Source organism: Croceitalea sp. MTPC5 (genome assembly GCF_036985505.1).
Taxonomy (GTDB): Bacteria; Bacteroidota; Bacteroidia; order Flavobacteriales; family Flavobacteriaceae; genus Croceitalea.
The window spans coordinates 1,037,306-1,094,976 of sequence record NZ_BTGQ01000001.1 but is presented as its reverse complement, the minus strand read 5'-3'; the positions used below and the strand labels follow the sequence as shown (position 1 = coordinate 1,094,976).

Sequence of the window (57,671 nt, the reverse complement as noted above, 5' to 3'; positions counted from 1 at the left end):
AAGGCCATCAGCAGGTGTTAAAATACCGGCCCTATTCGGTAGGCTCATCTCAAGTGAAACCTCATCTGAAGAAAGATTGTTCAGCATTTCGACCAAAAAACGGGAATTGAAGCCTATTTGCATATCATCGCCTTGATAGGCACATGATAAACGTTCTTCGGCCTTATTGCTGTAATCGACATCTTCAGCGGAGATATTTAGCTCGGCACCAGCAATTTTTAAGCGAATTTGATGCGTCGTTTTATTGGAGAAAATAGAAACGCGGCGTACGGAGCTTAAAAATTGGTTTCTTGGAATAGAAAGCTTGTTGGGATTCTCTTTAGGGATTACCGCTTCGTAATTTGGATATTTTCCATCAATCAAACGACAAATCAACTCGGTTTCATCAAAAGAGAACTTGGCATTACTCTCATTATACTCAATGGTCACGTCCGATTCAGAACCAGCTAAAATACCCTTCAACAAGTTAAGTGGTTTTTTCGGCATGATGAATTCCACTACTTCAGATGCAGAGACATCATTGCGACGGTATTTTACCAATTTGTGGGCATCGGTTGCCACAAAAGTCAAGTTTTCAGGGGAAAACTGAAAAAAGACACCGCTCATTACAGGTCTCAAATCATCATTACCCGCTGCAAAAATGGTCTTATTGATGGCGGTCGCGAGAATATCACCCAAAATATTGGTAGCACTGGGGTTTGACAGCTCTACGGCTTTAGGAAATTCTGCGCCATCAGCATAAGCCAAAGCATATTTACCATGGTTTGAACTGATTTCTACGGTATTGTTGTCCTCGACCACAAATGTCAAAGGTTGTTCAGGAAAAGTCTTAAGGGTATCCAGTAACAAACGTGCCGGAACCGCAATGGCTCCTTCAGAGTCGGAATCCACTTCAAGTACGGAACTCATGGTTGTCTCCAAATCTGAGGCGGATACCGTAAGCTTGGTCTGTTTTAAGTCAAAAAGAAAATTATCTAGTATGGGTAGGGTATTGCTACTATTGATAACACCACCTAAAACCTGTAGCTGCTTTAATAAATACGTACTTGATACTATAAACTTCATGAATTCATTTTTTGAGGTCGTTTGCACAAACCATAATGTCATCCGTACAAACCGATAAGGGCAAAGATATTTTAAAACTGTTTTGTGTTAAAACAATTTTATCAACACTTTAAACCGAAAATTCCTTCTTACGAAGGTAATGAAATGTAAATGCCAAAAGTAATACCAGAATAGTTGGTAGTCCAATATTTATCAACTGCCATTTGTTCTTCGAAGTGCTAATTTTCTTAGCATCCAACAGGGGAATGGCGACTTTTTTGTTTCTAATGTTTATAAGTCCTGTCTCGTCAAGAAGGTAATTCATGCTATTGACCATTAATTCCTTGTTTCCGTAAGTATTGCTAGTCCATTTATCATAGCCCAAACTTAATGGTCTTCCATTTCGTAGTTGATTTTTGACAACATCCCCATCGGCGATAACGAGCATTTTGTTGGCACTTCCGGTTTCAGAGACCCCTTTGAGTTTTAGTGGTTTTATTCTATTGGTAAAGGCCGAATTGAAATCCCCTTCTATTAAAACACCCAAGGCCAGGTTTCCTTTTTCAGCATAAACGCTACGATCAGGTTGCCGGCGTAGCATACTTAAACTTATCTGTTTTGGGATACCGTCAGTTTTTGATAATGGTGAGGATTGTAGAATGACGGTTTTTTTATTGCCATTCGGTAAGGTATCAAGTACACTGGCGAATTGCAAACGTAAAGCTTCGATATTGTTGTTTATCGGATGGTTGTTCTTTGAAAAGACCATCGGATGGTAAACCCAGGGTAAGGGGTTGTATTGTGAATCATTGGCCTCGCCGGAAGCCAAAACTATGGGGGTATTATAAAGGTCGTTGACCAATACCGGGTTAATCCGTACCCCATACTTAAAGAAAAAGTCATCGAGGTTTAAATCACGTGGTATGGCAATCGCGCTTCCCTCTTCATTGAAAAGGCTGTCCAATTCCATGGCCACTTGATCTATCAACCAAATGGACTTACCACCATGAACGATGAACTGATCAAGAACATATTTTTCCTCATCGGAAAAAGGTTCCGTAGGCTTTGCGATCAATGCGACATCAAAGCCTTTAAGTTGGTCTAGTACCTTTTGGGGGGCCGTTGCTACCGAATCTAGCGTTATTGCCCCGATATTATAATAATCCTTTAGGGTGGTTAAGTAATCTGCGAGATAAATATCATCCATTTCCCCGTTTCCCTTGATTACCGCGATTCGCCTTTTTTCAGTAATAGCCAATTTGGTAAAGGCATCTGCAAATGCATATTCGAGTTGTTGTACGGAATTGTTGATGCGCTCTTCAGCAGTACTACCCAATTTGTTCTTTAACAGGGGTACTTTTACGGTTTTGTTGTTATAGTTGACTATCGCCCACGGAAATACCAGTTCTTGTGATACTTTCCCCTCTTCTTCAACAGTCACATTTGCCGGGGTCAAGCCGATTTGTTGTAGCTCTATAATCGTCTCTTCCCTAGACTGGCCTTCTTCAAGGGGGTTAACGAAATCAAATTTTATATTCTCACTTTTAGCGGCAAACTGCTCTAATAACAATCGGGTCTCGACTTTTAACCTAGCAAATTCTGATGGCAACTGTCCATCTAAAAGAACGTCAATGATTACTGGGTAAGTAAACTTTTCAACTGTTGCAACGGCTTCGTCTGATAGTGTGTAGCGTTTATCTTCAGTAATGTCAAGCCGTGTGTAAACAAAACTGGCCAAGGCGTTGACCAATAGCACCGCTAAAACTCCTTTTACCAAGGCCATTATGCTACTTCGGTTCATTTAGTCAGTTTTTTTAAGCTGTGATTTGTCAAATGAATGAATAAAAGTGTTAAAGACAAAAAGTAAGTGATGTCCCTAGTATCTATGATTCCTCTGGCGATGCTCTCAAAATGGGCTTTGGCCCCAAATGATTTCATCAAATTTTGCGTGTTGCCGTCTTCTATTAAAGTGGCCACTGCCTCAAAACCATAAAAAACCGTAAAACAGAGCACTAAGGCCAAAATGAATGCCAGTATTTGATTCTCAGATAATGATGAGGAGAAAACCCCAATGCTGGTGTAGGTTGCCATTAAAAAAAGCAAACCAAAATAAGAACCCAAGATAACTCCTAAATCGTAGTTGGCCACTGTAATACCAAGATCAGAGATGGTAAAAACATAAATTATTGTTGGTAATACCGCTAAAACACAAAGAACAAAAGCGCCCCAAAATTTGCCCAAGACCATCTGTAAGGTACCTATTGGTTTGATCAATAATAATTCAAGGGTACCTAGCTTTCGTTCTTCTGAAAAACTCTTCATAGTAACCGCAGGTATCAAAAAAAGAAATACCCAAGGGCTCAACAGAAAAAAATTCGTCAAGTCAGCGAAACCAGAATCAAACACATTATAACTTCCTCTAAAAACCCAAAGAAAAAGTCCGCAGAGCACCAAAAAAAGTACTATAATCAAATAACCAATAGGATTTGTGAAAAAAGATCTTATTTCTTTTTTGAAAATTGCAAGCATAGGTTTTAGTTCAAAGTAGCTTTTTTAGTAAGACTCCAAGCTTCAGGCTTCGCATCAAACAATACTTTTGTTTTTGACCAAACCGATTTGAAAAAATCCGAATTTCTATAATTGTCCAAGGTGTTCGCATCCTTCCAATGGCTATAGGTAAAAAAAACCTGTGGATTCCCTTGTTGCTGATAGAGCTCTAGAAATAGGCAACCCTCATAATTTCGAATTCGTTGTTTGGTTTCCTCAAAAATTTGTTCAAAACTAGAAATATTTTCGGGTTTAAAAGTGAGTTTTACAATACGGACCAACATTTATAAAAAATTTATGGTTATCACATCACGATAGCTCAGACCTACCAAGGTCGATGCACCACCAACTGAATTTAGGTCACTTTTATAGATTGCCAATTCAATGTACCCTGACGAATTGAACAAGGCCAATAAATCGCCCGGCCCCCTGCGTTGGGTTTTGTCTAAATCATAGTTGATGATATCATTGTACGAATGATGTATGGTCTTTACTTTTTCGGTACGGGCAATAATCTCAAAATCGCGGCCATTTCGATAAGCTTCAAACAATACCTTTTCAATATTGGTCACAACGTTGCCATAGTTGTCAATATAGATGATGTTACCCATTATAGTCTTACCTTGATTGGCAATACGAGGTTCAAAATCACGTATTTCCTTCAATTTACCGAAGGGTTTGCTAACGACCTCAAGGGTGCCTCCCCTTGCAAGATGGGCGGCGACCTTAACGAAAATTTCAAGCACCGGAAAAGAAGTTGGCTCACCAAGGGGTAAATTAATTTCGGTGAGTTTTTGAGGTTGTATCCCTTTTGCGATCAATGAGACCACACCATTATCGGCACTTATGAAATAATGCCCGTCTACCATTACTACGATATGTTCGTTTTCAGGAGACCATTCTGCGTCAATACCGATGATATGAATCGTTCCTTTAGGAAAGGATTGATAAACATTTTTAAGCAAATAGGCACATTCTTGAATATTGAAAGGTGAAACCCCATGCGATATATCAACAATAATGGCAGTTTGTACTTCTTTTAGAATGGCTCCTTTGATGGCAGCAACGAAATGGTCTTTATGCCCAAAATCAGTTGTTAACGTAATGATTGCCATGCAGTGCTGTTGATATGTTTTTACGCTCTAAAACGCTTTTTTTGGTTAAGTTTGTGTGGTAAAATTACACAAAAAGAAGTAACCCTTTTTCGAAATAATACCACAAACCTAATAGTAAAATATCTTTGAACGAACTTATAATAGAACTTACCGATATCAGCCCTAGGGATTTCTTTGGGCAACAGAATGAAAACATTCAATTGATAAAAAAATATTTCCCAAAACTTAAGATTGTTGCAAGGGGTAGCAAGATAAAGGTTTATGGGGATGAAGAGCTTCTTGAAGAATTTGATAAGCGTTTTGATATGTTGACCACTCATTTCGCCAAGTACAACAAGCTTGATGAAAATGCTATCGAACGGGTCTTGACAAGTAACGGACAAGAAGAGGTTTCCTCTAAATCAAGTAATGAGGTATTGGTGCATGGTGTTAGTGGTCGTTTGATAAAGGCCCAGACCGCAAATCAGCGTAGGTTGGTAGATGCATGCAAGAAAAATGATATGGTCTTTGCCATTGGCCCCGCCGGTACGGGCAAAACCTACACTGGCGTAGCTTTGGCCGTGAAGGCCTTAAAAGAGAAGCAAGTGCGTAGGATTATTTTGACCAGGCCCGCAGTTGAGGCAGGGGAGAATCTTGGCTTTCTTCCCGGTGACCTAAAAGAGAAGTTGGATCCTTATATGCAACCTTTGTATGATGCACTTCGCGATATGATTGCCCCTGAAAAGTTGGAAAAATACATAGAGGATGGTACGATCCAAATAGCCCCAATGGCCTTTATGCGGGGCCGTACCTTAGATAATGCCTTTGTAATCTTAGATGAGGCGCAAAATACCACACATGCGCAAATGAAGATGTTTTTGACCCGTATGGGAAAGAGTGCCAAGTTCTTGTTGACGGGTGACCCCGGTCAAATTGATTTGCCCCGCCGTGTGATATCAGGCCTTAAGGAAGCCTTGCTGATTCTTAAGAATGTGGAGGGAATCAGTATTATTTATTTAGATGACAAAGACGTCATTCGACATAAACTTGTCAAGAAAGTAATCGACGCCTACAAAAACATCGAGCATCAAAACTAGCTAAAATGTCAAATACCCTGATGGATACCAATTTCCATTTTGTAGGCCAAAAGTCGGTCTATAAAGGAAAAGTAAGAGAAGTATATACCCTAGAGAATGACGTATTGGTCATGATCGCTACCGACCGTCTTTCGGCTTTTGATGTCGTTATGCCCAATGGCATACCCTACAAAGGGCAAATTTTGAATCAGATAGCAACCAAGATGATGAAAGCAACTGAAGATATTGTGCCTAATTGGTTGATGGCCACACCTGATCCCAATGTTGCGATTGGATTGGCCTGCACCCCTTTTAAAGTTGAAATGGTCATTCGTGGTTATTTGTCTGGACATGCCGCCAGGGAATACAACTCTGGCAAAAGAATGCTCTGCGGGGAACCGATGCCGGAAGGAATGAAGGAGAACGATAAATTTCCCGAACCGATAATTACCCCGGCAACCAAAGCAGAAAAAGGTGATCATGATGAAGATATCTCCAAAGCAGCTATTTTAGAACGGGGTATCGTTTCAAAGGAAGATTACGAGGTTTTAGAGCAATACACTAGGGCCTTATATCAAAGAGGCACTGAATTGGCTGCAAAGCAAGGATTGATTTTAGTCGATACCAAATATGAATTTGGGAAGACCAAGGATGGAAAGATTGTTCTAATTGATGAAATACATACCCCTGATTCGTCGCGATACTTTTATTCGGATGGATATCAAGAAAGGCAGGCAAGTGGAGAGGCGCAAAAACAATTATCAAAAGAGTTTGTGCGCCAATGGTTGATTTCCAATGGATTTCAAGGGCTTGAAGGACAAAGCGTACCTGAAATGAGCGGTGCCTATATTGAATCGGTATCTGAACGTTATATTGAGCTTTACGAAAGTATTATGGGAGAGTTTTTTGTAAAAGCTGATGTCTCGAACATTCACGAACGGATAGGTCAAAATGTTTCCGCTTTTTTGAATACACTGTAAAATATTTTTCTCACTATTGAGGGGTTTTCAAACATTCTCTCCAAGAATTCATATATTTCATGAAACAACCTTAGGTTCATGGATTCATTACAACGCAAAAAATACTGGCAGGAAAACTTAAAATACCTTTCGATTTTACTATTGATATGGTTTCTAGTATCCTATGGCTTCGGAATTCTTTTTGTCGACGAGTTAAACGCTATTCGAATCGGCGGGTTTAAATTGGGCTTTTGGTTTGCACAACAAGGCGCTATCTATGTCTTTGTGATTCTCATTTTTGTGTATGTGTTCTTGATGAACAAGCTCGATAAAAAATACAAGGTAAACGAATAAGGTATGCAAATTCAAACTTGGACGTTTAGTATTGTCGGGCTCACTTTCGCACTCTATATCGGTATTGCAATTTGGTCAAGGGCAGGTTCCACAAAAGATTTTTATGTTGCCGGCGGGGGTGTTTCCCCATTGGCCAATGGTTTGGCAACGGCGGCCGATTGGATGTCCGCTGCATCATTTCTTGGGATGGCCGGTATCATTGCGTTTTCAGGCTATGATGGGTCGGTCTATCTTATGGGGTGGACGGGCGGTTATGTACTCTTGGCCTTACTTTTAGCCCCCTATCTAAGAAAATTCGGGAAATTTACCGTTCCAGACTTTATAGGTGATCGATACTATTCGAATGTTGCAAGAACCGTTGCGGTAATTGCCGCACTATTTGTTTCTTTCACGTATGTCGCTGGTCAGATGCGCGGAGTTGGTGTGGTATTCTCACGGTTTCTAGAGGTCGATATCAATACCGGTGTCGTGATTGGTATGGTTATCGTTTTGTTCTATGCCGTTTTAGGCGGGATGAAGGGTATAACCTATACCCAGGTTGCCCAGTATTGTGTATTGATATTTGCCTTTATGGTTCCGGCTATTTTTATTTCCCTTTTGGCTACCGGAAATCCTGTTCCCCAATTGGGAATGGGTTCTACCGGTAATGACGGAATCTATTTACTGGATAAGCTTGATGGTTTGATGACCGAACTGGGTTTTAGGGCCTATACGGATGGCAGTAAATCTAAAATAGATGTCTTTTTCATTACAGCTGCATTGATGATGGGTACTGCGGGCCTTCCTCACGTCATCATTCGTTTTTTCACGGTTCCCAAGGTTAAGGACGCCCGAAAATCAGCAGGTTATGCTCTTTTGTTTATTGCCATATTGTATACAACAGCGCCTGCTATTGCGGTGTTTGCAAGAACTAATTTGATGGAAACGGTTCAAGACACTCCCTATAAGAAAATTCCAGCCTGGTTTACAAAATGGGAGGATACCGGTCTTATTGCCTGGACGGATAAAAATGGGGATGGAAAAATCCAATACCTGCCGGGATCTTCCATAACGGGAAAGAAACCCCTTTTTTTAGAGGAGCGTGGGTTACATGGCGAACGAACCATTTATAATGATAGCGATACCGCTAATGAATTGTATGTAGATAGGGATATTACCGTCTTGGCAAACCCTGAAATTGCCAATTTGCCCAATTGGGTGATTGCCCTTGTGGCTGCAGGTGGATTGGCAGCCGCATTGTCGACCGCTGCCGGATTGCTGTTGGTCATCTCTACTTCGGTTTCACATGATTTGATCAAGAAACAACTTGCACCAAATATTTCGGACCGCAAAGAACTTTTGATAGCCCGTATTTCAGCAGTGTTTGCGGTAATCGTAGCAGGTTATTTCGGAATCAATCCTCCTGGTTTTGTTGCCTCGGTAGTGGCTTTGGCTTTTGGGCTGGCAGCTTCTTCTTTCTTTCCAGCCATAGTAATGGGTATTTTTAGTAAACGAATGAATAGGGAAGGTGCTATTTCGGGAATGATTGGAGGATTGGCAATTACATCCTATTATATCGCCCGTTTTAAATTAGGGTGGATAGGTAACCCTGAGACCAGTACTTCAAGCGAGTGGTGGTTTTGTATTTCTCCTGAAGGTTTTGGTACCTTAGGTATGCTTGTCAACTTCGTCATTGCCATTTTAGTTTCAAGGTTTACGGCCCCGCCACCTGAGGAAGTTCAAGAAATCGTGGAAAACATCAGAATACCAAGTGGGGTAGGGGAAGCGATTGAACATTGATGTTTCTGGTAGTCTTTGTTAAAACCTTTCTTTTTGTATTCGAAGTTGAAAAAAAGATATAAGTCTTAAAGTGTCTTTTTTAGTATTTTTAGTTTCTTATAACTTCTTGCATGAGCAACTACCACATCAAACATTTAGAGGAATATTTTCAAGTCTATCGCAAATCGGTACGGAACCCGGAATCATTTTGGGAAGAAATTGCCGAAGAACATTTTGTCTGGCGTAAAAAATGGAACAAGGTATTGGATTGGGACTTCTCAAAACCAGAGGTAAAGTGGTTTGATGGGGCACAGCTGAACATTACCGAGAATTGTATTGATCGGCATTTGCATATTCGCGGCGATAAAACGGCTATTTTGTTTGAACCTAATGACCCTAGTGAAGAGGCACAGCATATTACATACAAAGAACTACATGGGCGAGTATGTAAAATGGCTAATGTTCTAAATGCGAAAGGAATTAAAAAAGGGGATAGGGTAGTGATTTATTTGCCCATGATACCTGAACTTGCGGTTTCACTTTTAGCATGTGCCCGCATTGGAGCGGTACATTCCGTTGTTTTTGCAGGCTTTTCATCAACCGCATTAGCCACAAGAATCAATGATTGTGGCGCGAAAATGGTCATTACTTCAGATGGGTCTTACCGTGGTGCAAAAACTATAGATCTTAAGGGTATTGTTGATGATGCCTTAGAAGATTGCCCAGATGTCGAAAGTGTTTTAGTTGCCCAACGTATCAATTCCGATATCAACATGAAAGAAGGGCGAGATGAATGGTTGAAACCCCTTTTGGAGAAGGCCTATTTGGATTTTCCACCAGAGGTAATGGATGCTGAGGACCCGCTTTTTATTCTGTACACTTCGGGTTCAACAGGTAAACCTAAGGGGATGCTGCATACCACAGGAGGATATCTCGTTTACACGGCTTATACTTTTAAAAACGTTTTTCAATATCGCGAAGATGATGTTTACTGGTGTACTGCGGATATCGGTTGGATTACCGGTCATTCTTATATTGTATACGGTCCGTTGGCCAACGGTGCGACCACGGTGATGTTCGAAGGAGTGCCCTCATATCCTGATTATGGTCGTTTTTGGGATGTTGTGCAAAAACACAAAATAACCCAATTTTATACTGCGCCAACCGCAATTAGGGCCTTGGCCAAAGAGAATTTAGATTATGTCACCAAATACGACCTCTCAAGCTTAAAAATATTGGGAACGGTCGGTGAGCCCATCAATGAGGAAGCCTGGCACTGGTACAACGACCACGTGGGTGAGAAGAAGTGCCCGATAGTGGATACGTGGTGGCAAACGGAAACCGGTGGTATCTTAATTTCCCCGATTCCGTTTTCAACGCCCACGAAGCCAACATATGCCACCTTGCCCATGCCTGGCATACAACCCGCCCTGATGGATGAAAATGGTCAAGAAATCACAGGTAATCAGGTAGATGGTCGACTGTGCATCAAATATCCATGGCCGTCAATGGCAAGAACAATTTGGGGCAATCACAAGCGCTATAAGGACACTTATTTTTCTGCATTTGAGAATATGTATTTCACAGGTGACGGGGCCCTACGCGATGAGGTCGGATACTACAGGATCACAGGTCGTGTAGATGATGTCATTATCGTATCAGGACATAATTTGGGTACTGCTCCAATTGAGGATGCCATTAATGAACATCCTGCCGTGGCAGAATCAGCAGTGGTAGGGTTTCCCCATGATATTAAAGGGAATGCCCTTTATGGCTATATCATTCTTAAAGAGACCGGTGAATCTCGAGATCGCGGGAATTTGAAAAAAGAAATCAATCAAATGATTACAGAGCATATCGGCCCAATCGCGAAATTGAATAAAATTCAATTCGTACCAGGACTTCCGAAAACCCGAAGTGGGAAAATAATGCGACGAATCTTGCGAAAAATCGCTTCAAAAGATACGGGCAATTTGGGGGATATTTCCACTTTATTAAACCCAGAAGTGGTTGAAGTGATTATGACCGAGGCCCTCTAAACTAGTATTTGGGCATAAACTGTTTTTCTATTTCTGATTTTTGTTTGTATTCGAGAATTTTGAAAACTATCGCATGATTTCCTAGGTTTTCAAGGTCATTGATATAGTTTTTGGTATCGTTTTCAAAAAACTCCGTGTCACCTTGGTTGATCCTAATAAGTGATATCCTTCCATTTCCCCATCTACTTTTTAAGATTGCATCATTTTCTGAGATCCAAGAATAGTCTTTATTGTGTTTTACAAAGGGCATGCGTTCTCCTTTGTCCAGTTTTAAGTTCCATAACTTAATCGTTTCATCTTCAAACAAAAGTAGGTTTCCAAGGTTTTCTTTGAACTCTAAGGAATGTAGTTCTTTGATATATTCACTTTCCCATTTCGTAAAATCGTACGGGGGATTAAGCTCCAAACAGTCCATAATCTGCAATTTGAGGCGGCGAAATTACTTACTTTATATGGCATAAAAGACGTTATTTTTACGTTTAACGTAATAGTTGCGAACAGGTATATTCCAGCTGGTTAAAAACTGACAAAATGCTAAGAATGAACGTAGTATTTTAAATTACCGGTAAAATGTTCTTTGCATAGTACGCCCTAGTTTATAAGAAAGTAGTGTTCGTGTGGTCCATTTCGACTTTATGCTCTTGTAGCGAAAGTGGAACTGCACCCTTGACTATAGATTTATACCTTTAAAGCTAATTTTTTCACAATTGGATTTTCGGGTTTTATCGACATTTAACCATGTTGTCGATTTTAAGGTTTTCAATATCGAATTCAGTTGTTAAGATCTTTGAATGGGCGAGAATTTTACTCAAGGTACACCCTTGGAATGCGGTTATTGGCCATATGCATACTAACAAGGTAATATGACTGCTAAATGTATTTCACGCTTTGCGACATAGATGAAAGGCTAATTGCGGGAAACAGTTTTTGGTGTTGATTTTTTTCATTTCCTTTTTTGGGGAATATTCCATTCAATCTTTTTTTCTTCCGCATAGCCCTCGATTCCGCCCAACCCAATTTCTTTTCTTCTTTGGTTTATATATTCAGGTTTTTCAATTGAAAAGAAAGTTGGGATTTCACTTGAATCGTAGTCTATTTGGGTTCCGTATAATTGAGATTTGTTGCTGTTAATTAGCATTCTATCGATTAGTCGGGCATAATGACTAGGTTGTGATTCCCCTTTTAGAACTGAGGCTTTTAACAATGGGGCATATTTTTCTTTGAAAGACACACTTCCGTGTTGTAAAACACTCCAAAGGGTTGTGTTTGCCAATCTCCCGACTTGTGAAATTCCAAGCCAGCCGTATTTATCTAAAATAGTTGTCACCTCCTTTTCTAGAATACTGTCTTGGTTTTCAACGACCTCCCAGAAGTACTCGTAAGCATCCGAATCTTTTCCTAGCTTATTTTCCGCTTCACTGTAGATACGTCTAAAAGTCTGGTCTTTCATGAAAATTGTTTCTAATTTGACTTTTAACAAATCGAGTTCTTCTTTAGACTGACCTAATACCGAAAAATTGACACTCAATATAAGTATGATAATAGTAGGTTTCATTGTTCTAATTACTGTCAATAATTTCTTTTAATTACTTCTTCTTGTAAAAATCATTTGACCGATATGATTGCCGTCGCAATCGTTTCCAGTAAAATCTATTTGTAAAGTATATGGTGCTTTAGAGGTAATACTGCCCGTTCCGCTAAATGAACCCGTACAGTTAACAATTTGGTCATTAAAGGAGAAAGATTCAATAGTGTCACCATCTAAATTGACCAGCATCGTACCATCATTTCCGTTGTCTTGGCAACATGACCTAAATGAAGTCGTTGCGAAAAATTCTCCGCTCAACCTTGTTTTCTCATTATTCGCAAAGGTAAATTTTGCTGAAATGCCAAAATCAGTATAGGTAATGTCCAAGTCAGTGGTAGAGTTCCAAGTCCCTATGTAATCTCCTTCAAGTGTTACGGGTGTATCTTCTGTTTTTTGTTCTTCCTCTACAGGGTCATCTCCACTACAAGATGCGAAGTATACAAGTAGAAGTAGCATCAAAGAAGCGTATTTAAGTAATTTCATGGTGTCTGTCTTTTTTAACTTTTGAATTTTAAAAGTAAATACGGTGATTAATAAATGGCCTTAGTTTGAAGTATACACCTATTATTTTGAAGTGAACCCCCTTTTTTTTGAAGTAAATGGATTGGTTGTTCGTAGTATATGTTTTTAAAGTGCATCGAAATTAAATTTTATCTACATTGTGACTTCATATGAAGTTGAATGCCATAATAGTTGATGATGAACCCCTTGCCAGAAAACGAATTGAGCGTTTATTGGAGTCCATCGTCGAAATAAGGGTAATAGGCCTTTATGGAACTGGTAAAGAAGCGATAGCCCAAATCAATAAATTACAACCGCATATTTTATTTTTGGATATTAAACTTAAGGATGTTGACGGGTTTTATGTCTTAAAGCATATTACGGTAAAAATGCCCTTGACCATATTCGTCACCGCGTTTGATACCTATGCCATCGAGGCATTTGACTTTTACGCCTTTGATTATCTACTAAAACCCATTACCGAAGAGCGTTTCTACAAATCTATTTTTCGAATAATCGAGACTTTGAAGAGTAACCCGTATAAATATTTTGATGACAAAGTCGTCAATTTATTGGAACATCTCAAGACAGGGGAAGAACAAGAAATAGGAAGCACCAATTCAAGAATTCCCGTAGCATATGCAAACAAAACAGTGTTTATAGATAAAGGCGACATACAATATATATTAGCGTCCAATTATTACATAGAGATCTATACGTCAAAGCAGCGCTATATACAGAGAAACTCCATGTATGGTATTTTGAAAGAGTTGGATTCGGGGTTGTTTTTTAGAATTCACAGATCTAGCATTATAAACCTTAACTATGTAGCGGAACTTCAAAATTCGGCATATGGCGAAATTGATGTAAAAATGCAAGATGGAAAACAGCTGAGGATAAGTAAAGGGTATCGCAAACAGTTTGCGCTAAAAGTCGGTTTGAGAAAGTGAAAAAATATATTGAGAAAAGACTGTTCGCAATTCTACTATGCTATATGGTCACCTACAATATTGTTTATCTGGGAAGAAGGACGATTTTAAAATTGATAGGAAGGCCAGAGTATTTTGAGCTGAGTTGGTGGACAACATCTTTTGAGCCGCTTCTTTCAAGCTTTCTAATCGTACCCCCTGTTATTCTGTTGATAGTAATTTCAACTAAGACAATGATAGACAAAGACATGAAATGGTCGTATGTGTTTATCATTCATTTTGCCCTCTCTTTTGTTTACTCTTTAGCCATTACCCTTTTTGGTTATGTGTATCAATCCATTTTTCATAACACAAGTTTGTTGGCAATTACCCTAGAGGATTTTTTTGTTCTAACGATGTTTGGGTCTAATTTAAATTATTTGGGTTATGTGGGGTTTGTAACCATAACCTATGGCTATTATTATATTCAAAAAATCAGTAGCACCGAGATACAAAAGGTACAGTTGGCCAAACAGTTGCAAGATGTTAGGTTGCAAGTTCTAAAATCACAATTGAACCCACACTTTTTATTTAACACGTTGAATGCAATCGCTTCTTTGATTCAAGAAGATCCTTTAAAAGCCCAACATACCATAGGTAATTTAGGCGACCTATTGCGCGATGTCTTATTGATTAATGATGAACGCATGATTACAGTATCTAAAGAGTTTGCTATACTGAAAAAGTATATTGATATTATGCAGATTCGTTTTTCTGACCACTTGACTTTTGAGGGTTATATTCAAGAAGAGGTGAAAAAAGCATTGATTCCAAGTATGTTACTACAGCCAATAATAGAGAATTCTTTCAAACATGGCTATGCCTATGGGTATACCGATTTGAAAGTTGATTTGACGATTTGTAAAAAAGAAAAATGGCTTGTAGTTGAAGTTAAAAATAATGGTACGCCAATTACGGAAGCTCAAAAGGATGGCTTGGGCATTAAGAATGTTAAAGAAAGGCTTTGGACTTTGTATGGCGACAAACATGAATTTTTATTTAAAAATCTAGAAAACCATTCTGGGGTCTTAACCCATATAAAGATTCCCTTAGACAGAGAGTAATTCAAGACAATTTGGTTTTGATGGGATTTGGAAACAAAATGTCAATACATGTACGCACTTTGTTATTTCTGCCTGAAAAGTAAAAAAGGACTTCCGTTCTAAAGGAAGTCCTTTTGTAATTCGTAGCGAGAGAGGGACTTGAACCCTCGGCCTCCGGGTTATGAATTCTGAGTCTTTTGAATCCATTTGGGCTTATTTGATTTAATAATCAATTGTTTATAAGATATTTAAGGATATTCAATTTTTATTCAAAGCCATAAAAATTCATATTAAAACGTGATTTGTTGTACATATGTTGTACATAGATTTCGTATCTTTATAAGGCAAAAAATAACACTATGGCGACTGTAAAGATAGTATTACGCAAGAATTATCAGAAGAAGGACGGTACTTCCCCAATTGCCCTACGAATAACAAAAGATAGAAAGTCAAAGTTCCTTTTTACAGGTGAGTACATTCTTGAAAAGGATTGGGACCAAACAAAGGGGTTAGCTAAAAAAAGTCATCCTAATTCTTCACGCCTTAATAACATGCTTTTGAAAAAGATTACTGAAGCGCATGATATGGCTTTGGAAATTGAATCAAGCGAAAAAAAGCAATCTGTAGCTACAATCACTAAAAAGATTGTGGGAGAGGATAAATATGATTTTTTCAAAGTAAGTGAGGTTTTTTTGGCGAATCTCCTAAAAAGAAAAAAGTTCAATCAACAATACAATCAAGAAAAGAGGTTGGGGATTTTTAAAACTTATTTAGGGCGAAAAGAGCTTTCCTTTACCGATTTGGACGTCACCTTATTGAAAAGGTTCGAGGCATATCTTCTTTATGAACGAAAAGTCGCCCCAAGAACGGCGATAAACTACTTAATGCTTATCCGCACCATTTATAATTTTGCCCGAAAGGAATATCATGTTGATGATAGGAACTACCCATTTGGAAAAGGTAAAATACAGATTAAGTTTCCTGAAAGCGAAAAAATCGGATTGAACAAGGAAGAGGTTCAATTACTTGAAACCGCAGACAATTTGACAAAAGCACAGCTTCATGCCGTGTACGTATGGCTAACGAGCTTTTACTTTGCGGGTGTTCGGGTTGCTGATGTCATAAAACTAAAATGGTCCGACTTTAAAGATAATCGCTTATATTATCGTATGGGGAAGAACAGGAAACTTGTCTCATTGGTCGTTCCCGATAAGACCAAAGAAATTCTTAAGTATTTTGAGGCTCAAAAGAGGGGGAAGGATGATTTGGTTTTTCCTTTTTTAAAAGGCACCAATTTGAAAGATGACAAAAGAGTAGCAACTAGGGTTAAAACCGTAACCCGAAATTTAAACCGGCGATTGCAAATCGTTGGAGAAAAACTGGGTATTGAGAAAAAACTATCTATGCATATAGCCCGTCATAGCTTTGGAAACATTTCTGGCGATAAAATACCTATTCAAATGCTTCAAAAACTGTATCGTCATTCTTCGATTACAACAACGGTTAACTATCAATCGAATTTCATGCACAAAGAAACCGATGATGCCTTAGAAAAGGTAGTAAACTTTTAAGAACATCCAGTAGTTCGGTTATTTTGTCGAAAGATTTGAATACAATTGGATTATTAGGGTACCTTGTACTTTTCTATAATTGTATTCGATGCAAGTAGTTTGCCTACAAGAAGAAGCTTTCTATGCCTTGTTTGACAAGGTAGTGGAATATTTAGAGCAAAAAAGAGCTGATAAGCCAGAAAAATGGATTGACGGCGAGGAAGCAATGTTTCATCTCAAAATAAAATCCACCACCACTTTGCAAAAACTGCGGGACGAGGGTAAAATCAGGTTTTCCCAACCTCAAAAGAAAGTAATTCTGTACGATCGGGATTCTATTAATGAATATATCGAGGCACACGTTCGTGAAACTTTTTAGCCATGGAAGAAAATATAAAAATTGATGAGGAGTATAAAAAGGCATTCAATCTTGGATATGAATTGGCGAAAGAGTTGAATCTAAAAACTCCGATGTTCAAAAGTGTCGTGCCGACCGACGATCACATGAATGCTGTACAAGCAGGAATGATGCAATATAGTAACGAACTAAATAAAAATCTACATAAAGGAAATGTCCAACATCAGGAATCAAATGTAAAACCACAAAATATTGCCAGTGTTCAATCAAACAAGAATAATAAGGATATAGAAAAAGGATTAGACTTTTCCAATTGAGAAATTGAAAAAGATTATCAAATTATATTTTTTATTCTTCGACATTCCTTCTGGTCAATGGGATATTCACACAAAATATTTTCGTTAATACTATTTTACTCTTTCCATTCGTATTAAAATTCTGTATAATTGTAAGACAATCCGCCGATTAAGCCCCATCTTTTTTGGATTAATTATTAATAGCCCCTTACATTAAGGGGTTTTATACATTATGACTATGACCAATCAATATCGCAAAGGATCTGAATGGAGACGATGGGATCTTCACTTTCATACCCCCTCGTCTTATGACTACAAGGACAAGGGTGTTACTAATGATAATCTTGTCGATGGATTGGTCAACAACAACATCGAGGTGATTGCAGTAACGGACCATCACTTTATAGATGTTGAGAGAATTCAATATTTACAGAGATTGGGCAAGGCAAAAGGGCTGACAGTTTTGCCAGGAATAGAATTCTTGTCCGACGCCCGCGGAAACGAACCGATACATTTCATTGCGATATTCAGTGAAATATCAAATTTGGGCTATATCTGGGGCCAAATAAAAAACAATACAGAAATTAAAAAGATAGAAGGTGAAGGCAAAAAACCATGGGAGATATACTGTGATTTGGCCGACACAGTGAATCTTGTCAAAGAATTAGGAGGTATAGTAACCATTCATGCGGGAAGCAAAGGAAATGGTATTGAAAATATTACACATTCTCTCCCCCATGCCTTAGCACAAAAAGAAGATATTGCCCAAATGATAGATGTGTTCGAGTTGGGCAAAGAGACCGATTTAGATGGGTATATGGCCAAAGTGAACCCATATCTATTCAATAAAATTGATAAATGGCTTCCCATTATTATTTGTTCTGACAATCATAATATAAATGATTATTCGAGAAAAGCGGAATTATGGATTAAGGCAGACCCGACATTTGAAGGTCTGAAGCAAATAATCTATGAACCGCAGGACAGGGTGAGAATTTCCAACAGAAAACCCGATGAGAAAAAGCTCTATGAAGTCATAGACAAGGTTAGGTTTCAAGATAGTAGCTTCACTACCGATTATATTGAAATAAACAACAACTTAACAGCTATCATCGGCGGTAAATCGACCGGAAAATCCATTTTGATAAAGAGCATAGCCCGAACCGCTGATAATGAAGAGTTCAAAAAGCGCAATACATCAGTAGGAATTGAGGACAAAAAACCAGTAAAAGGTTTTGAGGTACATTGGGCTGATGATAGTATTAGTTTTTTAGGAAGGCCCGACAACCCAACAAAGCGGATAATTTATATTCCACAATCCTATTTAAATCGAGTTGTTGATGAAGGAGAAAAGACCTCCGATATAGATGAGATTATCCAAGAAGTTCTTTTGCAAAAGCAGGAATTTAAAGAGTGGTACGAATCACTGAATGACAGAAAAAAGCAAATTTCTGATGATATAGAATCCACAATTAAGTCACTTTTTGAAAATATTGATGTAAACATTCAAAAGGCCAAAGAAAAAAAAGAGCTAGGCGATAAAGATGGCATCTCTAAACAAATAGGTAAGCTAGATACCGAAATTCAGGCTCTACAAGAGAAATCTCAGGTGAGTCCTGAGGACATTAAACTTTTCAACAACACTACGCAGCTAATTAAAGAAAAACGTGGCAGTATTGAACTATTTAATAAGGATAAGGAGAAGCTGGATATGTTAAAAAGCATTGATGTTGATATTCAAGAATCACATATCCAGAATATTAATAGTGAGCAGTTGCGGGCAACCATTCAGGGTTTAGTAAAGAAGAAAAAGGGTGAATATAAGACTGATTGGCAAAGAAACATCGCACTTGAAATCGCTGGACTTAATGCAACAATCGATATCCTACAAGACGAGATTTCCGAACTAGAAGATAGTATCGCAGAGCTTCAAGCGGCTCTTGCTGAACAAAAGGCATTGGCAGATTTATTGGAGGAGAAAGAAAAAGAAGAAGCGATTTTAATGACAATCGCCGAATTGGACAAGGAAATCAGAAATTCATATGCATTGATAAAGAATAATATTGAATTGTTGGCTGAGCTGAATTCACAATATTACTCACTCTATTTAGAAGCCAAGAGTAAAGTTGATTTAAATGATTTTGATGATGAGCTTTCATTCGACATACAAACCATCTTTATGAAAGAGCGATTTCAAGGGTCATTTGTAAATAAATATTTGGATGGAAGAAAAACAAGGGGAAATGAATATGATTATCTGACAGGGTATGATTTTGAAAATCTCGAAAAGCACAAACAATTTTTGGCCAAGGAGTGTTGGAAAATTGTCAACCACAAAGTTCCAGCGCGAGAGGGCATGACGAACAAAGAGTTGGTTACCGCACTTTTTCAGAATTGGTTTTCACATGATTATAAGGTAACCTACCAAGGAGACGATATTTCAGATATGTCGCCTGGTAAAAAATCTTTTGTTTTATTGCGTTTACTAATTGATTTGGATGATAGCCAATGTCCGATACTAATTGATCAACCGGAGGATGATTTAGACAACAGGTCAATTTACAATCAAGTTGTACAGTTCCTAAGAAGACGAAAAAAAACGCGGCAAATCATTATTGTAACGCACAATCCAAATCTTGTTTTGGGCGCGGATGCGGAGGAAATAATCGTGGCCAACCAAGACGGAGACGATACGAAGAACAAGTCGTTCAAATTCGAATATGTTTCGGGTTCTATTGAGCATACTAAAGAGGAAAATCCAGAAATCAATGAAATACTGTACACACGAGGGATTCAAGAACATATTTGCGAAGTATTGGAGGGTGGTCGTGAAGCTTTCGACAAACGTAAAAAGAAGTATAACTTTTAAGTGATTTCGATTATAGGATCGCCAACCCAAGCTAAATTTTGAAGGATAACGAGAACACCGAATTTGATTTTTTAAAGGCTATCAATAGGCCTGACACTTATGAACTTCTTTATCCTGAAAAATTAGAAGGTACCGTAATCATTGCCTTATATGAAAGGTTGATCACAGGTAAGTATCAAAATGGATTTTTTGATGAAGAGGAAATCCATGCAATTTTCTCAACATTTAAGAATACAAGCATCAAAGGAGATAAGTATTATCCTAAAGAACGTAATAAACAAAGAATTAGAAGACTTCTTAAGTATTTCTTGAATTACGATGAGGAAAAAAGACTGTACTCCTTTCAAGACTATGGCTTATCATTCTGTAAAATCGCCAAGAAAACCCTAAAGGGAACTTTTGACCCAACAGAAATTGAGATTATTTGCAACAATCTAAAACGGGACCTTGAAGAAGCTTTTGGTAGCGACGAACAGTTATTAAATTGGTTTAGGGTAAATCTTGATGTATATAAGACCCGTTTGGCACAACAAACTGAATTTCTTCATCGACAAATTGATTTTGCCGTAGAAAAATTAAAGAAGGACGTTCTAAATAAAGAAACCGACCCAATAGACTTGCTCCGAACCGTAAGGGATGACTTAACCGACATTCAAAAAAAGAACGGTGAGCTTAGAATTGCTTTTGAGGATACGAATAAGATCAGCAATATGCTCATAAAAATAGAAACCAATAACGGGCAAGTTATTGACTTTATTGAGAATACTTCGCAATTTTTTAGTGGTGTACAAAGCAAACTCCGTAGTACAGATAGAAGACTCGATAGGATACAACCAAAAATAAAGCAATTGTTTGCTACCCTTCGAAGCCCAGAACTAAGTGCAAATATGGATGCATTTATCCATTTCGTATTAAAATATTCCAAAGTAAAACGAAAAGGAAACGACAAGTTGGTAGAGTTTCCCAAAGAAGTAAGGCCTTTTCTACCTCATCTAAGAAGACCTAAACTATTGGTATTCAAAAGGGATACATCGCTTTTTCCAACAGCTTCGAAAAAGCGAAAGCGCTATCCCGTGAATGAAGAATTGCAACGTAAAAACAAAGCTACGTTAAAGGAAACAATCAAAGGACTAAGAAGAATAGACGGATGGATAAATCAATTATTGGCCCAATTGGACAAAGATGGACATTTGGATATATCACAATCTTTTTTCGATGTACTTGAAACAGATAGGGATTTTGATAGAGCAGCACATGTAATGTACGGAGTTATTGAGAAAGTCTATCAACAAAAGAAATACAATGTTACCATATTCAAGACCGAAACGGTGACCATTGAAAATTCTAAGAGCAGATTATGGAAAACAATAATAAAGATAAAATGAATCTAGATTTTTTGGCTGAAGATGATTCGGAAAGACTCTTCGGGGACTTGGATTATCTTTTGAAAGACGGTGCGCACATTCAAAATTATGGAGAGAATTCATTTTTTTATGACTACTTGGCACAGAATTACAACGAACTAAATACCTATTATCTTAGATTGTTCGGAGTGCCTCTGAGAAAAAAGGGAGAGGGAGGTCATCAGTTTTACTATCTGGATTATCATTCAAGGGAAGAAAACCATATTCCTGAGAACCGTCGGTACACCATTAAAAACGAATATATCATAATGGGTGCCATTATTTATAAGATTATCTTCTTTGATGGATACATAGAGCTTAACTCTGTAGAAAAGCTGAAAAAGGCCATTACACTTGATTATGAGGAATATGAAGAGGGGCTATTGAAACTAATTGTTAAATCTGATGAGGCAGGAAAGTTGGCAGATGATGACAAACTAATAGATAAAATGGTGGGTAGAACGCTCTTGGAGTTCAAAAAGCTTGGATGGATAGATTATAAAGGAGATTATTTCGAAACCTTGCCATCATTCCATCGGCTTCTTTATATATATGAGGATGTGATAAAGAATATTAAGAACATCTTATCGAAATATCAATGAAGCAGTTTCCCCGTATACATAGTTTGGGTACAATCAACATTATCCATCATCAAGAGTTTTTTTACGAGTTTCATCCTTTTAGAACTGATTTTGTGGGTGAAAGCGGAGCGGGTAAAAGTATTGTGACAGATTTGCTTCAATTGATTCTGGTGGGATCTACTGAGTACAGTTCTTCCACCCAAGGAAAGGATGATCGACCATTTAATAGTTTGGTGCTTAAAAATGTGGATAATAGCGATTTTGGATTTGCCTATATCAACGTTGAAGTGGCTGAAAGCAAGTATCTGGTACTTGGAACATATATAGAATTAAACGGAAAACAATCCCAGGCTTTTATCGTTCAAAAGGGCCTCGATTTTGAGCAAGATTTACTTCAACCCTTAGCGGAACCCTTGATGGTTGATGAATTTGAGAAAGATGGAAACTGGATACCTGTTCGGGATATCGACCTCTTTTTTAACGTGGAAAAAGAAATTGGTTTCAGGGCTTTTAAGCGTTTTAGCAACTATCATAAAATACTTTATAAAAATAGACTGCTTCCAAAGGATATTACTGTAAAAAGTGCTTTGCAGGATTACGCCAAAATTCTACAAGCTTTTTCTCGCAAAGGAATTAGTGTAAAAGATGGAGTAGACTTACAGGAATTTTTGTTTGGCAAGCAAGAACAAGCACACTTTTATCGGGAGTTCGAAAATGTTGTGGCCTCTATGCAAGATTCTATGGATTCGTACAGAATAAATCGAAATGAGCTTCAAATTATTAAGCAAAAAAAGTTGGCGCTCAATGAACTTTTTGATCTAAGGAATGAGAAGAAGAGGTCAGAATCTAAATTTGTCGGGTTGCAGTACACTTCACTTAGTTTCAAAAAAATACAACATAACGAAGAATTAAAACAACTCATACAGAACTATTTTAAGAGCCGTGCTAAAATATCAAATCTCAATATGCTGTCGGCGCAAACGAAGGATTCTTTGGAAAAAGAATTGGAAATATTGAATACACAGCTCTCAAAAAAAATCCATGAACAATCCTCCTGGCAAATCAAGCTGGACAGTATTAAAATTGTGGAAAATTTCATGCGTTTAAATAATTTGGCCACAGTAGATGAATTGAGAAAAGTCTATTTTCAAATTCAGGATAACAAGAACCTAATAAAAAGGTCAACAGAATTAGAAAAACTCTTGTCCGAAAATGATCTTTTGAGAGCATTTGAAAGTCTTGATCTTCAAAGTGGTTATGGGAACGTGGTTTTAAAATTAGAGAAAACCATAGTTGAGAAGCAAGAGGAACAGGCTGTCAATCAAGCACTTTACAAATTCAGTAATATTGATAATAAAAAGTCTTTGGCCTATTGGGTTATCAACAATGGTCAAAGCCTTACAAAGGAGCAAGAAAGCATAATCTGGCACTTTCAAGAACTGGAGACTGAAACTCCCAAGAAACTAATTAAAGGGTCTAGGTATATTCCCGATCCTTCAAAGCTCATGGAATCGAAATTCAAGAAGGCCATTGACAAGGAATATTTCTGGATTGATTTAGGTGGCGTCAATTATTACATCAAATATGTTGAAGAAAGACTTTTTGATGGTCGGGATGTTGATAATATTATCAAACGATTTAAGAACAATCGAGAGCTCTTGAATAAAACAATTACCTGGCTAGAGACTCAAATTACCGACGATATTAAACTGTTAAAATTTATAAAGGGATTACCAGAGCCCCAAATACATTTTGAAGCATGGTTGAAGCGAGACAGTTTAAACCACAAAAAAATTGAAATAGAAAACCCCTTGTTGGCCAATAATATAGAGTTCTTCAATATGCATATTGCTGAATATGGTAAAAAGGAATCAACACGATTAAAATTCGATGAGATAAAAAAGGAAGTGGATGAGTTGATCAAAAGGAAGGGCATTGTAGAATCATTAAAGGAACTTTTGCATAAATATCGATATTATGAGCCCAATGAACCCAATGAGTTGATTTCAACGCTCTCTAATAAATACAATGTCACCTATTCACCTACGGAACAGATTTCGTTTAACTTTTCGAAAGATAATTTCTTTTTTGATTTTGATCAACAATATCGGGAAGCTTTGCAGAACATGTCTGTTAAAAAAAAAGTACAAGAACTCAAAGATAGCCTTAATGATGTAGAGAAAAGACTTTTCAAAATAGAGATGGAATACGAGGAATTGAAAACTGAAACGACCACGAAGGCGACCACTCAAGAAGAAATCGAAACTGCCAAAGCAGAATTTGAAAATTTCGATGTCAATTACAAAGCTGCTTATAAGGCAATTTTAATAAATCATGTTGAAAACGACAGTAAATTATTGGAGCAAACTGAGGATTTTAAAGTCTTGGCCCGTACCATTTTACCCAATATCTTCAATGATATCTCCTTTGAGGAAAACGAAGTAATGGATAAGATTGGTGAATACCTTGACGATATTAATCGCAAGAACGCAGAGATTACTAAAAATAAATTGGTACATATTCGAGATTTGTTGCAAGACTTACAATCAGAAGTATTGCGACAGACCAACATTGTACGTAAGATTGACAATTTTTTCAGGAAGCCATTTGCAAAGATTACAGGTGGGCATCATGTGTCTTTAAAAAAGCAGGACAATCCTAGAATTTCGGTTGATTGGATAGCAAGTTTTTTGAACGAACTAAGTGTAATTAATGAAGGCCTTTTTAATCCGACCGGGGCATTTCTTTCAGAAGATGAAAACAAGCAACATGCGTCAATAGCGGACCATATTAAAGATGAATACCTAAGATATAGCAAATCTCGTAAGGCCAACGTCACCCTCAAGGAGTTGCTTAATCCATTTTCTTACTATATGCTCAATTATAGCATTCGCACAGCAGGTGGTCAACGCAATTCGGGAAGCACGGGACAAACATATACGGCTATTGCCCTACTGTGCATCGCTAAGCTGTCGTTGACACAAGAAAATCCTGAAAAGCTCGAAAAAGGGTTGAGATTCATGAGCATTGACGAAGCCGCCGGTATAGGTTCTAATTTTGACATGTTAAGAGAGATTGCTGAAAAGTATGACTATCAGATACTTTCACTGTCCATTGGCTTAAATAGGTTGACCGAGGGTAACCAATATATCTACAGACTTTACAAAAATCCTGAAGAAGATTTTATAAATCACCATCCAGTGCCGATATTCAGTAGCCAAGAATGAGAGATGATATAGAATGGAGATATCTAAAAGGTTTGTATAAACTGTACAAAGAAGGAAGTGTACGCAACAAATTAATGGGCAGTCCCTTCATAAAGAATATTCTACATGAAAGACTTCAATTAGTCGGTTACAAGAAAGGTAATATGGATATTGTCGAAGCCAGCCCCAGGTTCAAGAACTATTTTGAAAAAGAATTTTTGGAGCAGTATAAGTACTACGCCAATTTTTTTCAAAATTCTGGTTTAGAAAATAGTGGAAAGAAAAAATATGACAGGTATGAATTAGAGACATTGATGTTTATTTACAGACATCGAGAAGAGCTTAAAAAAAACTTAACTACAATGCGAATCTTTAGCTCCAATATATTTCAGCAAAAGGATTCCAAATTCCTGGAGAATCGCCCTGGGCTTCTCAATGACGTAAAAATTCTTCTCCAGATAAAAGAATTTCCAGAGGAGGGAACAAAAGACAATCAATGGCGATTTGTCATAGACTGCTTTAGAGCCAAAGCAGTTCTATTGTGCGAAAACATTGATTTTCTAAAGGCTTACTGGAAGTTCACCAAAGAAAACATTGAGCTTTGGTACGTGGGGGGAAATAATACCAAAAAACTCGAAAGGCTTTCAAGTCGTTATCTTTCATTGCCAATTTTTTATGTATGCGATTGGGATTATCATGGTCTAAAAATTTTCCAAAATGTAAGTGACTTGCTTGAAGATAAAGGAGTTTCCCCAAAACTTATTGTACCTCCTAATCCAATATTTAAGCCTATCGATTCTGGACAGCATAAGAGCCGATGGCCTAAAAGGGATTTTGCAGGTTTAGACAAAAATTATTTTTCGCTTGAAGCCATATCATTGATAAGTCAATTAATAGCTAAAAATAATTGGTTAGAGGAACAAACCATTGATGCAATCCCTTTAATCAAATCTCACTGTCAATAAATGCAACACAGTTGCACGTAATTCTTGTTACCTTTGCAATGTGAAATTTTTGGCAATCATATTATCAGTGTATTTCTTGGCACTCAATTTTGTGCCTTGTAGCGATGCAGGAAATGTTTCTGATGATTCCCAAATCGCTTCGATTGTTGATTTTGATGGCGACCACGACCAAGATTGCGAATTATGCTCGCCATTTTGCCAGTGCCATTGCTGCCACGTGCACACCATAGATTTTGGTATCGCTCAATTCGCGCCACTTCCACTTACCATTCCACAAAACAGCTTTGCCCATTTCGATAGTGTAGGCAAGGATATTTCACTTTCCCTTTTTCAGCCCCCACGGGTTTAATTCAGTTTACATAGGATAGCTATATCCTGTCTTGACGTGTCTTCATTTTAGATATGTCAATATGGTGCGTTGCATTTCTGTAGTGCTCTCACAGAGAATTTTAACTGAATTAACACCTGAATCTATGATCAACAGAATCATTGATTTTTCAATCAATAACAAATTTATTATCGGTCTGCTAACGCTTGCTTTAATCGGCGGGGGTATCTATAGTATGACGCAGGTTCCAATCGACGCCGTGCCGGATATTACCAATAATCAGGTACAGGTCATCACGCAATCGCCAAATCTAGGTACAGAGGATATCGAGCAATTCGTGACCTATCCTGTTGAAATTGCTATGAGCAACCTTCCCAACGTTAAGGAAATTCGCTCGATTTCACGATTCGGACTTTCCGTGGTTACGGTCGTATTTGATGATGATATGGGAACCTACCTGCCACGTCAGCTGGTTTCAGAGAAACTGACAGAAGTACGTGAGCAGATTCCCGAAGAACTAGGCCAACCTTCTATGGGGCCAATTTCAACAGGCTTGGGCGAAGTATATCAATATACCCTGAAAGTCGAACCTGACTTTCAGAACAAATATTCCTTGTCCGACTTGCGCACGATGCAGGATTGGATTGTCCAAAGACAAATGGCAATGGTACCAGGGGTTGTTGAAATCAATGCCATTGGTGGAAAAATAAAACAATATGAGGTAGCCGTTGACCCTAATGAGCTAAAGGCTATCGGTCTTACGATCACGGATGTTTTCGAAGCCTTGGAAGCGAACAATAAAAATACGGGCGGTGCTTATATCGAAAAAAACCGACAAGCCAACTTCATCCGTGGCGAAGGCTTGGTACGAAGCCTTGATGACATCAAAAAAATCATTATCAAAAATGAAAACGGGGTGCCCATTACCGTAAACGATGTTGCCGATGTACGCTTTGGTTCTGCCGTACGCTATGGGGCACTGACACAGGATGGCGAAGGCGAGGTTGTTGGTGGACTGGTAATGATGCTTAAAGGTGCAAACTCAAACGAGGTCATTGTCCGTGTAAAGGATAGGATGGCCGAAATCCAGAAATCACTTCCGGAAGGGGTGGTCATTCAGCCTTTGTTGGATAGAAGTAAGCTCATAAGCGAGACCACCGGAACAGTACGCAATAATCTGTTGGAAGGCGCACTCATCGTAATCTTCGTACTGGTTTTCTTGTTAGGGAACTGGCGAGGCGGATTGATAGTAGCTTCCACCATTCCCCTATCCTTATTATTCGCCTTTATACTGATGAACGTTTTTGATGTATGGGCAAACCTAATGAGTCTGGGGGCTATCGACTTTGGTATCATCGTGGACGGGGCGGTCATTATCGTTGAAGCAAGCGTATTCCTTTTGAGCAGCTATGTTATTAAAAAGAAAACTTTAGATAAGGAAAAGCGCAATGATATTGCCGCAAATGCCTCAAAAAAAATGATGAACGCCGCCTTCTTCGGGCAATTGATAATTCTTATAGTATTTCTACCCATTCTAGCATTGGAAGGTGTTGAAGGAAAGATGTTCCGGCCAATGGCACTTACATTCATATTTGCGATGATAGGGGCAATGTTTCTATGCCTGACCTATGTACCAATGATGTCCGCCCTGTTTCTGAAGCCACCTAAAAACGAAAAAAAATCGTGGGGCGACCGTTTTGTTTTTTGGGTACAGCGCAACTATGAACCCTTATTGACACGCACATTGCAAAAAGGAAAATGGGTCGTAGGAATTGCCATCGCCATATTTGCGGTGGCCGTTTTCACGTTTATGAAAATGGGCGGCGAATTCATACCACAATTGGATGAGGGCGATATTGCCTTTCACGCTATTCTTAAACCCGGTAGTTCCCTCAGCGAGACGATTGAAACCACTACCAAGATAGAGCATATCGTAAAGGCCGAATTTCCCGAAGTGGAAAAAATTGTGAGCCGTATCGGTGTCGCCGAAGTTCCTACCGACCCGATGCCGATGGACTTTGCCGATGTATTCGTCATACTTAAACCACAGGACGAATGGGTATCCGCTGAATCAAAAGATGAACTTATCGATAAGATGAAGGATGCCATAAGTATATTGCCCGGTATCAATTATGAGTTTACCCAACCCATCGAAATGCGCTTCAATGAACTGTTGGAAGGCATTCGTGAGGATGTGGCCATTAAAATTTATGGCGAGGATATCGATGTACTTGCAGCCAAAGCGGACGAGATTACCAAAATCATCGCAGGTACCGAAGGTATAGGTGATATGAGGGCGGAAGCCACTTCGGGCTTACCACAGATGACGATAAAGTACAATCGTGATAAACTGGCACAATACGGCGTGAGCATCGACCAACTCAATATGATAGTCCAATCCGCTTTTGCCGGAGGATATGCAGGGGTCATCTTTGAGGGCGAAAAGCGTTTCGATTTGGTCGTTAGGCTCGACGAGCAGAACCGTACGGATATCAACGACATCAGGAATCTGTACATCAATTTACCGAACGGTTCGCAGATACCGCTTCAAGAACTGGCCGCTATCGAGTACACACCGGGACCGATGCAGATAAGTCGTGACAATACCAACCGTAGAACCTACGTGGGGGTAAATGTGCGTGGACGCGATGTGGAATCGTTAGTCAATGAGATTAAGGTCAAGCTGGATGCAAACCTTGATCTACCACCGGGATATTTTATCCGCTATGGGGGTGCATTCGAGAATTTGGAGCGTGCCAGCAATCGGTTGCAGACCGTCGTTCCCATTGCATTGTTCCTCATTTTCATCCTGATTTACTTTGCCCTAAAATCCTTTCCGCAGACCTTGATGATTTATCTGGCCATTCCGATGGCCACCATAGGTGGTGTGTTTGCACTATGGCTCAGGGATATGCCCTTTAGCATTTCCGCTGGGGTAGGCTTTATCGTATTGTTCGGTGTTGCCGTACTGAACGGTTTGGTAATGATCAGCGGTCTGAATGAACTGAAGGAAGAAGGTGTGACCAACTTGAAAGACCGTATTGTGGAAGGAACAAAACGTAGGATACGCCCTATTATGCTTACGGCCTTTACCGATATTTTAGGTTTCCTTCCGATGGCCATTTCTGCATCCGCAGGGGCTGAAGTACAACGACCTTTGGCCACCGTGGTCATCGGTGGATTGATAACTTCCACGCTCTTAACCCTCTTTATACTTCCCATCTTTTATCAATGGGCCGAAAAACGTTCGGAACGTAAGACGAAAATCAATCCTAAATTCGTAACCGCAACGGCAATGGTGTGCTTGCTGTTTACTTCCACTATCGCGAAATCGCAAGAAATACAATCGCAAGATTCCCTACCAATTATATCATTGGAAAGAGCAGTTGAAATTTCCAAAGAAAATTATCCACTATTGAAAACAAAACAGTTGGAAATCCAAAAGCAGAACGCCCTGAAAGGTATTGCGTATGATTTAGGGAATACCCAAGTGTTCACGGGCGGCGAAGAAGTCGGCGACAGTCAGGGAATTTACACTGTGGTGGGCATGGGTCAGCAGAATATCAATCTGTTCGGCATCGGTGCAAAGAAGCGTTTGCAGAAACAGCGCATCGCCTTGGCGGAAACCGCTCTTGACCTAACCGGACTGCAAGTGGAACAAGAAGTCAAAAAGGCGTGGTCGCAAGCGTATCAACAACGACGGAAATTTGAACTGTACCGCGAGTTGGATTCCATCTATTCACAGTTTGAAAAAGCCATCGAAATGAATTATGAGGTCGAAGCCATTTCACGATTGGAATATTCATCGGCGACCAATCAGGCCTTGCAAATCAACAATAAATTGCAACAGGCCGAAAGCGACTATGCCATTGCACTTCAAAAGCTCAATCTTTGGTTGGTTTCGGATACGTATTACACCGTTACCGCCACACTTGACGAAAGTGAAGTGGCTGTATTGGGAATACCCGCAAGTATAGAAAATCATCCCGAGCTGGAACTTTCGCAAAAGCGAATCGACGAGGCCGAAGCCAACTATAAAGCAGCCCGTTCCGATTTGTTGCCCAATCTCAACCTTCAGGGCGGATTGCAACAGGTAAACGGAAGTAGTGGATTCTACACGTATCAGGCAGGCATATCGGTTCCCCTATTTTCTGGCACCCCGCGTAGCCAGGCAAAAGCCGCTAAAATCGACGGCGAAATCGCCAAGACCAATGCAGAATTTGTAAAACGGCAATTACAATCGGAATATCGGCAGGCCATACAAGCCTATCAAAAGTGGGAAGCATCTTGGCAATTTTACAAGAATAGAGCCTTGCCGCTTGCCCAGGAGCAACGAGAGGGCGCATTGGTAGCTTACAAGGAAGGTGCGGTCGATTATGCGGCATTTACCCAAATCATAAGGGATGCCATACGGACCGAAATGGATGCTTTGGACGCGCTCGACAATTATCTAAAATCAGTTTTCGAACTACAATATTTCAAACAATAATGAAAAACCTATCTAAATACACAGCTATCGGACTATTAGCAATGCTTTTGGGGATGACCTCTTGTGGAAATTCAAAAAGCGATGCTTCTGAGAATAAAGAGGCAAATTCCGAAATGAAAAAAGAACATTCCGAGGGCGAAGCTGAGGAAGTGATGCTCACCGCAAAACAGTTCGATGCCCTGCAAATGCAAATCGACACCTTGCAAATGCGAAATATGAGCGGGTATGTGAAAGCCAATGGTCAGTTGGAAGTTCCTCCACAGAACGAGGCCACCATCACAACGGTGGTAGGCGCCAATGTGGTATCTATCGAGGTCATCGAAGGTGATAAGGTCAACAAAGGGCAAACAGTCGCTTACCTCTCGCATCCGAACATCATTCAAAAACAGACGGATTACCTAAATTCATATAGCAATAGTCAATTTCTAAAGAAAGAATTTGAACGACAAAAAACCCTTTACGATGCAGGTGTGGGTAGCGGTGCCAATTTTCAGAAGGCCGAAGCAGAATATCGGGCATCCCGAAGTAGGGCAAGCGGTCTTGAAGCGCAATTGCAACAGTTGAACATCAGTGCAGCTGGTGTAAAAAACGGAACAATTTATCAGCGGGTGGCACTCAGAAGTCCCATTGAAGGGTTTGTTGAAAAGGTAGCAATCAAAACAGGCCAGTATGTAGAACCGCAGACCGACCTAATGGAAATCGTGGACACCCACCACGTGCACGCCGACCTGATGGTTTTTGAAAAGGATGTGCACAAGGTCAAGGAAGGGCAGAAAGTCACTTTCAATGTCCAATCCATTCCCGGTAAGGAACTTACCGCTGAAATCTATTCCGTAGGAAAGACTTTTGAGCAGAATCCGAAAGCTGTTCACGTCCACGCAGAAATCGAGAACAAGGAAGGCAACTTGATACCGGGAATGTACATTCAGGGGCGCATCCAAACGGACAATACCAAAACATTGGCAATTCCTGAAAGTGCCATAGCGGCTGATGGCAATAAGTTCTTTGTGTTTTCAGTCGAAAAGGAAGGTGATAATTGGTCTTTTATACCCTATGAGGTAACAAAAAACATTCAAGATGGTGAATGGATTGCCATTGACTTTCTAACGGAACAAAAATCGAAAGCAAAATATGCCTATAACAATGCCTACTATCTAATGGCGGAAATGAAAAAAGGGGAATCGGAAGAACACTGACATTGATAAACACAACTAAAAAATGAAAGAAATAGAACAAAGACTTACCGAAAATGGCGTTCGTCCTACTGCAATGCGAATATTGATTTATAAGTATTTAGCAGAAAAAGAAGCAGCGACTTCGTTAACAGATATTGAGACTGCTTTTGCGAAAGCCGAACGTACAACTTTGTATAGAACACTGCGCACTTTTGAGGAAAAGAAGATTGTACACCAAATAGATGATGGTACGGGCATACAAAAATATGCTCTTTGTGAACCAGGTTGTGACTGTAGCCTTGAACAAGATTTGCACTTGCATTTTCATTGCAATAACTGCGATGAGACCGTTTGTTTGACTGAGCACAAAATTCCGCATATTAATTTACCTGATGGTTTTGTAGCCGAGGATGCCAACTTAGTACTCAAAGGAATTTGTGATAAATGTAGTGGACAGTAAATGCACTTCTGTTGCAGTCTTATTTTAAAGAATTTTAAGCCCATTATGAAAAAGAAAAAAGTAAACTTACGCGATTTAGACCCTAAGAAACATCAGGGCGAGCATTCACACGATGATGGACATAATCACAGTGGTCCAGAAGAAGCATCCAATTTTAGAACCTACCTACCTGCGATATTCAGCTTTGTGATGCTGATTATCGGTATTGCCGTGGATTACTTCGATGCCTTCCCTTTCTTTGAGGGATGGGTACGAATTGTATGGTACACGGTTGCTTATATTCCCGTTGGGTTTCCGGTAATCAAGGAAGGTTGGAACAGTATCAAAAACGGCGATTTCTTTACCGAGTTTTTCTTGATGTCCATTGCAACTCTGGGCGCATTTGCTATAGGCGAATATCCCGAAGGTGTGGCCGTAATGTTATTTTATGCCGTGGGCGAACTGTTCCAAAGTGCAGCGGTCAATCGTGCCAAGGGGAACATTAAGGCGCTCTTGGATGCGCGACCTGATGTAGCACTGGTCTATCGCAATGGGGATTTTGTTTCTGTCAATCCCGAAACGGTCGAGATTGGCGAAAAGATACAGGTGCGAGTGGGCGAAAAAATTCCTTTGGACGGGATTCTTTTGTCCGAAAAGGCATCGCTGAATACGGCTGCCATTACCGGTGAAAGCAAACCCGATACCATTGGAAAGGACGAAAAGGTCTTTGCCGGGAGCATCAGCCTTATTGGTGTCATCGAAGTGGAGACCACCAAGGAATTTAAGGACAGTTCCATCGCCCGAATCCTGGATATGGTGCAGAACGCCACTGCCCGAAAATCAAAGACCGAACTGTTCATCAGAAAATTTGCAAGGATTTACACCCCTATCGTCGTTTTCCTCGCTATTGGGCTTACATTCTTGCCTTACTTTTTTGTGGACGATTACGTGTTTAGGGATTGGCTCTACCGTGCACTGATATTCTTGGTGATTTCCTGCCCTTGTGCATTGGTCATTTCCATTCCATTGGGTTATTTCGGCGGATTGGGTGCAGCATCACGAAACGGTATTCTGTTCAAGGGCGCATCCTTTCTCGATGCAATGACCAAAGTGAATACGGTGGTAATGGACAAAACGGGAACCGTTACCAAGGGGGTATTTAAGATTAAGGAAGTAGTAAACAGCTCGGCTTTTACCGAAGCGGAATTTATGTTGTACCTAATGGCTATGGAAGAACAATCCACCCATCCCATTGCAAAGGCGATATTGGAATACAAAGCAGACGGTGCGGATTTTGAAGCGACAGAAGTTTCCGAAGTCGCCGGAAAAGGACTGAAAGGAACGGTCAACAGAAAGCAGGTCTTAGTGGGAAATAAGGCTCTGATGACTTCAAACGGTATAGAAGTGCCATCTGAAACCGATAGCATTGTAGAATCAATAGTAATGGTTGCTATTGATGGGAAATTCGCAGGTTACGTGACCATTGCCGATGAGCTTAAGGAAGATGCGCACCAAGCCATCAAGCAAATAAGGGAAGCAGGTATTTCTAAAATCATAATGCTATCCGGCGATAAGGATTCCATCACGCAACAGATTTCCAAGGAATTGAACGTCGATTGGGCAAAAGGCGGTCTCCTGCCAGAAGATAAACTGAACGAGGTAGAAGAACTCAAGAAACAACCTGAAACCACGGTAGCATTTATGGGGGACGGTATCAACGATGCTCCGGTACTTGCCGCCAGCGATGTAGGAATCGCAATGGGCGGTCTGGGCAGTGATGTAGCAATTGAAACTGCTGATATAATTATCCAGACCGATCAACCGAGCAAAATAGCAAGAGCTGTCAAAATAGGTCGTTCTACCCGAAGCATCGTTTGGCAGAATATCGGATTGGCATTCGGGGTAAAAATTATCGTGCTTATTCTGGGCGCAGGAGGACTTGCCACGATGTGGGAAGCGGTATTTGCTGATGTGGGGGTAGCTCTTTTAGCTATTTTTAATGCGGTGCGGTTACAGAAAAAGAAGTGGTAATGATATATTTTGAAAGAAATGCTATATTCCATTATGCCAAAAAATGAACCAATAAAACAGCATTACATCCCTCGCTCGTACCTTAAAAATTTTGGCGTGGAAGGTAAAAAAGGAAACTATTTCGTCGATGCCTACAAATTAGAAGACGAATTTCTCTTAGAGCAAATTAGTACGAAAAGCATCTGCTTCAAAAAGAACCTCTACACTATTCCCAATGCCGAAGTCGATAGGAAATATGCTTTGGAACATCACTATGCGAAACACGTAGATTCCGAGTTTCCGAAAATATATGCATTACTGATAGATGAAAAGGTAATGGTTCTGACACCTGAACAAAAAAGACAGGTATTATACGTTTGTCTATCGCTCTATTTCCGCACCCCAAAAGTTCTTAATCATCATAATGCCTTTACTGACCAGATTTTAGATAGGATGTTGCTATATGCAGATGCTAACGGCGATGTAAAGTTCTCATTTGAAGAGGAAAAATATGAGTTCAATAAAAAGGACATTGATAAGGTTAGACACGAATTCAAAGAGCGCAATAGATTAAAATTCATAGTTAATCATTTGGAAAGATGGAAAGAATTTGTAGACTTCAAATACGATTGCACTATAAATGTACATCGAATCGATGATGCGAATGCGCCTTTAATTACCTGCGATAATCCAGTCTCGATTCGTGGCATAAACTCAACCCGATTCGAAGGTCTGTTTAATCCAAATTCAGTAATTACCTTACCAATGGACACTAAATATTATCTTGAAATCTTTCCGAATAGTATTGCCGACGGTCAAACCAGAATTAACAGAATGGTTCACGATAGGGATTACGTTTTTACTACGAACTCAATTATCCAGAGTAATGCGGAAAAATTAATAATTGGCAAGCCCGGAACGATTGAAAGACATTTCGAGATTCAATCAAGCTATGAACAGGACGAGAATGCCGAACGCTTTGTTGAAAAAGCAAAATTCAAACTTGAACAAATGCAAAAGTTTCACAAAATTTGCGAGACTTCAGGCTTTCCCTCAGAAGGAGCAACTGCACAACTCAAAAGGATGTTAGCGCACGAACATTTCAAAAATGAAGATCAACTGCTACAATTGAAGCGATTGCTTATTGTTATGGGCAAATGGAAATAACAATAAAATGAGCTTAAATATTGAGTTTATTTGGAAGTAAATTATGGTTTATTCATATATTTAAGTATTTGCTTAAATAATTATATTAATATATCTTTGTCAAAAACAGTACTATGGCACTTGAATTAAGTTGTACACGCGCCGAGGCCGACCAAAAGCAGCTAATGCGTTGTCGCGAAACCTTGGGAACAAACTCAGAGGCGATTGTCGAAATCAGCAAAGTGCTAGCCCTGGCCGGTAACGAAACGCGATTAAGGATACTATTCCTGTTAAATGAGGAAGGTGAGCTTTGTCCCTGCGATTTTGCCGATATACTTGAAATGAGTGTCCCAGCGATTTCGCAGCATATCCGTAAAATGAAGGATGTGGGATTGATTACTTCGAGACGTGAGGGGCAGACCCTGTATTATTCATTGGTTCAGAATCACAATGAGGTATTGGAAAATGTATTTACCAAAATTCAGAAAAATAAAAAGGTAGCATAAAAATGGAAACAGGAAAAACCTCGAACAAGGTCGCCTATGCAGGAATATTCACGGCCATAGCGGCATCAATATGTTGTATAACCCCGGTTTTGGCATTGATTGCGGGAACAAGCGGAATTGCATCGACCTTTTCTTGGATGGAACCATTTCGACCTTATCTTATCGGCATCACTATACTCGTATTGGTCTTTGCCTGGTACCAGAAACTACGACCAAAAACACAGGAGGAAATTGACTGTGCCTGTGAGGATGATGCAAAACCCTCCTTTTGGCAATCCAAAAAGTTTCTATTTATAGTTACGGCATTTGCGGGATTGATGCTGGCATTCCCCTATTACTCCAATTTATTTTATGCACAGCCCAGTAAGGATGTTATTTATGTTTCGCAATCCAATATCGTAAAGTACACTTTTACTGTTGAGGGAATGACCTGCGCAGGGTGTGAAGCCCACGTAGAGAGCGAGGTAAATAAACTGGATGGCATATTATCGGTCAAGGCAAGTTACGAAGGTGCGAATACCGTGGTGGAATATGATAAGACCAAAACCGATTTGGCCGCAATCCAAAAAGCGATAAACAGCACAGGTTATAAAGTAATCGATGGTGAAAACAAAGAAAACGAGTAGATGAAAAAGTACGATGTTTTTGTTATCGGTTCCGGGATGGCAGGGATGACCATTGCCAATAAATGTGCTTCCAAAGGCCTTAAGGTAGGCATTACTGACGAACTGCCCTACGGTGGAACCTGCGCGCTAAGAGGTTGCGACCCCAAAAAGGTAATCATCGGTGCGACAGAAGTAAGGGATTTTGCAATACGCTTAAAGGATAAGGGTATCGATACGGTTCCCAATGTCAATTGGCGGGATATTATGGCCTTCAAACAATCCTTTGTGGATGCAATGCCGCCCAAAATAGAAAAAGGATACAGGCATAATGATATAGACACCTATCATTCTTCGGCAAAATTTCTGTCCAAAAATACCCTACAGTTGGGAACAGATACTATCGAAGCCGACAAGATTGTGATTGCAACGGGCGCAAAACCAAGGGTACTGGATTTTGAAGGTGGGTACTTGGCACTTTCGAGTACCGATTTCCTCAATCTAAAGGAGCTGCCCCAATCCCTGCTCTTTATTGGCGGAGGTTACATCGCCTTTGAATTTGCACATATCGCCGCCCGTTGTGGTGCCGATGTAACTATTGTACATAGGGGCAAACGACCTTTGGAAAACTTTGAACAGGATATTGTAGTACACTTGATAAATGCCACGAAGGAATTGGGAATAAAACTGGTTCTAGCGACCGAAGTTTCTAAAATCGAAAAGAGAGATAACCACTATACAGTTACAGGAACTACCGACGGTAAAGAAATGACATTTAGAACGGAAACCGTTTTCAATTCGGCCGGTCGCCAGCCTGCAATTTTTGATTTGGAGCTGGACAAGTCCGGAATATTCTTTTCAAAAGAAGGGGTTGCCGTCAACGAATATCTTCAAAGCGCATCGAACCCAAATGTTTATGCGGCCGGAGATGCGACAGATTCAAAAGGACTGCCCCTGACACCTGTAGCCGTTATGGAAGGACATATTGTAGCTTCGAATATCATCAAGGGGAACACGAAAAAAGTGAGCTATCCACCGATGCCCTCCGTGGTTTTCACTTTGCCAACATTAGCAGCCGTAGGTCTGACCGAGGCAGAGGCCAAATCACAAAAAATCGAATATCAGGTCAATTATAACGGGGTGGGCAATTGGTTCAACGCAGAGCGGTTGAATGTTAAGGAATATGCCTTTAAGACTATTGTCGATAAAGAAGATCATACGATACTGGGAGCACATTTAATTGGTCCCAACGCCGAGGAAACCATTAATTTGTTCGCAATAGCGATAAAGACCAAGATGAGAATCAACGATTTAAGGACGATGATTTTTTCTTATCCAACATTATCCTCGGATATTCCCTATATGCTTTAACAAAATATCAAAATTTATGAAAAGTGATGAATACACTAAAAAGCACTGGGAAGAGGTTTATACCGGAAAAAGTGATGAAGAAGTAAGTTGGTTTGAAGGGAAACCCTTGACTTCATTGGATATTATAGCTTCCCTTGACTTACCCAAAGATAGTTCAATTATTGATATTGGCGGGGGAAACTCAAACCTTATAAGTCATTTGTTGAAAAATGGCTATAACAACCTGTCCATTCTTGATATTTCAGAAAATGCACTTCAGCGTACCAAATCAAAATTAGGCAAGTCAGCCGCAAAGGTGCAGTGGATAAATTCGGACATATTGAATTTTGAACCGACCCAAGACTTTGAGTTATGGCACGACCGGGCTACTTTTCATTTCTTCACACGGGAAGAAGATATCTTAAAGTATATTGACGTACTAGGTCGTTCCCTTAAGACGGGAGCGTATTTTATACTGGCAACTTTTTCGACCACCGGGCCAAAAAGATGTAGTGGATTGGAGATTACCCAATATTCTCCTGAAAAACTAAAGGAATTGTTTAAAGTAGATTTCACCCTATTGGAATCCTTTGAAAAAATTCATAAAACCCCTTTTAAAACAGAGCAAAATTTTATTTATAACCTGTTTCAGAAAAAATAATATGGACTACGAGAGAATCCTTTTAAATTCAACCATTACCTGCCCTAAGTGCAGTTTTAAAAAAGAGGAAGAAATGCCCACAACGGCCTGCCAATTTTTCTACGAATGCAATAATTGCAAAGCCCTGTTAAAGCCGAAAGAGGGGGATTGTTGTGTATTTTGTTCCTATGGTACGGTAGCCTGCCCACCAATACAAGAAGGCTCTGGTTGTTGTTGAATAATTTCAGGATAAATTTGTAGAGCACCCCCAGTACAATTATATATTGCCAAAATTTTAAAATCGATGATACCACGAGATTTAAGCAAGGACATAAAAACGAGGTTGCAAAGTATCAATGGGCAAATTGGTGGCCTCATTAAAATGCTCGATGAAGATACAGACCCAGAGAAGATTTTAATACAGTTCAAGGCAGCACAGAAAGGATTGGATAAAGCCCATTTTCTGTTACTGGACGAAGTTTATCGAAAAGCTTTGGCCATAAAAATATCCGAAACTGTCAAGGCCTGCCCTGGAAATTGTGGCAATGAAGACCATATCGAATTTATAAGAAAACAGTTTCCAGATTTGGAATTGGACAACCTAACTGAAAAGATGAAGGAAATCGATGTGCTCAAGGCCAAGCTTGAAGCATACAAAAATGGTTGAATCCTTCCAATTAGCATAGCATTTATGGCCCACGAAACGTGGGTCATTTTTTTTGAAATTTTATTTGGAGACCACCCCACCCACCATTCTACCTTTAAACTGTTGTTATGATTTACTAACAATGAAACGATTTATGAATAATTAAAATTGAAAGAATGAAACGTCAAGTAGAAGTTTTTACGGCCAATTGTCCAGTCTGTGACCCGGTGGTCAAAATGATCAGGGAATTGGCTTGTGATAAATGTGAGGTAACGACCTATGATTTGGTCCAGCAGTGTGAAGACAAGATTTGTCTTGATAAGTTGGATGAATACGGCATAAAGAAAGTTCCCGCTGTGATAGTGAACGGCAAATTGCTGGACTGCTGTAAGGACTCGGCCATTACCAAGGAAAGATTGATGGAAGCAGGAATTGGACAATCATAATTAAAAAACAGTTAAGTATGATTCGCAAAATATTCCCGAAAATATCGCTGAACATTAGCTATCTACTATTGATATTGCTATTGGCCGTAACAGGAACGGCGATGGCCCAGGGTCACGGCCCTTTATATGGTTTGCAGACACCGACTTTGGCCAAAGGTGGTGTAGATCTGAACGTGGCAAGTATGAGTTTGAGCACGGAAGATGAAACGTCCTATATGCTCCGCTATCTGTTTTCCTATGGCATTACGGAAGACCTGCAGATCAACCTGACCACCCCCACGATGATAGAACGGTTGGGTGATGCACCAAGGACAAGGGGCAATAGCAATATGCCCGCCAACGGTGATATTGAGGCTTCCCTTTGGTACCGGTTTTTCTCGAATGCTTTTGGTGTGGGGAAGCGTTTTGAGTCCACTGCCATCGTGGGCGTTTCTGCACCAACCGATGATGTCAGGGGACAGGTCAACGTGGGCAACTCGGTACACGCTGCCATTTCAACAGGCTATGCCTCGCGTACCTGGTATGGATGGATTGGGGGTGGTTATCAATATTATTTTGAGAAAGATGGTGAACAATTGGGCGACCTGCCCTACGCCAGTGCGGTAGTGGGGTATCGCCCCAATATATTTATGGGCGATTACCCAAAGCCCGATTGGCGCATTTTCATAGAATCATTGGCCGAATTCCCTGGCGACAATAAATTTGAGGGGCAAATGGACTTTACAGATTCGCGTAGCACAAAAGTATTGGTCGGGCCCTCTTTTCTGGGACTTTACGGTGCTTGGGGAATATCGTTCGGTGCGATGTTTCCGGTCGTACAGGACTTGACACTTGGGGCAGTGAAAGAAAGGTATCGATTGGCCATAAACTTAAGCTACTGGTTATAAAGCAAGAATTTTAAAAATGTATAAAATGAGAAATATGTTTAGAATTATGATGATAGGTCTGTTCGGAATTGGCACAGCATCGGGGCAAATTACCAAAGTTGACCAAGAAGTGTATGGAATGGATTGCGCCCCTTGCGCCTATGGCCTAGAGCGGGGACTGAAAAAGATGGATGGGCTTCAGGAAGTGCGTGTCAGCCTCAATGACGGAAAGGCATATATGGGATTGGCTGCCGAGAACGGACTTAAATTACGTAGCATTCAGGAAGAGGTAAAAAAGAACGGTTTTTCGGCAAAAAAAGCTGAAGTGACCCTAATTGGAAACGCGAAGAAAGAAGATGGCCAATGGTACATTGAGACCGCTAATGAACGATTTTCCGTATCGCAGGATACTCCTACGGCGTTGTTACAAAAATTAACCGTTGGAACAGCAACCATAAGCGGAACGGTACAGGATGAGGAAGATGATAACCTCTCTGGCCAATGGTCCATCGTACTAACCAAAATCGAATAGGTTTTATGAAGACTATTTCCAAAATGGTATTGGGAAGCAGCTTGGTTGCCGCCCTTCTTCCCTTGATGTGCTGTTTTTTGCCTGCTCTGCTATCGGTCGGCGCGGGATTTGGTTTCTTGGGCTCAACTTTTGAATGGGTACATCCTGCCCAACCCTCTCTGACCATCTTTTCGGCCGGTGCCCTTGGGTTCGCCCATTTAAGGAATTTTCAAAATTCAAGAAAATGCAGTGGAGAGGAAACCTGCCAAAACGACAAAAGGAAACGCATTATCAACACTTGGTTTCTCTGGACATTTACCTTGCTGATTCTTGCTCTTATGATTTTAAACTACTGGTATGAACTTTAGAAAGTTATTCATTTTTTCGGTTTTTGCTTTGGTTCTTCTCACATCTGGTTGTGAAAGAACGAAAGAACAATGGCAGTTCGAACGGAAAATTATACTTCCCAAAGAAGCCCGCCCCTTGGCTTTGGCCAAGGACGAGGAGGCCATTTGGTTTTCAGATCCGGATTATTTCCGCTTGTATAAAATCGACCTGAATGGAAAGGTGTTGGATTCCATCACGGGGATACAACGGCCGATGAACATCCATATGGATAAGGAAACACTTTACATACCCGAATTCTTGACCGACACCATCTGGCAATATAAAAAAGGTAAAACCAGTCCGTTGAAAATCAACAAACGACCACAGGCCCCGGCGGGTGTTTCTGTATATGGGGATACCATTCTGGTAGCCGATTTCTATAACCATCGTATCATCGTTCAGACACCAAATTATAGCTATACTATTGGAAAGCAAGGCCATAATGAGGGCCAATTGTATTATCCAATAGATGTAAAACTAAAGGATGGTAAGGTATTCGTGGCCGATGCGTACAACCATCGGGTTCAGGTCTTTGATTTTGATGGAAACCACATCAAGACTATCGGCTTAAATGAAAAAATAAACGTGGCCTCCGGCATTGCTTTGAGCACTAATGAATTAGCCATCACCGACCAAGAAAATAACCGGATATTAATTTTTGATTATCAAGGAAAGTTGCTGCAAATATTAAAGGAAGCCATTTTCTATCCAACAGATATTCACTTTGACAAGGGAATGCTTTTCATCGCCAATTTCAAGAACAATTCAATATCCCTTTATGGTAGGTAATATCAATTGGATATTTTTATAAATGTTATCTTATACGTTCATACTCCGTAAATTCAAACGTAGTCCCACCAGTCTCGTTTTCATCCGATTCACTTCTGACAAGTAATTGTTGGGCATTTAATTGAATTACAATATGGTATTCACTTGTATTAGAATTAACATGGCTCAGTTTTCCTGATTCTTCGAGAGACCAAGTGCCAATTTCAGTGAAAGTTTTTGATATCTGGCTATGACAGGCAATTGCCCCGATTCCCCAGAAATAGCGGTTATCTTCTTGCTCGTCGCCCTTAACATATCTGATAATGTCATCTTTTCGGCAATTTTCGAATTGGGCAAACAAATCTTCCAAGGGCTCCAATATGCCCAATGAATCATTGGGTTGTCCTCTAAATTCTGCAATCCTTTTCCAATCTCCTGCTAAATTATTTTCGGTAAACAAAAGGTTGACTTGTTGTGAACTTTGGTCGTCTTTTTTGCAAGCCCACATAACCAACAAGGAAAGTGACAGTATGTAAATTGTTTGTTTTGTCATTACTCGATTGATATAAAGTTACATCTTATCCTACATTAGTACATCCATTTTAAAGAATTATAGTCAGATGGGGTTCAAAAGTTGTTTTAAATGGCCATCCGCTAAACAATTTCAAAATACAAATAAGATTCTCGTATTGGAATTTAGACCTGTTGGGTTGTCAAGGCCAAAAATGGCTATCCGATTAGCGATGTTGCTTTTACGTTTCCCGTCGTTTTCCTGAAATCTCAAGTATTTTGACCTGATAAACAATCGGATTTCCCCTTTCGTATAATTTGCTCGAAAATTCATTGATAAACTCAACCTCTCTCCGTTCTTTTCTACGGATAATGCTCTTCACGCCTTCGGTAAAAAGGTGTAACTTTTGTTTGGCAATGTTGCCCTCAAGTTCTTCGAATGTGCCGTGCACCATGGCCGATTCCCAATTGAACATCGATTGTATTTCTTCTACCTGTACGGTAACCGAGTTGTTATTTCGCATCGCATTGATTTTATGGCCATCCGAGGTATAGCTAATGATCGTATTGTCGGCAGGATCAAAATAATAGGTGATGGGAATCAAATAAGGCTTCCCTTGCCATAGATAGGCCAAGTGGCCGAGGTAATTGTTTCTGAGGACGCGCTCAATCGCACTAGTTGTTAAATCTGTCATTGCTATTGTTTTTGAATATTACTGATTGCTTATGTGTTTTTCAAAGTGTAGTTTCCACTTGTATTCCATCATCGATTATATATTTCCTTTTTTAAGTTGTTGTGCCTCATGATTTATCGCCTTGTCCGTACAGACAGATAAAGAGGCGAAACCATTTAACCACTTGCCAACATATTATAACCTATAATTTTTCAAAAACCTTAAATGCGGAAGAAAGGTTAGAAAAAGCATGGCTGTGCGTACCATTTGGTAAGAAATCCAATTACCCAACTTATTGAATATACCGGCTCTTTGTCTTAGACTCCCCTTTGTAATTTCGCTACACTGGCTTATAACCATTTCAAAGTCGGCCCGAAGAATTTTGGCAAAATTGACCGAGTGAACTTCTACGTTCATTTCAATACTGCCATAGCAACTAAGACTGTTCAGGTTAAATGAGCCTATGGTAGACCATTTGTTGTCAACCACCGCAGCTTTACCGTGTACTACGGAATTATTCCATTCAAAAATTCTCATATGATGGTCTAGAAAAGACGAGTACAAATGTTCGGTGGCCCTACGCACCAACGGCACATCGCTAATACCCGCTAAGATCACCGTTGTTTTTATTCCTCTTTTACACGTCTTTTTCAAAGCCTTTGCCAATCTGTTTCCAGGTAAAAAATACGAGCTCACAATTACTATTTCCTCTTTGGCATAAATGAATGCGTTCGTGTAGGCATCACAGACTTCCGTTTTTCGCTGCAGCCAGTCGTTTTGTAAAATTCCCACGAGTGCGCTACCGGCCGAATGTAACACGGGCGGTATTTTTTTTGAGCTTCCTTTTTTGAAAAAATAGTCGCTACACAGTTTTTGAAGATTTTCAGCTGCCGGGCAATTCAACTGAACGGCATAGTCCAACCAAGGTTCCGAAGCTGTGGTTCCGCGGTATTTATCGGCAATATTGATTCCGCCTATCAGTGCTATTTTTTCATCGGCGACCGCAATTTTATGGTGCATCCGCCTACCGATATAAAAATTGTTCAAGGAGAATAATGGCGAAAAAAAGCGAAGTAAAATACCATGCTGTACCAAATCCTGGGCAAAACTATTGGGTAATGCAGCGCTACCATACGCATCCAATAAGACATATACCTCTACTTTTCGTTGAGCGGCTTTCTTTAAACAGGCAGCTATACGGTTTCCTGTTTCATCGTTTTCAAAAATATAGGTCTGTAAATGGATTTCCTTTTCCGCCTTATCGATTAACTTTTCCAGCCTTAAAAAATAGTCTTCTCCCGAACGGACCAATTCAACATATTTTGAATTGTCTTTAGCATTTTGAAACGCTGTTTTAGTATGTTTTTCAATTTTCCATTTATAATCCATCGCTACCCTTTTTTATGTTGGTCGGCCAATAAGATCTGATTAACCTCTTTATCTTGTTGCTTCAAAAAATAAACCAATCCCATAGAAACCAAAACGGTTACTCCGGCAATGATGAAAGGATAATAAAACCCTCCCGCTATCAGCCAAGTCCCCAATACCGGACCCAAAATTTGACCGATACTGTTCGTAGAACTTTGAATGGATATATTCCTTCCCGTGTTTTCCTTGGATATCAAAGAAACTGCCGAAAGCAGGTTTGGTGTCACCATGGCTCCCCCGGCTGCGAAAATTATTATAGTAACATAAATGTATAGTTCAGCGCTCACAAAAGGGAAGACGATTAACGAAACACCCGATATCAATAACCCCAATGTTATTTGCTGTTTAGAGGTCAATATTTTTTCGCCATAGGTTGCGAATACGGGTTGCAAAACGGCCATCACGGAACCACAAAGCATAAAACCAATACCCACCTGATTGGTTGTAAAGGCCAACTCATCCTTCCCATAAATTGAAAACACGGTCTCAAACAGGGTAACCACGAACTGCATCACAAAGGATAAGAGCAACAAAATGATAAAATAGTTACTCAGGGAAAAACTGAATTTGACTGCCTCAGAAGCAATACGACTTTTTACTTCCGTATTCTTTAGCCATTTTATGATTATCAGCAATACCACAAAGCCCAAAAGAGCGGCCAAAATAAAGGGAACCGAAAAACGGTCTAGGTGGAACACTCCAAAAGAGTATGTATAGTGAAGGTTCGTTTGCGACAGAAATCCCCCCAGAACAGGGCCAAATATCACACCGGAACTGATAGCGACCCCGGACCAGGCCATTATTTTGGTCCTTCGCTTTTCTGAGGTAATATCACTTAAATAGGCATTACTGACGGGAATGACCGCTGACGTAAAGATGCCCCCTATGATACGGGCCATATAGAGCATCGACAGGGAAGTGGCAAGACCCGTTAGCAAGTTCATCACTACAAAACCTACAAGCCCCAATAGTATTATAGGTTTACGGCCGTATTTATCGGAAAGCTTGCCCCAGACGATAACGAACAAGAGCTGGAACAACGGATAAATACTGGTCAACATTCCTATATGGAAGTTGATAAGGTCCGTATCCAGATTGTCTTTTAGAGCCAGTCTTTCCGTGTAATAGGGCAGGGTAGGCAATAAAATACCGTACCCGAGCATTACCACAAATAAACTTAACAGAACTAAAAATATCCTGTTGAGTTTGTCCTTTCTATTCATTACTTTTTCCCGATTTTTCTTTTCAATAACTGGGCGTTAATGGCCACGATGATTGTACTCAAACTCATAAACACGGCACCGACTGCGGGACCCAGAACAAAGCCTGATGAGTACAATACACCTGCGGCCAGTGGTATGGCCACCACGTTATAGCCCGTAGCCCATATTAGGTTCTGAATCATTTTGTTGTACGTGGCCTTGCCGAACAAAATCAAATTGGCAATATCCTGTGGGTTACTGTTCACTAGAATAATGTCCGCAGTCTCCGCAGCAACATCGGTGCCGGAGCCCACAGCTATTCCAACGTTGGCTTGTGCCAATGCAGGTGCGTCATTGACCCCATCGCCCGTCATGGCCACAAACTCTCCTTTGCTTTCCAACTCTTTTACGATTTCCACTTTTTGATGGGGTAGTACCTCGGCATAATAGCCATCCAAACCTAATTTATCGCTAACGGCTTTTGCAGTTTTTTCATTGTCACCTGTGGCCATCAAAACTTTGATATTATTCTTTTTGAATATTTTGATAGCTTCCGCAGATTCTGGTCTTATTTCATCGGCAAGAGCAATGTATCCTGCTAGCTGTCCATCGATTAATACAAAAACAACAGTTTCAGCAGCGTCACTATAGGCATCTTCAGGTATAGTGATTTTTTCATCCCTTAAATAACCCGGACTTACTACTTTCACTTGCTTACCTTCCACATTGGCCTCTACACCTTTACCAGTAATGGCATTAAAGTTTTCTGGCTTCGGGATTGTAATATTATCTTCTTTGACCTTTTTTATAATTCCAACTGCAATAGGATGTTCCGAGCTCTGTTCCAAAGCACTTGAAAGCCTTAAGATTTCTTTTGTTGAATATTCTTGTTTAACCGATTCAACTCTTGTGACACCAAAATCACCTTTTGTCAATGTTCCGGTTTTATCAAACAATAAAGCTGATATTTTTCGGGATTCTTCAAAAGCTGTTCGATTCCTTATCAATAAGCCATTTTGGGCAGATACTGCGGTAGATATGGCCACTACCAGCGGAATGGCAAGTCCTAATGCGTGTGGGCAAGCGATAACCATAACCGTTACCATTCTCTCTAAGGCATATACAAAAGGGAAGCCTAAAATGAGCCAAACAGCTAATGTCCCAAAGCCAATCGCTAACGCAATGTAGGTTAACCATTTTGCGGCCCTATCAGAAAGGTTCTGCATTTTAGATTTGGTCTTTTGCGCTTCCTCAACCATTGTGATTACTTTGTTGAGATAACTGTCCTTTCCGGTATGTTCTACCTTAACCTTTAAGGTGCTATTGCCGTTTACTGAGCCACCAATTACTTTGTCGTTCTCATCTTTTTTCACGGGCTTGGATTCCCCTGTAAGCATTGATTCATTTAAGTAACTCGAACCATCTACTATAATCCCATCAGCAGGAACTTTTTCACCAGGCTTTACTAAAATCACATCGTCTTTTAATAAATCTTCCAAGGGAATATCTTCTATAGTATCACCCTTTACCCTGTGGGCTTCGGCGGGCATCATACTTACTAATAACTGTAAGGCTTTTGATGCACCTAGCACACTTTTCATTTCTATCCAATGGCCTAAAAGCATAATTGCGATTAGTGTTGAAAGTTCCCAGAAAAAATCTTCGCCTCTTAGTCCGAATACTGTGGCAGTACTATAAAAGTAGGCAACACTTATGGCCATGGAAATTAGGGTCATCATTCCAGGTGCACCCTTTTTGACCTCTGACCAAAAACCTTTTAAGAAAGGCCAACCTCCATAGAAATAGACGATGGTAGATAGTGCAAATAGGATATATGGGTTTCCTGGTAAAAGAAATTCATATCCGAAAAACTCCTGTATCATTGGCGAGAAGAACAATATGGGAATGGTTAGCACGAGCGTTACCCAAAACCGTTTTCGAAAATCGGCAATCATCATTTTGTGATGGTCGTGACCCATTTGACCGTGACCTGGATTATGACCTGAATGGTCGCCAGAACCGTGATCCATTTTACTATGATCCATCTTGCTATGGTCGTCGGATTTTGGATCTTCCTTTTTCGAGTGATCCATTTTTGAGTGGTTATCTTTGTTGTGATTCATTTTAGAATGGTCCATTTTAGAGTGATCCATTTTTTTGTTCTTGTGCTCTTCGTGATTGTCCATAGTATTCTATTTAAGGGTTATCGTAATTTTTTTCTCATTTCTTCCGAGATGTTCTCGGCATATACTCCGTAAGCATCTACCAAGATACCTTTAACTCCGTTTTTGGAAGATATGGCATATAATATGCTATTGTCATCGGTACTGCTCATGCCTTCAAAACGGTGCAGTTCATCCACTTCAAATTCTTCGGGATACATTTCCAATTCCAATGAAGCACATTTTATACAATCGGGCTCCAAATTAAAATCATAGGTATATCCCCTGATCTGTAAATCATTGATTGCTTCTGAAAGGGTGTCGTAGTTTCTCATCATTTATTATTTGTATGTCATCGTAAAATAGCTTCCGTCCTTTTCAGTAAATTTCTGGAATGATAACAAGTTTTTACTTGTTAGTTTTTCACTTGCGACATAGTCCAACTGCCTAATTCGTATTCCAATGGCGTAGGCCTTGATATTGATTCTGGATTTAATTGTTTTTCCATTTCCATTGGATTCCAACACCCGGTCATAAATTTTTATTTTGCTGTTAGAACCAAAGAAATTCAACAATCCGGAGTCGAAACTCATTTCGAGTTCAACACTTTCCAAGTTCGACAGATCATAAAGTTCCTTGAAATTTTCAGAGGTCGTACTGATTTCGGTTTCCTTGGATTTTGGGTTCGAAAACGGAAAGGCCATCACCATTATACTGGCTTCATCGGGCTTACAGCGATAAGTCGTGGTGTATTTGTCAGTAGATTTTTTGTCCTTGTCAAACAGTTCGGCAACCACCTCAACTTCATAATATCCATCGACTTCTTTTAGCTTTCCTGCTATAAAGGTCTGCTTGTTCAGAAAGTCTCCATTTTTATTAAAATTTTCCCGTACCACCCATCTATCGGACAATTGTCCGATCAACATTTTATCTTGTGGGTATGCGGAAAAAATCATAAAAACGTATACTATTAAGTACAATCCTATTTTCATATGTGGTGCATCAATTCTTTTACTTCCTTGGCGATTACATCGCTCAAATCAATTTTATTTGACTGGTGTGGAATCGTGTTGCAGGTAATGATATCCTCAACATGAGTATCCCATAGATCTTGATAGGCATTTCCTGAAAATACGGCATGAATGCCAATGCATATTGCAGGTTTCATTCCCGCACTTTTCAAATGATCCGTAGTTTCTATCATGGTTCGGGCCGTAGAAATGATGTCGTCTACTAAAACTGGCGTCGCTTCCTTATATTTATCTACATCTGGAACGGAAACTTCAACATCGCGGTCGCCATGGCGGACCTTTTGTAACACCGTGAAGGGTACTCCCGCTTTTTTTGCCACATCGGAAACCCATTGCTCGCTCTCGGAATCGGGTCCGATGAGTACCGGATTATGAATGTTTTCCTTGATGTATTTGGAGATTTCGTCAGCAGCATGGATGACCCTGTTCGGAATGTTATATACTTCGCCCAACGAATGTATTCTATGCAAATGGGGATCAATGGTGGTGATGCTATCGGCAAAACCCGAAATCAATTTCCCGAAGAAGCTAGAGGTGACGCCTTCCCCTTCATTAAAGACCTTGTCCTGTCGCATATAGGCCAAATAGGGGGCCACCAAGCACGTACACATCGCGCCTAAAGATTTTGCGGTGTGGCTTAAAAAATACAACGGCAATAGTTTTTCATCGGGTTCATGCAAGGTGCAGACCATGACCACACATTTGTCTTTTACATCGGAAAGGATACGCGTGTAGGATTCCCCGTCCGGAAATTTGCGTATGGTACATTCCCCGATTTCCGCTTTCATTTTTTCAGCCAATAATTCGGTGAGCTCCTGATTTCCGGGAAGACTGAACAATATTGTTTTCATAAGTTTCTTCGTTTATAATTGTTATTTTTTGCTTTTCCATATACCTTTTCAGTTCACCCCAATCACATATTTCTTCTATGTGCTTTAACCCGTTCAAAGTTCTATTGGTATAGAGCAAATCGGCGATAAATGAGGTGACCGAGGCCGTGGCCAATGCCTCATTACGGCCAGATGCCAAATATTTCAGCGTCAAGGGATTTTGCTTTTTATCAGTGCCTTTGATCTCTACTTGCAGTGCATATTGATTAGACCCCAGACCCATGAGGTCGAGTACCTTTTTCAAACGCCTTGGGTCTATTTGTTCGCACCATTTCAAGATCCCCATTTTTTGAAGTAGGAAAAACAGTTTGCTAACCATTCGGGAATCAAACCCAATTCGGGTATCCATCGCTTTGGTTTCTATGAAAAGTGGTATGATGTGATGGTCTGAAAAATCGAACAGGTAAAAAGTCCGCTTTTTGTCTTCGTTAAGCAAAAATGTGGACTTTGGATGGGTAAAACCTTTGACGCGAACCTTGCCTGTTTTTGCTTTGATTTCAAAGGTGCTACCTGCCTTTTTTAACATCCAACGGATGGAATCTATTCCATGCGACTCACCAAGCCCAAGCATGATGTAGTTGTGTATTTCTTCAACCCTATCGAAAGTTCTGGCTCCGTTGTACGCCAGGACATTGGATAGACCAGGTATCAGACCTACACTGGGTACAACCAGACTGTATGAATTGTTGATGTAATCTGCAATTTCGAAAAACCGTCTATGGCTCTCATAGGAAGCGCCGACCTCGGTGTAATTGATATCGAGGTTGATACAGTCAAGCAAAAAGGAAATGTTATCGGTTTCCAAGCAATTGATAACGGTATGTAGTTCTTCAAAGTTGACTTCCCGAAAGTCTTCTTTCTCTATGTCCATATAAATGGCACGTGCAGCAAGTCTATGCTCACCTATAAGCGCTTCAGCTTTGGTCTTGTTTCTACCGGCTATGATGATTTTTGATGGGTATCGCTTGGCCAATTGCGCCGAAACCAAAGAGCCAACGGTACCATATCCGCCGATTATCAGTATTTTATCCCTCGCTTTCATTTGTTATTCAATTTCAATAATGTCTTCTTGGTTATCATAGTATTCCAGGGCATAGTTTAATTCCCCTTCGGATTCAGCGTAAAGGATATAGAGCAATTCCCCTTTTTCCACTTCTTGGTTCAAACGAATGTTTATTGAGATACCCGCTGTTTTTGATTGGGGTGCCCCCGATAGTTTCGCGAGTTTTGCAATCTTTCTATTATTGATACTCTTTATTGTGCCACATTTGGGAGCATGCATCTCGAAATGATATGGGGCCACGATGGGATGTGAGTACCTTCCTTGCGCTGTGCAAATGGCCATGAACTTCTTATGGGCTTTTCCAGAATCCAAAATCTCCTTGGCAACACTTTTGCCCATTCCCTGTGCCACTTTCCCGGATAATTCGAATAATTCTCCAGCCAATGCTAGGGAACGTTCCCTGAGGTCTTTAGGGGCTTTTTCTTCGTTTTTCAGAACACTTATGACATCTACTGCTTCCAGGTTGGGACCGATGCCCCTGCCCACGGGTTGTGTACCATCTGTAATCACGACTTTTACCTTTAAACCAATGGCCTCGCCCACCACTTCCATAAATTCCTTTAATTGGAGTGCAGCCTCCTCGTTACGTACTTTGGCCGTTTTGCCTACCGGAATATCAATGACCACATGGGTGGCCCCCGCTGCAGCCTTTTTTGAAAGGACCGATGCTATAAGTTGCCCTTCGCTATCAATATCCAGGGCCTTTTCGACCTTGATCAATATATCGTCTGCAGGGCTCAGTTCAGCCGTACCGCCCCAAACAAAGCACCCGCCTTCCTGTTCGACCACTTTTTTGATTTCTTCAGGGGATAGGGTCACATTGGTGAGTACTTCCATGGTGTCGGCCGTACCGGCCGGGGAGGTGATGGCCCGGGATGAGGTTTTGGGCATGGTAAACCCATACGCAGCTACAATTGACACCACAATGGGTGTAGTTCTATTACCCGGCAAACCCCCAATACAGTGTTTGTCAACCACGATGTCCTTGTTCCAGTCCAACTGTTTCCCAGAGCTTATCATTGCCTTTGTCAACGATATGATTTCGTCGATGTCCATTCGGTTTCCTGCACAGGCCGTTATAAAAGCCGAAAGGTGAATGTTCGAGTAGTCGCCCTCTATGATGTCGGTGATAATATTTTTGTAGGCTTGATAATCCAATTTTTGATTATAGATTTTTGCCCTCACTAGACCCAATGATTCGATGGGTTCAAGATGTGATACACACAAAGTCTCGCCTTCGGTAACCTTCAGTTTGTCAGCCGCTGTTTCCGATAGGGCGATTTCTCCTGGTTGGAGTATTTCAGAGGACACCACATGGAGACTGCCCACGATTGAAGAACGCAAAGTGGAAATACGGATGCGGGTGAGGGCCTCAAAACCCTCCGAGATACAGACATGGCAGTCTTTTCTCATGTAGGCCACATTCTCGTTTTGTGTGTAGATCCCAAGATGTTTGTATTTGAGTATGTTCGATTTATCATTCATTTTACAGTTTGTATTTGCTTAATATTCTTTTTCCTTTTTCGGTAAAGCAGAACCATCCGACTATGGCACCACCAATTGTGGCCATTACAATACCACTGATGAAAAACAGCAAAGGCGTTTCATTGCTGCCAAAATAATTGAAGTGCATATCCAGAGAATAGCAGAGGTAATTACAGAAAAGTCCCAATACTATAGCTGAAAGTTCTGCACAGAAGATAACCGCAAAGGCCCCTGTCCATCTCCCTACGACCACCAGGGCAATGATTGCTCCTATGGCCGCCCCCATACCCAAACCACAAAAAACAATGGCCCATAAAAATTTATGCAGAAGATTTCCCTCAGGATACAGTACTATACCCCATACTACCAATATGACGGCCTCTCCCAAGATGGATAACAAAATTGATAGCTTCAAGGGTCGAAGCACATCTTCTGCCGTTATCTCAGGGGCTTTCTTCACTGTACTATTTTTATGATTCGTTCCTTTCATGGTATTGGGATTTATTATTTTGATATTTATACCAACGTATGGCCAATAACAGGCCAATGGCGAGCACCACATCGAATCCTAGGCAAAACATGGCCCACCAATCGGGAGCCTCTGTAGTATATGGTATCGCACTATGTAAGAGGTCATAGATCCCATGCAGGGCCAGACCCGCAGCCACGATGATTAAACTTCTCTTATGGCCGATAAAGGCCAGAACGGAAAAAATCAATGCTATTCCAACCTCAAGCAATATGGCCGTATTCACAGCATATTGAAATGCGAAAAGCACATAATAGAGGGCAATCACAATCAACAGTAGTGGGTAGAAACCCCTGTCTCTTGAAAAACCTGTAACCTTTGCTAAGATTACGGTGGCAAAACCCAATATGATTCCTATGGCCAACTCCATGGGTGTGTTTATCAATTATTTATTGTTCTGATCATGTACAGCTCGGGAATCTCGGCATCCCAGCTATATTCTTCCTTAATTCCTTCCTTTAATGCCATGGCACTTTCCGACTCGCCGTGTGTGATAAAAATGTGTTCGGGCTTTGATTCTAAATCCTTCAACCAATCCAAAAGTTCGTTATGATCGGCATGGGCAGAAAGCCCTTCGATTTCCACAACTTCCATTTTAAAAGGCACTTCTTTTCCATATACTTTAAGCTCTCTTTCGCCTTCCAACAGTTTTCTTCCACGGGTACCCTCAGCCTGGTAGCCTACAAACAACAATGTATTGTTTGGATTCTGGGCCTGTGTCTCCAAATAATTCAGCATGCGCCCTCCGGTGAGCATCCCACTGCCTGCTATCACAATTTTCGGCTTGCCATCGTCCTGCAGTTGCATGGTTTCGTAAAAACTACTGACAATGGTGAAATGCGAACACATGGCATCGCATTCTTCTTTGTTCAGCCTGTGCCAGTCCCTGGTTTTGTGGAAGAGTTCCAAAACATCTACACCCATTGGGCTGTCCATCACCATACCTACCTTTGGTATCCTTTCCTCCTTTAAAAGCCGATAGAGTATCAACATCATCAATTGGGCACGTTCAACGGAGAAACTTGGAATGAACAGGCTACCACCCCTTTGCAACGTTTTGGTGGCCAAGGCCGCTATCTTTGGCATTGCCTCTTCTTCCTCAGGATGGGTGCGGCCACCGTAGGTAGATTCTATAAAAAGGATATTAGCCTTTTTGGGTCTTATGGGCGGGTATAACAACAAATCGTTGACTCTTCCAATGTCACCCGAGAAGACAAAACGCTTGTCCATCACATCCAGTTCAATAGTTGTCGCCCCCAGGATATGCCCACTGTATTGAAACTTGGCTCTGATACCCTTAACAATGGGCAACCATTGGGAAGGTGGTAGGCCTTTGAAATAGGGCAGGGTCTTCTCCACATCTTTTAGGTTGTAAAGGGGCAGTGCAGGACGATGTTTGGAGTAGCCCTCTTTATTTGCTCTTTCTGCTTCTTGCTCCTGTATCTTGGCACTGTCGTTAAGGATGATCTCGGCAATGTCTAAAGTGGGATAGGTGCCGTAAATGGGACCCCTGAACCCTTGTTTTACCAAAAGTGGCATATAACCGGTATGGTCCATGTGGCCATGGGTAAGTAGTACGGCATCGATTTCCGATACTTGTATAGGGAGATATTCCCAATTCTTCAACCGTAATTCTTTTAATCCCTGAAAAAGGCCACAATCAATCAAGATTTTGCGTTCACCGGTATCCAAAAGGTATTTCGATCCGGTTACCGTTCCCGCCGCCCCCAAAAAGTGGATGTTGATAATATTGTCTTTCATTGATTCTATCTTTAGATTGTAGCGCAAGCTCCTTGTGAATGCCCTAATTTTCCTGGCCTGTTAAATGGATCAGTACCTTCCTAAACTCTTAATGCCCTCCACAGCATGAAGGCATGCCTCCTTTGTTTTGGTCCGTTTCGCACAATGCGGCAATTTCCTTATACAGACCGTGAAAGTCTTTTTTAATGAGAGCCGCCATATTCTTGGCAGATTTCGGGTCGGTGCTTACCATCTCCAATAGTATTTCAAAAGCTTCTTCAAGTAATTTGGAATCATCCTCCAATGCTTGGTAAAATGGCTCCAGTTCGATGTTGTTCTGTTTTTGTAATGCTTCTGTTTTCATCTGTGTTCTTTTTTAGGATTAATTAATGTTTATTGGTTTAATGTGCTGTGCACAATTTTTCTGAATCTTCGAGAATTTTTTTTTGTCGTTGCTTGGTGATACCTATTTGCTCCAATAGTGATGGGTTTTCGTTAATATTCTTGCAGAGCACAATGCCTTTATCCAATAATTTGGATTTCTCGGCCTTTGTCAATGTTGTTAAAGAGGTTAAGGGATGTAGGCCGGATTTGTCTATGCGTTCTTTCAGACCGTTCCCATTCGGATAATCCCAACTTGTAAGCATCAGCCCAACACAGGTGCCATATTGTATAGCATCGGTGGTAAAACGGGTATTGGTATAAACACCCCCTTTATGAAACTTTGTTTTATGGCCTTCCTGTTTTTCCCATTGTTTTTCCACATCCAAAAATCTTGAATGGATATAGAGTGGAATTTTCACATTACAAAACCTGCCCTGATCACTATGGTATTTACATTCGATCATATAATGCTTGTTGTCTTTTTCAGCTATCACATCCACTTCGTGCTGTACACAATTGCCTTGAACGATTACCCCGACTTTTGTATCAAAACCTTCTTGACTCAATATGGCCCCAACAAATTTTTCAAATGGATAGCCCGAAGGCCCCAATTCCATAAGGGCTTTTTTGAGTTTGTATTTGGAGGCACTTACCCTTGATCTTCTCTTTAGAATTTTAAAGGCCATTTGATATATCTTTTTGGTGGTCATTCCATCGTAAACTGCTTTTTCAATATCTTGAACTATCTCTTCGACCAACAATTTATCCGCACCGGCCCGTTCTAATGAACGTATCACTTTTTCTATTTGAAAAGGTGCTTTCTCCCCGCTAGCTTTAATAATATTTATCTTATTCATTGATGTGTATTTTTTTAATATTGGCCAAAGCAAAGACGATAAGGAAAAAACTTAAAAATATTTCAAGCATAACAACGAATCTGGCCACGTCAGAAGTTGGGATAATATCGCCATAGCCCACGGTTGAAAAAGTAATCACACTGAAATAGAAAAAGTGGTATAGATTATATATGTACGAATTTGAATAATCAGGTACACCTTCAAAAGTGGTATGGCTGAATTGGTAAAGACAGGCATAATCGGTTGCAAAGGAGAAAATACTTATGATAATTATCAATCCGAAAACCCAAAGCAATCGTTCCAGGGAGTGACAGATCTTTATCAATTTTGATAATCTTTTCAAGGTGGTAACCGTTATTACGATGGTTTTACCTAAAGCTGCCACTATAATGATAATATGAAATGGTAAAACCGGATGATCTATCATTGACATTAAAACAACATACAGGATGCCTATTCCCAAAATGGTAACCAGGGGCAATACCGTTCTGCCCAACAATAGTTTGTAAAAGGGTTTTTCTCGTATTTGATTTAAGTTATCCGACATGGTGTTATAATATTTTCAAATTTTGATTGTCATTATCGGAAGTGCGGAATGATTGGCTACACCCTCGGCGATACTCTTGGAGAACAAGCTCAAAAAGCCTGTGTGGCCATGTGTACACATGGCGATCAGGTCACCTTTGTTGTGTTTCAAATATGTGTTGATGCCCGTTTCAACTTGGTTCTCGTTATACACATTCATAGAGAAATTCTTGAGTTCGGGAAAACCCTCTAAAAATTTTCGTATGGGGTCTAGGCCGAGGGCAATACTGTTACGGTCCGATTCTGTGTTGATGCGCAAAAGGTGAATTTTTGCATTGCATCTTTCTGCGATAGAGAGCACTTCCCTAAAGGCATCGCTGACATCTTCCAAAAAATCTGAGACAAAGACGATATCCTTGAAAGGAAACCTCACATCATCTTCTTTTACCACAATGACCGGTACATCGGATTTTCTTACCAAACGCTCTACGTTACTTCCAAGAAGTTCACGAACTATGCCCTTGGTGCCACTGCTTCCTGTAATAACAAAGTCGTGGTCATAATGACCCGAATGTTTCAGAATGTTGTCTTGATCTACATGAAATTGTAAAAAGGTCAGGCATTTTAGATTTTCTTTTTCGGCCTTTTTTTCCAGTTCACGTAACGAAGCTTTCGCTTTTCCA

57 protein-coding genes (2 of these 57 running past the window's edge) are annotated in these 57,671 nt (G+C 40.2%); 32 read left to right on the top strand and 25 right to left on the bottom strand.

The genetic code is table 11. The features are described from left to right. The 5 genes from dnaN to AACM45_RS05045 all read right to left on the bottom strand — a co-directional run. Positions 1-1,065, bottom strand: partial view of a DNA polymerase III subunit beta gene (gene dnaN, locus AACM45_RS05065; protein ID WP_339141165.1) — the 5' portion only. Its footprint begins 54 nt before the window's first position; only the first 1,065 of its 1,119 coding nucleotides appear in the window; the start codon lies at positions 1,063-1,065; the stop codon falls past the left edge of the window. Positions 1,066-1,174: 109 nt separating this feature from the next. After that, the gene (gldG, locus tag AACM45_RS05060; protein WP_339141164.1) at positions 1,175-2,845 is read right to left on the bottom strand and encodes a gliding motility-associated ABC transporter substrate-binding protein GldG; all 1,671 of its coding nucleotides are present in this window, start codon (positions 2,843-2,845) and stop codon (positions 1,175-1,177) included. Next, positions 2,842-3,516 carry a gliding motility-associated ABC transporter permease subunit GldF gene (gldF, locus tag AACM45_RS05055; protein WP_339141162.1) on the bottom strand — a complete coding sequence of 225 codons (675 nt, stop codon included), beginning with the start codon at positions 3,514-3,516 and terminating at the stop codon, positions 2,842-2,844. The genes gldG and gldF overlap by 4 nt, the downstream gene beginning before the upstream one ends. A 62-nt stretch (positions 3,517-3,578) precedes the next feature. After that, positions 3,579-3,875 carry a putative quinol monooxygenase gene (locus AACM45_RS05050; RefSeq protein WP_339141160.1) on the bottom strand — a complete coding sequence of 99 codons (297 nt, stop codon included), beginning with the start codon at positions 3,873-3,875 and terminating at the stop codon, positions 3,579-3,581. After that, the gene (locus AACM45_RS05045) at positions 3,876-4,706 is read right to left on the bottom strand and encodes an SAM hydrolase/SAM-dependent halogenase family protein (RefSeq protein ID WP_339141159.1); all 831 of its coding nucleotides are present in this window, start codon (positions 4,704-4,706) and stop codon (positions 3,876-3,878) included. Between the two features lie 125 nt (positions 4,707-4,831). On the opposite strand from AACM45_RS05045, the gene AACM45_RS05040 reads away from it, so the two are divergent. From AACM45_RS05040 to acs, 5 genes are all read left to right on the top strand, one after another. After that, entirely contained in the window at positions 4,832-5,782 is a 951-nt protein-coding gene (locus tag AACM45_RS05040) for a PhoH family protein (RefSeq protein ID WP_339141158.1), read from the top strand. Between the two features lie 5 nt (positions 5,783-5,787). Further along, positions 5,788-6,741: a phosphoribosylaminoimidazolesuccinocarboxamide synthase gene (locus AACM45_RS05035; RefSeq protein WP_339141157.1), complete on the top strand. Its 954-nt coding sequence runs from the start codon at positions 5,788-5,790 to the stop codon at positions 6,739-6,741. A gap of 78 nt (positions 6,742-6,819) precedes the next feature. Continuing rightward, positions 6,820-7,074 (top strand): DUF4212 domain-containing protein, encoded by a 255-nt coding sequence (locus AACM45_RS05030; RefSeq protein ID WP_339141156.1) that lies wholly within the window; start codon positions 6,820-6,822, stop codon positions 7,072-7,074. Between the two features lie 3 nt (positions 7,075-7,077). Further along, positions 7,078-8,853: a sodium:solute symporter family protein gene (locus AACM45_RS05025; RefSeq protein ID WP_339141154.1), complete on the top strand. Its 1,776-nt coding sequence runs from the start codon at positions 7,078-7,080 to the stop codon at positions 8,851-8,853. 110 nt (positions 8,854-8,963) lie between these two features. Then, complete coding sequence (gene acs, locus AACM45_RS05020; protein ID WP_339141153.1) at positions 8,964-10,871, top strand: acetate--CoA ligase; 1,908 nt, start codon at positions 8,964-8,966, stop codon at positions 10,869-10,871. A gap of 1 nt (position 10,872) precedes the next feature. On the opposite strand, the gene AACM45_RS05015 is transcribed toward acs, so the two are convergent. The 3 genes from AACM45_RS05015 to AACM45_RS05005 form a co-directional block, all read right to left on the bottom strand. After that, a complete protein-coding gene (locus tag AACM45_RS05015; protein WP_339141152.1) occupies positions 10,873-11,286 on the bottom strand; it encodes a hypothetical protein in 414 nt (137 codons plus the stop codon). Between the two features lie 528 nt (positions 11,287-11,814). Beyond that, positions 11,815-12,426, bottom strand: a complete 612-nt coding sequence (locus AACM45_RS05010) for a DUF6624 domain-containing protein (RefSeq protein WP_339141151.1) — start codon at positions 12,424-12,426, stop codon at positions 11,815-11,817. Positions 12,427-12,453: 27 nt separating this feature from the next. Beyond that, entirely contained in the window at positions 12,454-12,942 is a 489-nt protein-coding gene (locus AACM45_RS05005) for a hypothetical protein (protein WP_339141150.1), read from the bottom strand. Between the two features lie 188 nt (positions 12,943-13,130). Here AACM45_RS05005 and AACM45_RS05000 point away from each other — a divergent pair, with 188 nt between their 5' ends. The 27 genes from AACM45_RS05000 (at position 13,131) to AACM45_RS04870 (ending at position 42,529) form a co-directional block, all read left to right on the top strand. Then, on the top strand, positions 13,131-13,910 hold the full coding sequence (locus tag AACM45_RS05000; RefSeq protein WP_339141149.1) for a LytR/AlgR family response regulator transcription factor: 780 nt from the start codon (positions 13,131-13,133) through the stop codon (positions 13,908-13,910). Beyond that, positions 13,907-14,992, top strand: a complete 1,086-nt coding sequence (locus AACM45_RS04995) for a sensor histidine kinase (protein ID WP_339141148.1) — start codon at positions 13,907-13,909, stop codon at positions 14,990-14,992. Before AACM45_RS05000 ends, AACM45_RS04995 begins: the two co-directional genes overlap by 4 nt. Before the next feature lie 338 nt (positions 14,993-15,330). Beyond that, complete coding sequence (locus tag AACM45_RS04990) at positions 15,331-16,542, top strand: site-specific integrase (protein WP_339141147.1); 1,212 nt, start codon at positions 15,331-15,333, stop codon at positions 16,540-16,542. Between the two features lie 88 nt (positions 16,543-16,630). Next, positions 16,631-16,900 (top strand): helix-turn-helix domain-containing protein, encoded by a 270-nt coding sequence (locus AACM45_RS04985; protein ID WP_067035991.1) that lies wholly within the window; start codon positions 16,631-16,633, stop codon positions 16,898-16,900. A 2-nt stretch (positions 16,901-16,902) separates the two neighbouring features. Further along, positions 16,903-17,196 (top strand): hypothetical protein, encoded by a 294-nt coding sequence (locus AACM45_RS04980; protein ID WP_339141146.1) that lies wholly within the window; start codon positions 16,903-16,905, stop codon positions 17,194-17,196. 217 nt (positions 17,197-17,413) lie between these two features. After that, the gene (locus tag AACM45_RS04975) at positions 17,414-20,044 is read left to right on the top strand and encodes a TrlF family AAA-like ATPase (RefSeq protein WP_445227720.1); all 2,631 of its coding nucleotides are present in this window, start codon (positions 17,414-17,416) and stop codon (positions 20,042-20,044) included. A gap of 38 nt (positions 20,045-20,082) precedes the next feature. Further along, positions 20,083-21,429, top strand: a complete 1,347-nt coding sequence (locus tag AACM45_RS04970) for a hypothetical protein (RefSeq protein WP_339141145.1) — start codon at positions 20,083-20,085, stop codon at positions 21,427-21,429. Next, positions 21,402-22,049 carry a condensin complex protein MksE gene (locus AACM45_RS04965; protein ID WP_339141143.1) on the top strand — a complete coding sequence of 216 codons (648 nt, stop codon included), beginning with the start codon at positions 21,402-21,404 and terminating at the stop codon, positions 22,047-22,049. The genes AACM45_RS04970 and AACM45_RS04965 overlap by 28 nt, the downstream gene beginning before the upstream one ends. After that, entirely contained in the window at positions 22,046-25,255 is a 3,210-nt protein-coding gene (locus AACM45_RS04960; protein ID WP_339141141.1) for a hypothetical protein, read from the top strand. Before AACM45_RS04965 ends, AACM45_RS04960 begins: the two co-directional genes overlap by 4 nt. A gap of 143 nt (positions 25,256-25,398) precedes the next feature. Continuing rightward, a complete protein-coding gene (locus AACM45_RS04955) occupies positions 25,399-26,199 on the top strand; it encodes a hypothetical protein (RefSeq protein ID WP_339141139.1) in 801 nt (266 codons plus the stop codon). Between the two features lie 40 nt (positions 26,200-26,239). Then, positions 26,240-26,548, top strand: a complete 309-nt coding sequence (locus AACM45_RS04950; RefSeq protein ID WP_339141138.1) for a DUF6660 family protein — start codon at positions 26,240-26,242, stop codon at positions 26,546-26,548. 124 nt (positions 26,549-26,672) lie between these two features. After that, a complete protein-coding gene (locus AACM45_RS04945) occupies positions 26,673-31,016 on the top strand; it encodes a CusA/CzcA family heavy metal efflux RND transporter (protein WP_339141137.1) in 4,344 nt (1,447 codons plus the stop codon). Next, entirely contained in the window at positions 31,016-32,212 is a 1,197-nt protein-coding gene (locus tag AACM45_RS04940) for an efflux RND transporter periplasmic adaptor subunit (RefSeq protein ID WP_339141136.1), read from the top strand. The genes AACM45_RS04945 and AACM45_RS04940 overlap by 1 nt, the downstream gene beginning before the upstream one ends. A gap of 22 nt (positions 32,213-32,234) precedes the next feature. Beyond that, positions 32,235-32,651 (top strand): Fur family transcriptional regulator, encoded by a 417-nt coding sequence (locus AACM45_RS04935; RefSeq protein ID WP_339141135.1) that lies wholly within the window; start codon positions 32,235-32,237, stop codon positions 32,649-32,651. A 45-nt stretch (positions 32,652-32,696) separates the two neighbouring features. After that, positions 32,697-34,661 carry a heavy metal translocating P-type ATPase gene (locus AACM45_RS04930; protein ID WP_339141133.1) on the top strand — a complete coding sequence of 655 codons (1,965 nt, stop codon included), beginning with the start codon at positions 32,697-32,699 and terminating at the stop codon, positions 34,659-34,661. An 18-nt stretch (positions 34,662-34,679) separates the two neighbouring features. After that, positions 34,680-35,807 (top strand): DUF4238 domain-containing protein, encoded by a 1,128-nt coding sequence (locus AACM45_RS04925; protein WP_339141131.1) that lies wholly within the window; start codon positions 34,680-34,682, stop codon positions 35,805-35,807. 113 nt (positions 35,808-35,920) lie between these two features. Continuing rightward, entirely contained in the window at positions 35,921-36,292 is a 372-nt protein-coding gene (locus AACM45_RS04920) for an ArsR/SmtB family transcription factor (protein WP_339141129.1), read from the top strand. 2 nt (positions 36,293-36,294) lie between these two features. Continuing rightward, the gene (gene merTP / locus AACM45_RS04915) at positions 36,295-36,918 is read left to right on the top strand and encodes a mercuric transport protein MerTP (protein ID WP_339141128.1); all 624 of its coding nucleotides are present in this window, start codon (positions 36,295-36,297) and stop codon (positions 36,916-36,918) included. Beyond that, on the top strand, positions 36,919-38,265 hold the full coding sequence (locus AACM45_RS04910) for a dihydrolipoyl dehydrogenase family protein (protein ID WP_339141127.1): 1,347 nt from the start codon (positions 36,919-36,921) through the stop codon (positions 38,263-38,265). Positions 38,266-38,281: 16 nt separating this feature from the next. Next, positions 38,282-38,905, top strand: a complete 624-nt coding sequence (locus AACM45_RS04905; RefSeq protein WP_339141125.1) for a class I SAM-dependent methyltransferase — start codon at positions 38,282-38,284, stop codon at positions 38,903-38,905. A 1-nt stretch (position 38,906) separates the two neighbouring features. Further along, complete coding sequence (locus tag AACM45_RS04900) at positions 38,907-39,122, top strand: GDCCVxC domain-containing (seleno)protein (protein ID WP_339141124.1); 216 nt, start codon at positions 38,907-38,909, stop codon at positions 39,120-39,122. Positions 39,123-39,188: 66 nt separating this feature from the next. Next, positions 39,189-39,551, top strand: coding sequence for a metal-sensitive transcriptional regulator (locus tag AACM45_RS04895; protein ID WP_339141123.1), 363 nt, complete (start codon positions 39,189-39,191; stop codon positions 39,549-39,551). 155 nt (positions 39,552-39,706) lie between these two features. Then, the gene (locus AACM45_RS04890) at positions 39,707-39,976 is read left to right on the top strand and encodes a thioredoxin family protein (protein ID WP_275615871.1); all 270 of its coding nucleotides are present in this window, start codon (positions 39,707-39,709) and stop codon (positions 39,974-39,976) included. Positions 39,977-39,993: 17 nt separating this feature from the next. After that, a complete protein-coding gene (locus AACM45_RS04885) occupies positions 39,994-40,863 on the top strand; it encodes a hypothetical protein (protein ID WP_339141122.1) in 870 nt (289 codons plus the stop codon). Positions 40,864-40,888: 25 nt separating this feature from the next. Continuing rightward, entirely contained in the window at positions 40,889-41,374 is a 486-nt protein-coding gene (locus AACM45_RS04880) for a heavy-metal-associated domain-containing protein (RefSeq protein WP_339141121.1), read from the top strand. Between the two features lie 5 nt (positions 41,375-41,379). Then, a complete protein-coding gene (locus AACM45_RS04875; RefSeq protein WP_339141119.1) occupies positions 41,380-41,721 on the top strand; it encodes a hypothetical protein in 342 nt (113 codons plus the stop codon). Continuing rightward, positions 41,711-42,529 (top strand): NHL repeat-containing protein, encoded by an 819-nt coding sequence (locus tag AACM45_RS04870; RefSeq protein WP_121848256.1) that lies wholly within the window; start codon positions 41,711-41,713, stop codon positions 42,527-42,529. The genes AACM45_RS04875 and AACM45_RS04870 overlap by 11 nt, the downstream gene beginning before the upstream one ends. A 25-nt stretch (positions 42,530-42,554) precedes the next feature. Here AACM45_RS04870 and AACM45_RS04865 read toward each other — a convergent pair whose 3' ends face one another. The 17 genes from AACM45_RS04865 to AACM45_RS04785 all read right to left on the bottom strand — a co-directional run. Continuing rightward, on the bottom strand, positions 42,555-43,061 hold the full coding sequence (locus AACM45_RS04865) for a hypothetical protein (protein ID WP_339141118.1): 507 nt from the start codon (positions 43,059-43,061) through the stop codon (positions 42,555-42,557). Between the two features lie 199 nt (positions 43,062-43,260). Beyond that, entirely contained in the window at positions 43,261-43,713 is a 453-nt protein-coding gene (locus tag AACM45_RS04860) for a pyridoxamine 5'-phosphate oxidase family protein (RefSeq protein ID WP_067035861.1), read from the bottom strand. A gap of 174 nt (positions 43,714-43,887) precedes the next feature. After that, the gene (locus tag AACM45_RS04855; protein ID WP_339141117.1) at positions 43,888-45,081 is read right to left on the bottom strand and encodes a phospholipase D-like domain-containing protein; all 1,194 of its coding nucleotides are present in this window, start codon (positions 45,079-45,081) and stop codon (positions 43,888-43,890) included. 2 nt (positions 45,082-45,083) lie between these two features. Beyond that, positions 45,084-46,343, bottom strand: a complete 1,260-nt coding sequence (locus AACM45_RS04850; RefSeq protein ID WP_339141116.1) for an MFS transporter — start codon at positions 46,341-46,343, stop codon at positions 45,084-45,086. Then, positions 46,343-48,508 carry a copper-translocating P-type ATPase gene (locus AACM45_RS04845; RefSeq protein ID WP_339141115.1) on the bottom strand — a complete coding sequence of 722 codons (2,166 nt, stop codon included), beginning with the start codon at positions 48,506-48,508 and terminating at the stop codon, positions 46,343-46,345. Before AACM45_RS04845 ends, AACM45_RS04850 begins: the two co-directional genes overlap by 1 nt. A gap of 17 nt (positions 48,509-48,525) precedes the next feature. After that, positions 48,526-48,819 carry a phosphoribosylpyrophosphate synthetase gene (locus AACM45_RS04840; protein WP_339141187.1) on the bottom strand — a complete coding sequence of 98 codons (294 nt, stop codon included), beginning with the start codon at positions 48,817-48,819 and terminating at the stop codon, positions 48,526-48,528. Positions 48,820-48,825: 6 nt separating this feature from the next. Beyond that, positions 48,826-49,440: a hypothetical protein gene (locus tag AACM45_RS04835; RefSeq protein ID WP_339141114.1), complete on the bottom strand. Its 615-nt coding sequence runs from the start codon at positions 49,438-49,440 to the stop codon at positions 48,826-48,828. 32 nt (positions 49,441-49,472) lie between these two features. Continuing rightward, a complete protein-coding gene (locus tag AACM45_RS04830; protein WP_339141113.1) occupies positions 49,473-50,366 on the bottom strand; it encodes a ribose-phosphate pyrophosphokinase in 894 nt (297 codons plus the stop codon). Then, positions 50,308-51,447 (bottom strand): saccharopine dehydrogenase NADP-binding domain-containing protein, encoded by a 1,140-nt coding sequence (locus tag AACM45_RS04825; RefSeq protein ID WP_339141111.1) that lies wholly within the window; start codon positions 51,445-51,447, stop codon positions 50,308-50,310. Before AACM45_RS04825 ends, AACM45_RS04830 begins: the two co-directional genes overlap by 59 nt. Before the next feature lie 3 nt (positions 51,448-51,450). After that, a complete protein-coding gene (locus tag AACM45_RS04820; RefSeq protein ID WP_339141109.1) occupies positions 51,451-52,953 on the bottom strand; it encodes a thymidine phosphorylase family protein in 1,503 nt (500 codons plus the stop codon). Between the two features lies 1 nt (position 52,954). Continuing rightward, a complete protein-coding gene (locus AACM45_RS04815; RefSeq protein WP_339141108.1) occupies positions 52,955-53,443 on the bottom strand; it encodes a hypothetical protein in 489 nt (162 codons plus the stop codon). After that, entirely contained in the window at positions 53,424-53,867 is a 444-nt protein-coding gene (locus AACM45_RS04810; RefSeq protein ID WP_339141107.1) for a hypothetical protein, read from the bottom strand. The genes AACM45_RS04815 and AACM45_RS04810 overlap by 20 nt, the downstream gene beginning before the upstream one ends. Next, the gene (locus AACM45_RS04805; protein WP_339141105.1) at positions 53,864-55,243 is read right to left on the bottom strand and encodes an MBL fold metallo-hydrolase; all 1,380 of its coding nucleotides are present in this window, start codon (positions 55,241-55,243) and stop codon (positions 53,864-53,866) included. The genes AACM45_RS04810 and AACM45_RS04805 overlap by 4 nt, the downstream gene beginning before the upstream one ends. An 88-nt stretch (positions 55,244-55,331) precedes the next feature. Beyond that, positions 55,332-55,586 carry a hypothetical protein gene (locus AACM45_RS04800; protein ID WP_339141104.1) on the bottom strand — a complete coding sequence of 85 codons (255 nt, stop codon included), beginning with the start codon at positions 55,584-55,586 and terminating at the stop codon, positions 55,332-55,334. Between the two features lie 37 nt (positions 55,587-55,623). Beyond that, positions 55,624-56,463 carry an ATP cone domain-containing protein gene (locus AACM45_RS04795; RefSeq protein WP_339141103.1) on the bottom strand — a complete coding sequence of 280 codons (840 nt, stop codon included), beginning with the start codon at positions 56,461-56,463 and terminating at the stop codon, positions 55,624-55,626. After that, positions 56,456-57,010: an ion channel gene (locus tag AACM45_RS04790; RefSeq protein WP_286941381.1), complete on the bottom strand. Its 555-nt coding sequence runs from the start codon at positions 57,008-57,010 to the stop codon at positions 56,456-56,458. The genes AACM45_RS04795 and AACM45_RS04790 overlap by 8 nt, the downstream gene beginning before the upstream one ends. A gap of 15 nt (positions 57,011-57,025) precedes the next feature. Then, positions 57,026-57,671, bottom strand: the 3' portion of a protein-coding gene (locus AACM45_RS04785) for a universal stress protein (RefSeq protein WP_339141100.1). 185 nt of this gene lie beyond the right edge of the window; only the last 646 of its 831 coding nucleotides appear in the window; the start codon falls outside the window, past its right edge — the gene reads right to left on this strand; its stop codon occupies positions 57,026-57,028.

What these genes read in the sequence shown, in the direction of transcription:
- gldG (WP_339141164.1), bottom strand. Translation starts at nt 2,845, where the DNA reads ATGAACCGAAGTAGCATAATGGCCTTGGTAAAAGGAGTTTTAGCGGTG.
- AACM45_RS05050 (WP_339141160.1), bottom strand. Translation starts at nt 3,875, where the DNA reads ATGTTGGTCCGTATTGTAAAACTCACTTTTAAACCCGAAAATATTTCT.
- AACM45_RS05045 (WP_339141159.1), bottom strand. Translation starts at nt 4,706, where the DNA reads ATGGCAATCATTACGTTAACAACTGATTTTGGGCATAAAGACCATTTC.
- AACM45_RS05035 (WP_339141157.1), top strand. Translation starts at nt 5,788, where the DNA reads ATGTCAAATACCCTGATGGATACCAATTTCCATTTTGTAGGCCAAAAG.
- AACM45_RS05030 (WP_339141156.1), top strand. Translation starts at nt 6,820, where the DNA reads ATGGATTCATTACAACGCAAAAAATACTGGCAGGAAAACTTAAAATAC.
- AACM45_RS05025 (WP_339141154.1), top strand. Translation starts at nt 7,078, where the DNA reads ATGCAAATTCAAACTTGGACGTTTAGTATTGTCGGGCTCACTTTCGCA.
- acs (WP_339141153.1), top strand. Translation starts at nt 8,964, where the DNA reads ATGAGCAACTACCACATCAAACATTTAGAGGAATATTTTCAAGTCTAT.
- AACM45_RS05015 (WP_339141152.1), bottom strand. Translation starts at nt 11,286, where the DNA reads ATGGACTGTTTGGAGCTTAATCCCCCGTACGATTTTACGAAATGGGAA.
- AACM45_RS05010 (WP_339141151.1), bottom strand. Translation starts at nt 12,426, where the DNA reads ATGAAACCTACTATTATCATACTTATATTGAGTGTCAATTTTTCGGTA.
- AACM45_RS05005 (WP_339141150.1), bottom strand. Translation starts at nt 12,942, where the DNA reads ATGAAATTACTTAAATACGCTTCTTTGATGCTACTTCTACTTGTATAC.
- AACM45_RS05000 (WP_339141149.1), top strand. Translation starts at nt 13,131, where the DNA reads ATGAAGTTGAATGCCATAATAGTTGATGATGAACCCCTTGCCAGAAAA.
- AACM45_RS04990 (WP_339141147.1), top strand. Translation starts at nt 15,331, where the DNA reads ATGGCGACTGTAAAGATAGTATTACGCAAGAATTATCAGAAGAAGGAC.
- AACM45_RS04985 (WP_067035991.1), top strand. Translation starts at nt 16,631, where the DNA reads ATGCAAGTAGTTTGCCTACAAGAAGAAGCTTTCTATGCCTTGTTTGAC.
- AACM45_RS04980 (WP_339141146.1), top strand. Translation starts at nt 16,903, where the DNA reads ATGGAAGAAAATATAAAAATTGATGAGGAGTATAAAAAGGCATTCAAT.
- AACM45_RS04975 (WP_445227720.1), top strand. Translation starts at nt 17,414, where the DNA reads ATGACCAATCAATATCGCAAAGGATCTGAATGGAGACGATGGGATCTT.
- AACM45_RS04965 (WP_339141143.1), top strand. Translation starts at nt 21,402, where the DNA reads ATGGAAAACAATAATAAAGATAAAATGAATCTAGATTTTTTGGCTGAA.
- AACM45_RS04960 (WP_339141141.1), top strand. Translation starts at nt 22,046, where the DNA reads ATGAAGCAGTTTCCCCGTATACATAGTTTGGGTACAATCAACATTATC.
- AACM45_RS04955 (WP_339141139.1), top strand. Translation starts at nt 25,399, where the DNA reads ATGGATATTGTCGAAGCCAGCCCCAGGTTCAAGAACTATTTTGAAAAA.
- AACM45_RS04945 (WP_339141137.1), top strand. Translation starts at nt 26,673, where the DNA reads ATGATCAACAGAATCATTGATTTTTCAATCAATAACAAATTTATTATC.
- AACM45_RS04940 (WP_339141136.1), top strand. Translation starts at nt 31,016, where the DNA reads ATGAAAAACCTATCTAAATACACAGCTATCGGACTATTAGCAATGCTT.
- AACM45_RS04935 (WP_339141135.1), top strand. Translation starts at nt 32,235, where the DNA reads ATGAAAGAAATAGAACAAAGACTTACCGAAAATGGCGTTCGTCCTACT.
- AACM45_RS04930 (WP_339141133.1), top strand. Translation starts at nt 32,697, where the DNA reads ATGAAAAAGAAAAAAGTAAACTTACGCGATTTAGACCCTAAGAAACAT.
- AACM45_RS04925 (WP_339141131.1), top strand. Translation starts at nt 34,680, where the DNA reads ATGCTATATTCCATTATGCCAAAAAATGAACCAATAAAACAGCATTAC.
- AACM45_RS04920 (WP_339141129.1), top strand. Translation starts at nt 35,921, where the DNA reads ATGGCACTTGAATTAAGTTGTACACGCGCCGAGGCCGACCAAAAGCAG.
- merTP (WP_339141128.1), top strand. Translation starts at nt 36,295, where the DNA reads ATGGAAACAGGAAAAACCTCGAACAAGGTCGCCTATGCAGGAATATTC.
- AACM45_RS04910 (WP_339141127.1), top strand. Translation starts at nt 36,919, where the DNA reads ATGAAAAAGTACGATGTTTTTGTTATCGGTTCCGGGATGGCAGGGATG.
- AACM45_RS04905 (WP_339141125.1), top strand. Translation starts at nt 38,282, where the DNA reads ATGAAAAGTGATGAATACACTAAAAAGCACTGGGAAGAGGTTTATACC.
- AACM45_RS04900 (WP_339141124.1), top strand. Translation starts at nt 38,907, where the DNA reads ATGGACTACGAGAGAATCCTTTTAAATTCAACCATTACCTGCCCTAAG.
- AACM45_RS04895 (WP_339141123.1), top strand. Translation starts at nt 39,189, where the DNA reads ATGATACCACGAGATTTAAGCAAGGACATAAAAACGAGGTTGCAAAGT.
- AACM45_RS04890 (WP_275615871.1), top strand. Translation starts at nt 39,707, where the DNA reads ATGAAACGTCAAGTAGAAGTTTTTACGGCCAATTGTCCAGTCTGTGAC.
- AACM45_RS04885 (WP_339141122.1), top strand. Translation starts at nt 39,994, where the DNA reads ATGATTCGCAAAATATTCCCGAAAATATCGCTGAACATTAGCTATCTA.
- AACM45_RS04880 (WP_339141121.1), top strand. Translation starts at nt 40,889, where the DNA reads ATGAGAAATATGTTTAGAATTATGATGATAGGTCTGTTCGGAATTGGC.
- AACM45_RS04875 (WP_339141119.1), top strand. Translation starts at nt 41,380, where the DNA reads ATGAAGACTATTTCCAAAATGGTATTGGGAAGCAGCTTGGTTGCCGCC.
- AACM45_RS04870 (WP_121848256.1), top strand. Translation starts at nt 41,711, where the DNA reads ATGAACTTTAGAAAGTTATTCATTTTTTCGGTTTTTGCTTTGGTTCTT.
- AACM45_RS04865 (WP_339141118.1), bottom strand. Translation starts at nt 43,061, where the DNA reads ATGACAAAACAAACAATTTACATACTGTCACTTTCCTTGTTGGTTATG.
- AACM45_RS04860 (WP_067035861.1), bottom strand. Translation starts at nt 43,713, where the DNA reads ATGACAGATTTAACAACTAGTGCGATTGAGCGCGTCCTCAGAAACAAT.
- AACM45_RS04855 (WP_339141117.1), bottom strand. Translation starts at nt 45,081, where the DNA reads ATGGATTATAAATGGAAAATTGAAAAACATACTAAAACAGCGTTTCAA.
- AACM45_RS04850 (WP_339141116.1), bottom strand. Translation starts at nt 46,343, where the DNA reads ATGAATAGAAAGGACAAACTCAACAGGATATTTTTAGTTCTGTTAAGT.
- AACM45_RS04845 (WP_339141115.1), bottom strand. Translation starts at nt 48,508, where the DNA reads ATGGACAATCACGAAGAGCACAAGAACAAAAAAATGGATCACTCTAAA.
- AACM45_RS04840 (WP_339141187.1), bottom strand. Translation starts at nt 48,819, where the DNA reads ATGAGAAACTACGACACCCTTTCAGAAGCAATCAATGATTTACAGATC.
- AACM45_RS04835 (WP_339141114.1), bottom strand. Translation starts at nt 49,440, where the DNA reads ATGATTTTTTCCGCATACCCACAAGATAAAATGTTGATCGGACAATTG.
- AACM45_RS04830 (WP_339141113.1), bottom strand. Translation starts at nt 50,366, where the DNA reads ATGAAAACAATATTGTTCAGTCTTCCCGGAAATCAGGAGCTCACCGAA.
- AACM45_RS04825 (WP_339141111.1), bottom strand. Translation starts at nt 51,447, where the DNA reads ATGAAAGCGAGGGATAAAATACTGATAATCGGCGGATATGGTACCGTT.
- AACM45_RS04820 (WP_339141109.1), bottom strand. Translation starts at nt 52,953, where the DNA reads ATGAATGATAAATCGAACATACTCAAATACAAACATCTTGGGATCTAC.
- AACM45_RS04815 (WP_339141108.1), bottom strand. Translation starts at nt 53,443, where the DNA reads ATGAAAGGAACGAATCATAAAAATAGTACAGTGAAGAAAGCCCCTGAG.
- AACM45_RS04805 (WP_339141105.1), bottom strand. Translation starts at nt 55,243, where the DNA reads ATGAAAGACAATATTATCAACATCCACTTTTTGGGGGCGGCGGGAACG.
- AACM45_RS04800 (WP_339141104.1), bottom strand. Translation starts at nt 55,586, where the DNA reads ATGAAAACAGAAGCATTACAAAAACAGAACAACATCGAACTGGAGCCA.
- AACM45_RS04795 (WP_339141103.1), bottom strand. Translation starts at nt 56,463, where the DNA reads ATGAATAAGATAAATATTATTAAAGCTAGCGGGGAGAAAGCACCTTTT.
- AACM45_RS04790 (WP_286941381.1), bottom strand. Translation starts at nt 57,010, where the DNA reads ATGTCGGATAACTTAAATCAAATACGAGAAAAACCCTTTTACAAACTA.